The organism is Draconibacterium mangrovi, assembly GCF_010586825.1.
Lineage (GTDB): Bacteria > Bacteroidota > Bacteroidia > Bacteroidales > Prolixibacteraceae > Draconibacterium > Draconibacterium mangrovi.
In genome coordinates, this window is sequence record NZ_JAAAGB010000019.1 from 1 (window position 1) to 57,671 (window position 57,671).

Annotated in this window: 52 protein-coding genes and 1 pseudogene (1 of these 53 running past the window's edge); 41 read left to right on the forward strand and 12 right to left on the reverse strand. The window is 42.4% G+C overall.

Annotated features, from left to right (window positions below; genetic code table 11):
* Nucleotides 1-288 precede the first annotated feature (288 nt).
* Nucleotides 289-1,335, forward strand: coding sequence for a M20 family metallo-hydrolase (locus G4420_RS22860; RefSeq protein ID WP_163326275.1), 1,047 nt, complete (start codon nt 289-291; stop codon nt 1,333-1,335).
* A gap of 159 nt (nt 1,336-1,494) precedes the next feature.
* Here the strand turns inward: G4420_RS22860 and G4420_RS22865 are convergent, their stop codons facing one another.
* Nucleotides 1,495-2,721, reverse strand: coding sequence for a transaldolase family protein (locus G4420_RS22865; protein WP_163326276.1), 1,227 nt, complete (start codon nt 2,719-2,721; stop codon nt 1,495-1,497).
* A gap of 140 nt (nt 2,722-2,861) precedes the next feature.
* Here G4420_RS22865 and mnmH point away from each other — a divergent pair, with 140 nt between their 5' ends.
* From mnmH to G4420_RS22935, 13 genes and pseudogenes are all read left to right on the forward strand, one after another.
* Nucleotides 2,862-3,920 (forward strand): tRNA 2-selenouridine(34) synthase MnmH, encoded by a 1,059-nt coding sequence (mnmH, locus tag G4420_RS22870; protein ID WP_163326277.1) that lies wholly within the window; start codon nt 2,862-2,864, stop codon nt 3,918-3,920.
* The gene (selD, locus tag G4420_RS22875) at nt 3,877-4,923 is read left to right on the forward strand and encodes a selenide, water dikinase SelD (protein ID WP_163326278.1); all 1,047 of its coding nucleotides are present in this window, start codon (nt 3,877-3,879) and stop codon (nt 4,921-4,923) included. Before mnmH ends, selD begins: the two co-directional genes overlap by 44 nt.
* A 105-nt stretch (nt 4,924-5,028) precedes the next feature.
* Nucleotides 5,029-5,274 carry a VF530 family protein gene (locus G4420_RS22880; RefSeq protein WP_163326279.1) on the forward strand — a complete coding sequence of 82 codons (246 nt, stop codon included), beginning with the start codon at nt 5,029-5,031 and terminating at the stop codon, nt 5,272-5,274.
* Nucleotides 5,275-5,454: 180 nt separating this feature from the next.
* Nucleotides 5,455-6,099 carry a DUF4395 domain-containing protein gene (locus G4420_RS22885; RefSeq protein WP_163326280.1) on the forward strand — a complete coding sequence of 215 codons (645 nt, stop codon included), beginning with the start codon at nt 5,455-5,457 and terminating at the stop codon, nt 6,097-6,099.
* Nucleotides 6,100-6,333: 234 nt separating this feature from the next.
* Entirely contained in the window at nt 6,334-7,464 is a 1,131-nt protein-coding gene (locus G4420_RS22890; RefSeq protein ID WP_163326281.1) for an NAD(P) transhydrogenase subunit alpha, read from the forward strand.
* A gap of 11 nt (nt 7,465-7,475) precedes the next feature.
* Nucleotides 7,476-7,781: an NAD(P) transhydrogenase subunit alpha gene (locus G4420_RS22895; RefSeq protein WP_163326282.1), complete on the forward strand. Its 306-nt coding sequence runs from the start codon at nt 7,476-7,478 to the stop codon at nt 7,779-7,781.
* Nucleotides 7,782-7,792: 11 nt separating this feature from the next.
* A complete protein-coding gene (locus G4420_RS22900; RefSeq protein ID WP_246241727.1) occupies nt 7,793-9,205 on the forward strand; it encodes an NAD(P)(+) transhydrogenase (Re/Si-specific) subunit beta in 1,413 nt (470 codons plus the stop codon).
* A gap of 209 nt (nt 9,206-9,414) precedes the next feature.
* Nucleotides 9,415-9,987, forward strand: a complete 573-nt coding sequence (locus G4420_RS22905) for an acetate uptake transporter (RefSeq protein ID WP_163326283.1) — start codon at nt 9,415-9,417, stop codon at nt 9,985-9,987.
* A gap of 204 nt (nt 9,988-10,191) precedes the next feature.
* A complete protein-coding gene (locus tag G4420_RS22910) occupies nt 10,192-11,322 on the forward strand; it encodes a sensor histidine kinase (RefSeq protein WP_163326284.1) in 1,131 nt (376 codons plus the stop codon).
* Nucleotides 11,323-11,382: 60 nt separating this feature from the next.
* Nucleotides 11,383-11,829, forward strand: coding sequence for a GreA/GreB family elongation factor (locus G4420_RS22915; RefSeq protein ID WP_163326285.1), 447 nt, complete (start codon nt 11,383-11,385; stop codon nt 11,827-11,829).
* Between the two features lie 63 nt (nt 11,830-11,892).
* Nucleotides 11,893-12,948: pseudogene (locus G4420_RS22920) on the forward strand (glycoside hydrolase family 53 protein).
* 176 nt (nt 12,949-13,124) lie between these two features.
* Nucleotides 13,125-13,691, forward strand: coding sequence for a pentapeptide repeat-containing protein (locus G4420_RS22930; protein WP_163326287.1), 567 nt, complete (start codon nt 13,125-13,127; stop codon nt 13,689-13,691).
* Between the two features lie 22 nt (nt 13,692-13,713).
* Nucleotides 13,714-14,325 (forward strand): trimeric intracellular cation channel family protein, encoded by a 612-nt coding sequence (locus tag G4420_RS22935; protein WP_163326288.1) that lies wholly within the window; start codon nt 13,714-13,716, stop codon nt 14,323-14,325.
* 224 nt (nt 14,326-14,549) lie between these two features.
* Here the strand turns inward: G4420_RS22935 and G4420_RS22940 are convergent, their stop codons facing one another.
* Nucleotides 14,550-15,455, reverse strand: coding sequence for a phospholipase A (locus G4420_RS22940; RefSeq protein WP_163326289.1), 906 nt, complete (start codon nt 15,453-15,455; stop codon nt 14,550-14,552).
* A 694-nt stretch (nt 15,456-16,149) separates the two neighbouring features.
* On the opposite strand from G4420_RS22940, the gene G4420_RS22945 reads away from it, so the two are divergent.
* The 3 genes from G4420_RS22945 to G4420_RS23340 all read left to right on the forward strand — a co-directional run bounded on the left by G4420_RS22945 (nt 16,150) and on the right by G4420_RS23340 (nt 19,204).
* Nucleotides 16,150-17,352 (forward strand): hypothetical protein, encoded by a 1,203-nt coding sequence (locus tag G4420_RS22945; RefSeq protein ID WP_163326290.1) that lies wholly within the window; start codon nt 16,150-16,152, stop codon nt 17,350-17,352.
* An 11-nt stretch (nt 17,353-17,363) separates the two neighbouring features.
* On the forward strand, nt 17,364-17,927 hold the full coding sequence (locus G4420_RS22950; RefSeq protein ID WP_163326291.1) for an FMN-binding protein: 564 nt from the start codon (nt 17,364-17,366) through the stop codon (nt 17,925-17,927).
* Nucleotides 17,928-18,394: 467 nt separating this feature from the next.
* Nucleotides 18,395-19,204, forward strand: a complete 810-nt coding sequence (locus G4420_RS23340) for a hypothetical protein (RefSeq protein WP_204273800.1) — start codon at nt 18,395-18,397, stop codon at nt 19,202-19,204.
* A 171-nt stretch (nt 19,205-19,375) separates the two neighbouring features.
* Here G4420_RS23340 and G4420_RS22960 read toward each other — a convergent pair whose 3' ends face one another.
* The 5 genes from G4420_RS22960 to G4420_RS22980 all read right to left on the reverse strand — a co-directional run bounded on the left by G4420_RS22960 (nt 19,376) and on the right by G4420_RS22980 (nt 24,904).
* Nucleotides 19,376-20,083, reverse strand: a complete 708-nt coding sequence (locus G4420_RS22960; protein ID WP_163326292.1) for a phosphoadenylyl-sulfate reductase — start codon at nt 20,081-20,083, stop codon at nt 19,376-19,378.
* Between the two features lie 129 nt (nt 20,084-20,212).
* Nucleotides 20,213-21,412, reverse strand: coding sequence for a class I SAM-dependent rRNA methyltransferase (locus G4420_RS22965; RefSeq protein ID WP_163326293.1), 1,200 nt, complete (start codon nt 21,410-21,412; stop codon nt 20,213-20,215).
* Between the two features lie 2 nt (nt 21,413-21,414).
* On the reverse strand, nt 21,415-21,987 hold the full coding sequence (locus G4420_RS22970) for a 3'-5' exonuclease (protein WP_163326294.1): 573 nt from the start codon (nt 21,985-21,987) through the stop codon (nt 21,415-21,417).
* A complete protein-coding gene (locus G4420_RS22975; protein WP_163326295.1) occupies nt 21,988-22,593 on the reverse strand; it encodes a DUF5063 domain-containing protein in 606 nt (201 codons plus the stop codon). It abuts the gene before it with no gap.
* 412 nt (nt 22,594-23,005) lie between these two features.
* A complete protein-coding gene (locus G4420_RS22980; protein WP_163326296.1) occupies nt 23,006-24,904 on the reverse strand; it encodes a RecQ family ATP-dependent DNA helicase in 1,899 nt (632 codons plus the stop codon).
* 136 nt (nt 24,905-25,040) lie between these two features.
* On the opposite strand from G4420_RS22980, the gene guaB reads away from it, so the two are divergent.
* The 11 genes from guaB to leuB all read left to right on the forward strand — a co-directional run bounded on the left by guaB (nt 25,041) and on the right by leuB (nt 40,142).
* Entirely contained in the window at nt 25,041-26,516 is a 1,476-nt protein-coding gene (guaB, locus tag G4420_RS22985; RefSeq protein ID WP_045030498.1) for an IMP dehydrogenase, read from the forward strand.
* Between the two features lie 85 nt (nt 26,517-26,601).
* Complete coding sequence (locus G4420_RS22990; protein ID WP_163326297.1) at nt 26,602-28,503, forward strand: peptidylprolyl isomerase; 1,902 nt, start codon at nt 26,602-26,604, stop codon at nt 28,501-28,503.
* The gene (locus G4420_RS22995; protein ID WP_163326298.1) at nt 28,496-29,359 is read left to right on the forward strand and encodes a hypothetical protein; all 864 of its coding nucleotides are present in this window, start codon (nt 28,496-28,498) and stop codon (nt 29,357-29,359) included. The genes G4420_RS22990 and G4420_RS22995 overlap by 8 nt, the downstream gene beginning before the upstream one ends.
* A gap of 7 nt (nt 29,360-29,366) precedes the next feature.
* Nucleotides 29,367-30,716 carry a peptidylprolyl isomerase gene (locus tag G4420_RS23000; protein WP_163326299.1) on the forward strand — a complete coding sequence of 450 codons (1,350 nt, stop codon included), beginning with the start codon at nt 29,367-29,369 and terminating at the stop codon, nt 30,714-30,716.
* Nucleotides 30,717-30,733: 17 nt separating this feature from the next.
* A complete protein-coding gene (locus G4420_RS23005; RefSeq protein ID WP_163326300.1) occupies nt 30,734-31,696 on the forward strand; it encodes an AAA family ATPase in 963 nt (320 codons plus the stop codon).
* Complete coding sequence (locus tag G4420_RS23010; RefSeq protein WP_163326301.1) at nt 31,696-33,285, forward strand: OstA-like protein; 1,590 nt, start codon at nt 31,696-31,698, stop codon at nt 33,283-33,285. Before G4420_RS23005 ends, G4420_RS23010 begins: the two co-directional genes overlap by 1 nt.
* A 467-nt stretch (nt 33,286-33,752) precedes the next feature.
* Entirely contained in the window at nt 33,753-35,258 is a 1,506-nt protein-coding gene (locus tag G4420_RS23015) for a 2-isopropylmalate synthase (protein WP_163326302.1), read from the forward strand.
* A 61-nt stretch (nt 35,259-35,319) separates the two neighbouring features.
* Nucleotides 35,320-36,720: a 3-isopropylmalate dehydratase large subunit gene (gene leuC / locus G4420_RS23020; RefSeq protein WP_163326303.1), complete on the forward strand. Its 1,401-nt coding sequence runs from the start codon at nt 35,320-35,322 to the stop codon at nt 36,718-36,720.
* A gap of 84 nt (nt 36,721-36,804) precedes the next feature.
* Entirely contained in the window at nt 36,805-37,392 is a 588-nt protein-coding gene (gene leuD / locus G4420_RS23025; RefSeq protein ID WP_163326304.1) for a 3-isopropylmalate dehydratase small subunit, read from the forward strand.
* A gap of 56 nt (nt 37,393-37,448) precedes the next feature.
* Nucleotides 37,449-39,029 (forward strand): alpha-isopropylmalate synthase regulatory domain-containing protein, encoded by a 1,581-nt coding sequence (locus G4420_RS23030; RefSeq protein WP_204273801.1) that lies wholly within the window; start codon nt 37,449-37,451, stop codon nt 39,027-39,029.
* Between the two features lie 48 nt (nt 39,030-39,077).
* Nucleotides 39,078-40,142: a 3-isopropylmalate dehydrogenase gene (leuB, locus tag G4420_RS23035; RefSeq protein ID WP_163326305.1), complete on the forward strand. Its 1,065-nt coding sequence runs from the start codon at nt 39,078-39,080 to the stop codon at nt 40,140-40,142.
* A gap of 219 nt (nt 40,143-40,361) precedes the next feature.
* Here leuB and tnpA read toward each other — a convergent pair whose 3' ends face one another.
* Both tnpA and G4420_RS23045 read right to left on the reverse strand, forming a co-directional pair.
* A complete protein-coding gene (tnpA, locus tag G4420_RS23040) occupies nt 40,362-40,781 on the reverse strand; it encodes an IS200/IS605 family transposase (protein WP_163326306.1) in 420 nt (139 codons plus the stop codon).
* A gap of 122 nt (nt 40,782-40,903) precedes the next feature.
* Nucleotides 40,904-41,836: a CPBP family intramembrane glutamic endopeptidase gene (locus G4420_RS23045; RefSeq protein ID WP_163326307.1), complete on the reverse strand. Its 933-nt coding sequence runs from the start codon at nt 41,834-41,836 to the stop codon at nt 40,904-40,906.
* A gap of 210 nt (nt 41,837-42,046) precedes the next feature.
* On the opposite strand from G4420_RS23045, the gene G4420_RS23050 reads away from it, so the two are divergent.
* The 5 genes from G4420_RS23050 to ilvA all read left to right on the forward strand — a co-directional run bounded on the left by G4420_RS23050 (nt 42,047) and on the right by ilvA (nt 46,210).
* Nucleotides 42,047-42,673: a hypothetical protein gene (locus G4420_RS23050; RefSeq protein WP_163326308.1), complete on the forward strand. Its 627-nt coding sequence runs from the start codon at nt 42,047-42,049 to the stop codon at nt 42,671-42,673.
* The gene (locus G4420_RS23055; protein ID WP_045030474.1) at nt 42,670-42,981 is read left to right on the forward strand and encodes a winged helix-turn-helix domain-containing protein; all 312 of its coding nucleotides are present in this window, start codon (nt 42,670-42,672) and stop codon (nt 42,979-42,981) included. The genes G4420_RS23050 and G4420_RS23055 overlap by 4 nt, the downstream gene beginning before the upstream one ends.
* Nucleotides 42,982-43,033: 52 nt before the next feature.
* Nucleotides 43,034-44,374: a cell envelope integrity protein CreD gene (gene creD, locus G4420_RS23060; protein ID WP_163326309.1), complete on the forward strand. Its 1,341-nt coding sequence runs from the start codon at nt 43,034-43,036 to the stop codon at nt 44,372-44,374.
* A 152-nt stretch (nt 44,375-44,526) separates the two neighbouring features.
* The gene (locus G4420_RS23065; protein ID WP_163326310.1) at nt 44,527-44,880 is read left to right on the forward strand and encodes a diacylglycerol kinase family protein; all 354 of its coding nucleotides are present in this window, start codon (nt 44,527-44,529) and stop codon (nt 44,878-44,880) included.
* Between the two features lie 70 nt (nt 44,881-44,950).
* Entirely contained in the window at nt 44,951-46,210 is a 1,260-nt protein-coding gene (gene ilvA, locus G4420_RS23070; RefSeq protein ID WP_163326311.1) for a threonine ammonia-lyase, read from the forward strand.
* Between the two features lie 79 nt (nt 46,211-46,289).
* Here the strand turns inward: ilvA and aqpZ are convergent, their stop codons facing one another.
* On the reverse strand, nt 46,290-46,979 hold the full coding sequence (aqpZ, locus tag G4420_RS23075) for an aquaporin Z (RefSeq protein ID WP_163326312.1): 690 nt from the start codon (nt 46,977-46,979) through the stop codon (nt 46,290-46,292).
* A gap of 382 nt (nt 46,980-47,361) precedes the next feature.
* Between aqpZ and G4420_RS23080 the strand changes: the two genes are divergently transcribed.
* From G4420_RS23080 to G4420_RS23100, 5 genes are all read left to right on the forward strand, one after another.
* Nucleotides 47,362-48,588: a dicarboxylate/amino acid:cation symporter gene (locus G4420_RS23080; RefSeq protein WP_204273802.1), complete on the forward strand. Its 1,227-nt coding sequence runs from the start codon at nt 47,362-47,364 to the stop codon at nt 48,586-48,588.
* A 220-nt stretch (nt 48,589-48,808) separates the two neighbouring features.
* Nucleotides 48,809-49,825, forward strand: coding sequence for a sensor histidine kinase (locus G4420_RS23085; RefSeq protein ID WP_163326313.1), 1,017 nt, complete (start codon nt 48,809-48,811; stop codon nt 49,823-49,825).
* 16 nt (nt 49,826-49,841) lie between these two features.
* Entirely contained in the window at nt 49,842-50,579 is a 738-nt protein-coding gene (locus tag G4420_RS23090) for a LytR/AlgR family response regulator transcription factor (RefSeq protein ID WP_163326314.1), read from the forward strand.
* Nucleotides 50,580-50,693: 114 nt separating this feature from the next.
* A complete protein-coding gene (locus G4420_RS23095) occupies nt 50,694-51,815 on the forward strand; it encodes a serine hydrolase domain-containing protein (protein ID WP_163326315.1) in 1,122 nt (373 codons plus the stop codon).
* A gap of 75 nt (nt 51,816-51,890) precedes the next feature.
* Entirely contained in the window at nt 51,891-52,511 is a 621-nt protein-coding gene (locus G4420_RS23100) for a DUF4230 domain-containing protein (protein WP_163326316.1), read from the forward strand.
* Here the strand turns inward: G4420_RS23100 and G4420_RS23105 are convergent.
* Nucleotides 52,508-53,374 (reverse strand): 3-keto-disaccharide hydrolase, encoded by an 867-nt coding sequence (locus tag G4420_RS23105; protein ID WP_163326317.1) that lies wholly within the window; start codon nt 53,372-53,374, stop codon nt 52,508-52,510. The two genes, G4420_RS23100 and G4420_RS23105, sit on opposite strands and share 4 nt — an antisense overlap.
* Nucleotides 53,375-53,386: 12 nt before the next feature.
* Nucleotides 53,387-54,604, reverse strand: coding sequence for a serine hydrolase domain-containing protein (locus tag G4420_RS23110; RefSeq protein ID WP_163326318.1), 1,218 nt, complete (start codon nt 54,602-54,604; stop codon nt 53,387-53,389).
* A gap of 266 nt (nt 54,605-54,870) precedes the next feature.
* Here G4420_RS23110 and G4420_RS23115 point away from each other — a divergent pair, with 266 nt between their 5' ends.
* The 3 genes in view from G4420_RS23115 to G4420_RS23125 are tightly spaced (at most 57 nt apart) and all read left to right on the forward strand, a layout consistent with a single transcriptional unit that may run on beyond the window.
* Nucleotides 54,871-56,295 carry a monomeric [FeFe] hydrogenase gene (locus tag G4420_RS23115; protein ID WP_163326319.1) on the forward strand — a complete coding sequence of 475 codons (1,425 nt, stop codon included), beginning with the start codon at nt 54,871-54,873 and terminating at the stop codon, nt 56,293-56,295.
* A gap of 20 nt (nt 56,296-56,315) precedes the next feature.
* Nucleotides 56,316-57,296, forward strand: coding sequence for an oxidoreductase family protein (locus G4420_RS23120; RefSeq protein ID WP_163326320.1), 981 nt, complete (start codon nt 56,316-56,318; stop codon nt 57,294-57,296).
* A 57-nt stretch (nt 57,297-57,353) separates the two neighbouring features.
* Nucleotides 57,354-57,671, forward strand: the 5' portion of a protein-coding gene (locus G4420_RS23125; protein ID WP_163326321.1) for a 3'(2'),5'-bisphosphate nucleotidase CysQ family protein. 570 nt of this gene lie beyond the right edge of the window; only the first 318 of its 888 coding nucleotides appear in the window; the start codon lies at nt 57,354-57,356; its stop codon lies off the right edge, out of view.

The window sequence follows — 57,671 nt, forward strand, 5'->3', positions numbered from 1 at the left end:
CAAATCAAAGGCTTAACGATTAGAAAAAGATGGAAGAACTATTATAAAAAAGAAATAAATTTACAGTAATAACCTGTAAACTTTTTTTAGGACGAGTCACAAAGCAAAAATATAGGGGCGCATCTTGCGCCCCTTAGGGCATGTTCCCAAAAACCGGGGGTAATAATCTCCACGACTGTTTCCAAACGCAAACCATAACTTTCTTAATTTGAAAAGATGTTTCAGCTACACACAAAGTCAGAATTTCTGTTTTTTTTCCCACTTTTGCAGCGTTACAATAGGTAAACTATGGAGAAATACATCGAGCTGTTAAAAACGCTGATCGCTACGCAGTCGTTTAGTAAAGAGGAGGAAAATGCGGCCGCCGTTATGCGTGCATTTTTGGAAAAAGAAGGTATTCCGTATAAAACAAAAGAGAACAACACCTGGGCCTACAATAAATATTATTCGGAAGAAAAGCCTACGATTTTACTCGACTCGCATATCGATACGGTTCGTCCGGCGAAAGGCTACACCAAAGATCCGTTTTCACCTATCGAAGAAGGCGATGTATTATTTGGTTTGGGAAGCAACGATGCCGGTGGCCCGCTGGTTTCGCTTCTGGCAACGTTTGTTCATTTTTACGAGCGTGAAGATCTGCCCTACAACCTGGTTTATGCGGCAACTGCCGAAGAAGAAATTTCAGGCCGCCGAGGTATGGAGATCGTTTTGCCTGAGATTAGCCCTATAACTTTTGCCATAATTGGCGAACCCACTAAAATGGAGCTGGCCATTGCCGAAAAAGGTTTGCTGGTGTTGGATTGTTACGCCCATGGCAAATCGGGCCATGCAGCCCGCGAAGAAGGCGAAAACGCATTGTACAAAGCTATTGATGACATTGAGAAGCTGCGTAACTTCGAGTTCGAAAAAGTTTCTGAAGTGCTTGGAAAAGTAAAAATATCGGTAACACAAATTGAGGCCGGCACGCAACACAACGTTGTTCCCGATAATTGTCATTTTGTGGTAGATGTGCGCACCAACGAACACTATACCAACAAAGAAGCTGCTGAAATTATCAGCCAATTGATTGACTCGGAAGTTAAACCGCGTTCGGTTCGTTTAAATTCATCAGGCATATCGGCGCATCATCCGTTTGCCAAACTGGTTAAAGAAAAAGGCATAAATACCTACGGTTCGCCAACCACTTCCGACCAGTCTATTATTCCGTTCCTGTCGGTAAAAATGGGGCCCGGCGATTCGGCACGTTCGCACACCGCCGACGAATACATTTACAAAAGCGAAATTATTGCAGGGATTGAACGCTACATCGAATTACTGGAAGAACTAAAGCTGTAATCAGTCTTTGTAAGAAAACGCCAAATGCTACGTTACTCTCGGTTTGAAAACGGTCGATTACGAAAGTAAACTCCCTGATTTCCAAACTCTAGAAAGCCTTGCCTTTGACGCGTTCTTATCAAAGAAAAAGAAATAGCTGAGTTTTCCGGCAAACACTAATTAGCCACCAATTATTCTTCTGATGCGGTCGTCCAAAGCAGCCTGATCGGCAGTAAAACTTGCCAGTCCGGCCAGGTTTAGCAAGGTATCGATAGCCAGTTCGCCATTGGCAATACGCTGTGCCCAACGCTGATGATTGGGTATTTTTCCATCGTCAGCAATCAGTTTATAATCTTTTTCGCTGAGGTACGGAAACATATCGCCGCATTCCGCTTCATGCACCCGGTCGATCAATTCATTTTCATTTTTTGGAAGATTCGCATCCAGACTTTTTGCAAGTTCCAGTTCTTTTTCGCTCACCTCCCATAATTTTTCAGGGAAATAGTTGGCAGCATTGTCGGTTAAATCTACCGGATAAACTTCGTTCAGTTTCGATTGAAAGTTGCCATCCATGTTTATTTTTCCCTCGGCAGCCACTTTTGTGGGCATGGTAAAAACATCGGTTCCGGCCAGTGCATCCAGCTGCGAATAATGGCGCAAACTTGCTGCAATCAATTTGGTAGGTGTTTCATTGTGTTTGGTCAGTTCGGTAACAATATGCTGTGCGGAAATAACTGTCCGCTCACCTGCCCCGCTGCCGCTTCCCAGCTCGTTATCTTTTATGTAAGCGCCAATCCGGCCTAAAAACACATTGCAGTAATTGGGTTTTGTTATAGCAGCCACCATCGCATTTTGCCGGGCCGAAAACTCAAGTGTAAAATTGATTTTCACACCCAGCTCACGCAGTTTCCGGGCCCCCAGCAATCCGGTTGCTGTGTAGGGTACCTTAACAATAAACTGATCGGGACAAATGGAAAAGTAGCGCAATCCGTAATCAATAATGGCATTAAAATTATAGGCCGTATTGGTGTGTAGTTCAACACTTACAAAGCCTCCAAACTTTTTGGCCAGCCGAATACCGTGCCGGGCATTTAAAATAAATGCGATCTCAACAATTTGCTCTTCTATTGGCAGGTCTTTTACAATTTCTACCGTCTGCTCAACAAAATCATCATAAATTCCTTTCTGAATTTCGTTGTTTACCAGCGTGTTGTTGGTGGTTAAAGCCGTCATTTCGGCCGACCAGTTTTTTTCGGCCTCCTCCATATCGCCGGTGTCGAGCCAAAGTTCTGTGCCTGTATTTTTTAATCCCTGCCAGAATGGATCCGGGCTGGCACTCACTTTCGTTTCATTTACATCTTGTAAAACAAATTGTTTGATCTTTTCCTTTAACTTTTCATTCATCATTATTCAGCTTTGTAATTATACCATCATTACGTTAATTTAACTTTTGGGTTATACCCGCCAAATCAATACTTGCTAACTACTTTTAAACATTATGCGCGTTCTGTTTATGATATATTGCCCGAATAAATAACTTTGTCACCATGTTACACGAGATCAGTATTTCAGAATATATTAAACTGGCCGAGTCGGTTCCGCTTGTCGATGTTCGTTCGCCGGGCGAATACGAAAAAGGGCACATACCGGGAGCATTTAGCATTCCGTTGTTCTCGAATGACGAGCGTGCCGCTGTGGGCACTGTGTATGTTCAGCAATCAAAAGAGAAAGCCATTGAGCTGGGTTACAAATACGTTACACCAAAGTTAGAATGGTTTATTTCGGAATCAAGTAAGCTGGCTCCCGATGGTGTAATTGCCGTGCATTGCTGGCGTGGAGGAATGCGTTCAAGGTCGTTTGCCCAACACCTTTCCGATAACGGTTTTTCAAAGGTTTACGTGATTACCGGAGGTTACAAAGCGTTCCGAAATCATGCATTGGAATCGTTTAAAACCGAAGCTAATATTTGTATTTTGGGTGGTTACACCGGAAGCGGGAAAACACATATTTTATATTCGCTGAAAGATCAGGGCGAGCAAATTATCGATTTGGAAGGACTGGCCAACCACAAAGGATCGGCTTTCGGCCGTATTGGAGACGGTAAACAACCCTCCATCGAGCAATTTGAAAATGACCTGTTTTGGGTATGGAAAGACCTGGATTACACCAAAACCATTTGGATTGAAGACGAAAGTCATCGTATTGGTTTGGTAAATATCCCCATGAACTTTTTTGAGAAGATGAGACGCCAACCGGTTATTTTCCTTGATATTTCACGGGCAGAAAGAGCGCGTTTTCTGGTTAAGGATTATTCAGAAGCCGACAAAGCGATGCTGAGAGACTCCATTCTGCGAATAGAAAAGCGACTGGGAGGATTAAATACCAGATATGCGCTGGAACACCTTGAAAAAAACGAACTATTTGAAGTGGCGATGATCTGCCTGATATACTACGACAAATACTACCTGAGAGGATTGAAAAACAGGGAACACCAGGATATTTACACTTTAGAATCAGCTACCATTTCGCCGGAAATAATAACCAAACAAATAAAAGCCTTTTATGAGTCTGTCAGATACGAAAAATATAAAGCTCACACAGTATAGCCACGGAGCCGGTTGCGGCTGCAAAATATCGCCTAAAGTTTTAAGTACCATTCTTGAAACAAAACTCGACATGGGAATTCAACCCAATCTTTTGGTTGGTAACGATAGTCGCGACGATGCTGCCGTTCTGGATTTAGGAAACGGCACTGCCATTATCAGTACTACCGACTTTTTTATGCCCATTGTTGACGACCCGTTTACTTTTGGTCGTATAGCTGCAACCAATGCCATCAGCGATGTTTTTGCCATGGGCGGGAAACCAATACTGGCGATTGCCATTTTGGGCTGGCCAATAAATAAACTGGCCCCTGAAGTTGCACGCGAAGTGGTTGAAGGCGGTCGTCAGGTTTGTAAAGATGTAGGAATAAGTTTGGCCGGCGGTCACAGCATAGACAGCCCGGAGCCGATTTTCGGCCTTGCCGTTACCGGACAGGTTGATCTGAAGAACATAAAACAAAACGACACCGCCACCAAAGGTTGTCAGTTGCTTCTTACAAAACCGTTGGGAGTTGGTATTTTAACGACTGCACAGAAAAAAGGCATTCTGGCAAGCGAACACGAACAAACTGCACCTGAATTGATGTGCCAGCTAAATACGCCCGGTTTTGAACTGGCAAAAATAGAAGGTGTAAAAGCCATGACCGATGTAACGGGTTTTGGATTGCTCGGTCACCTCACTGAAATGTGCGAAGGCAGCAAGCTTTCGGCACAAATTGAATATGATAAAATTCCAACATTGCCCATGCTTCAACCCTACCTGGAACAAAATTGTATTCCGGGTGGTACATTGCGCAACTGGGATAGCTACGGGCATAATGTTTCTATGAAAGAGGCCAGCTACAAAAATATTTTATGCGATCCGCAGACCAGTGGCGGTTTGTTACTGGCTGTTGAACCGGAAGCGCTTTCGGAAGTAGAAGTTTGCCTGGCTAAATTCAATATCACAGCTACACCATTCGGACAATTAACCGAAAAACAAAAACAATTTATTACAGTAGTGTAAATTTCTGGAAGTCGCAGTTTTCAGTCCCAGTATCCAGTCGTAGTTATCAGTCACAGTTAACAGTCGCAGTATCCAGAATCCAGTATCAAGAATCCAGTATCAATTATGGAAAAAAACGCAGATAAAGAGCCTCAAAAGCAACCAAACAATCCCTTGCATGGTAAAACACTTGAGGCCATTTTGGTGTACCTGGTAAGTTACTACGGCTGGGACGAACTGGGCGATATTATCCACATCAATTCATTCCGGAATAATCCCAGCTTAAAATCGAGCCTTAAATTTTTACGCAAAACACCATGGGCCCGCGAAAAGGTGGAGCAACTTTATGTTGAAACGGTAAAAAAAGCTTAAGCTAACTTCAAAAATTATCTGCCCCCAACAAGCATTTATCTTGCTCTTATACAAGTTTTAGGTCAACACGATGTTAATGGCTCATGTGTTTAAACCTTATACCACACGTTTTGTTATATTGGCGTTATTTCAACGACGAATAAAAATTAAAAACAACTATTAACCAATCAATTCAACAAAATGAGTAAGATCGTTCAATTTGGAGAAAACGTTCAGGGATACACCATCCCGGTTTTAAACGAAAGAGAAATTCGTGCCGCAGCAGGAATGCTTTTTATGCTGATGTTTATTTCTATTCAGCAGGCTACGCAAGGCAATTTTACACCCTTAAAATATGCCATTGTTGTTTTCCTGACCGACATGTTGATCCGCGTGCTGATTAACCCAAAATATTCACCAACACTCATTCTCGGGCGTTGGATCGTGCGTAACCAAACACCCGAATATGTTGGGGCACGCCAAAAGAAATTCGCCTGGAAAATAGGAATTGCACTGGCTTTTACCATGTTGGTATTGGCCGTAATTGTAAACTCATACAGCCCGATAACCGGCATTATCTGCATGATCTGCCTGGTATTTTTATTTTTCGAAGCCGTATTTGGTATTTGCCTCGGTTGCAAATTTTATCCTTTATTTTTTAAAGACAAAGTGCAATATTGTCCGGGAGAAGTTTGCGATATAAAGTCACGCCACGAGATTCAGAAAACAAACTGGTCGCATTTACTTATCGTATTAGGGTTTGCGGCTTTTATCGCACTCACCTATTTTGCATTTAACGAGCAATTTGTAAAACCACCCTTCGATTTGTTTGGGTTAAGTTCATAAGCGAAATAAACTGTACCGTTCTTGTATTTTTGGGTTTTCACGGAAACGCGAAAATACAAGCCGGTTCAGCCTTTTGTATCCCCACCATCCGGCAAGTGGTTTTATTATCCGAAATATTATGTGAACTGTGTCACCCGGAAAACTGTTGTAAATCATAATAATAAACATTTCCGTGTGCGAACACGGTAAATAAAATTTTATAGATTTACAAAATAACTATCTAAATAAAAATTTATGATTCTTGGATTATTAAAGGAACACGGTAAAGAAACACGTGTCGCTTTACTTCCGGAAACTGTGAAAGCTTTTACCGATCTGAAAGTTGAGGTATTGGTTGAACAGGGAGCCGGCGAAAAAGCATTTGCATCCGATGCCGACTACGAAGCCGTTGGAGCAAAAACAGTTTCGCGCGACGAAGTGTTTGCCAAAGCCGAAGTTCTACTTCAAATTCAGCCACCCGCAGAAGGTGACACCGGGAGAATTAAAGATTCTCAGGTTTGGATTAGCGCGTTCAACCCGCTTTGGGATACAACGCTGGTAAAAACTTTCCTCGATAAGGGTATCACAACATTTAGTCTCGATTTGATTCCGCGTACAACACGTGCGCAGGCCATGGACATTTTGTCGTCGATGGCAACGGTTTCGGGCTATATGGCTGTGCTGGAGGCTGCGGCAAAACTGCCTACCTTCTTCCCAATGTTTATGACAGCCGCCGGTACCATTCGTCCGGCCAATGTGCTCATTCTGGGCGCCGGTGTTGCAGGTTTACAGGCCATTGCAACCTCGCGTAAACTGGGTGCACAGGTGCAGGTTTTCGATGTACGCTCGGCGGTAAAAGAAGAGGTAATGAGCCTTGGTGGTAAATTTGTTGAAGTTGAAGGAGCAACCGAAGACAAAGCTGCCGGTGGATATGCCGTTGAACAAACCGAAGAATATAAAAAGAAACAACAGGACAGAATCAATGAGGTGGCCGCCAAATCGAATGTGGTGATCTGTACCGCACAGATTCCGGGGCGCAAAGCACCGCTTTTGATTCCGAAAGAAGCTGTTGACGCTATGAAACCGGGATCGGTAATTATCGATCTGGCTGCATCAACAGGCGGGAACTGCGAACTTACCAAAAACGACGAAACTGTTGAATACAAAGGCGTTTCTATAATCGGGCAATCAAATTACCCGGCGCAAAAACCGGTTGATGCCAGTCGCATGTTCGGAAAGAACGTGTTGAACTTCATGAAGTTAATTATTGGAGAAGAGGGTGAACTCAACCTGAATTTTGAAGATGACATTGTAAAAGGAACCTGCATTACCCATGCAAAAGAACTTTACAACGAACGAGTAAAATCAGTTATCGAAACCAATTAAATGAATAAACAATGGAAAGTATATTAACTTTTTTAACCGAAAATAAAGAAGCGATATTCATTATAGTGTTATCGATATTTCTTGGATTCGAGGTAATTTCCAACGTGCCATCGGTGTTGCACACTCCCCTTATGTCGGGAGCCAACGCAATCAGCGGTGTAATTATAATCGGAGGAATTATCCTTGTTGGTCACGCTTCATCTACTTTCGAGTGGATACTGGGCGCTATTGCCCTGTTTATGGCTACGCTTAACGTGGCCGGAGGATTTGTTGTTACAGACCGCATGCTCGAAATGTTTAAAAAGAAGAAAAAATAACGATGAACGCTATGATTTTACTAAATACATTAATGCCGGGACAAGTTGTCCTGGAATACAGTTATCTTCTTTCAGCCATTATGTTTGTAATCGGACTGAAACTGGAAAGTAATCCTGCCACCGCCCGAAAAGGAAACTTCTGGGCTGCCTCGGGTATGATCCTTCCAATGATCACCACCCTGCTATTAAACAAAGATGCTGCCGGCGAAGGAATTTCTCTCGCCAATGCAGCAGCGGTAATCCTTATTATTGCAGCGGGAGCTGTAGTTGGAACCGTAATGGCCCGAAAAGTAAAAATGACGGCCATGCCTCAAATGGTATCATTCTTTAATGCTACCGGAGGTGCGGCATCAGCGGCTGTGGCTTTAATCGAGTTTACAAAAAATCCGAATCAGGCACTTTTAGTAACCTTGCTCGGATTGGTTGTAGGTAGTATTGCCTTTAGTGGTAGTATGATTGCATATGGAAAACTGGATGGTAAAGTGGGTGATATTTTTGCCAGATTTATGACCTACCTAAACCTGTTCTTTATGCTGTTGATTGTTGTCATCATTCTGCTGGTACTATTCGGCGGTTTCGGTCAGGCAACCGTTTCATACCTTGTATACGGACTGCTGGTATTAAGCATCGTTTATGGAGTTAGTTTTGTGATGCCAATCGGTGGCGCGGATATGCCAGTTGTTATTTCATTACTGAACTCACTGACAGGTATTGCAGCTGCTATGGCCGGTTTTATCTATCAGAACGAAGCGATGATTCTTGGAGGTATACTCGTAGGAGCCGCCGGAACCATTCTTACCCTACAAATGTGTAAAGCAATGAACCGATCTCTGATTAACGTGATAATTGGAGCATTTGGTGGCGGTGGTGCAAGCCATGCTGATGTTCAGGGAAGTATTAAGGAAATTACATTGAGCGATGCAGCTGTTTTGTTGAGCTACTCGCAAAAAGTAGTAATTATTCCTGGTTATGGATTGGCAGTTGCGCAGGCGCAGCACATTGCTCACGAACTGGATTCGTTGCTTGAGAGCAAAGGCGTTGAAGTAAAATACGCCATTCACCCGGTAGCTGGTCGTATGCCGGGACACATGAACGTCTTGCTGGCAGAAGCCGACGTGCCTTACGAACAACTGGTGGAAATGGATGACATTAATCCGGATATGCCAAATGTTGATGTGGCAATTGTGGTTGGAGCCAACGACGTGGTAAACCCTGCTGCTTATGACGATCCGGGAAGCCCGATCTATGGCATGCCGATCATCGATGCACACCTGGCCAAAAACATCATTATCATGAAACGTGGTATGGGTAAAGGTTATGCGGGTATCGAGAACTTCCTGTTCTTTAACGACAAAGCACGTATGTTGTTTGGCGATGCCAAGAAATCGATTTCCAGCCTGGTTAGTGAAATTAAGAGTATGTAAAAGCAAAACGTAATAAGCTTTGTGCAAAGTGAAAAATGCCACTTCGAAACCGAAGTGGCATTTTTTTGCGCTCTGCCCCTTGCTCCTTGCCCGCCGGTCCTAAATCAATAAAACATTAAACCCTTTATCAGAAAATAAATAACGGCTGATTCTTGTGTTCTAAATCCTATTTTCGCGGCTCAAAATTTCAATTATTTAAATATTTAAGAATGAGTACTCAAAAAATTGGAAATCCGGCAGTTGTTGGTCTGGCCGGTTTCGGATTAACTACCCTTTTACTGCAAATTCATAACATCGGTTTATTGGGCATTGGCCCTGTACTGGCTATGGGTTTGGTTTTTGGCGGGCTGGCACAAATGATTGCCGGATTTATGGAACAAAAAGTTGGCAATAATTTCGGATTCAGTGCCTTTGTTGCTTACGGTTCGTTTTGGATTGGTCTGGGAATTATTTGGTTACTAAACCATTTTAACGTTTACAACGCCTCGCATACCGATGTGGGTTGGTTTTTGGTAGCCTGGGCGCTGTACACTTGTATTATGCTTGCAGCATCGTTTTATGTACACAAAGCAATGACCATTACATTTATTTTACTCGAACTGGGTTTTATTCTATTGATTATTGGTCATTTTGGATACCCAAAAATGAATGTAGTTGCCGGTTACGAGCTTATTTTCTGTGCGTTGTCGGCCTGGTATATGATGGCAGCCATTATTATCAACGACCTCGCAGGTAAAACTGTACTGCCACTTGGAACAGCATGGGCTAAAAAAGCGAGCTAAAGTCTAAGTATTAAGATATTTAAAGGGTCAGACTGAATAGTTTTGACCCTTTTTTGTGCTTCACAAATACCTCTTTACTACTAATCAGCATGAAAAAATTGTTTAAAATCTCTATTAATTAACGAATTAGCACCTTTAAGCTTTTATTTATTCAACTCTTTTGATACATTTGTTGTGCAAACCATTTATCAAAAGGACGTACATATGTTTGAAGAACAAACCTTAACAAGTTATGCTCCGGCAATGCGTCATACAAACGGGCAACTTGAAAGCCAATTAAAAACAATCCTTGAGAATAAACAACTGGTTAATTTTGTGGAGTCGATCTCGCAAATGGTGATTATCTTAAACAAACACCGCCAGGTAGTTTATGCCAACAATAGTTACAAGGATTTTTGCAGACAGCTTAATCATGATCCATTAATTGGAAAACGCCCGGGAGAAACTTTTAATTGTGCCAATGCATTCAATTCGATTACAGGATGCGGAACTACCAATGCCTGTAAATCGTGCGGAGCTGTAAATGCAATTTTGGAATCGCAAAAAGGGAAACGTTCTACTAAACAATGTCAGATACTCACCATCGAAAATGACGCACTGGATCTTGAGGTTACAGCCAATCCTTTAGATCTCGAAGGAGAAAAGTTGACGATATTTTCAGTAATCGATATAAGCGCCGATAAAAGAAGGGAATCGCTGGAGCGTGTTTTTATTCACGATATACTTAACAGTGCAGGAGCCATTTCCGGTTTATCTTCGATTCTTAAAGAAATTGACGATCCTGAACAATTACAAGACATCGCCCAAACAATTGAAAGCGCTTCGCAGAACCTTATTGAAGAAATACAGGCACAGCGTGAATTAGGTGCAGCAGAAAGAGGTGAACTTCAATTGCAGCTTAGAGAGGTTAACAGTAATACCCTTCTTACAGACCTGCAGAGAACTTATGCAAAACATGAATTGAATAACGGGAAACCTGTTCAAATCAGCATGGATTCAACCGACTGCACACTTACAACCGATCTTGTATTGGTACGGCGTATTCTTGGAAATATGATCAAGAATGCCATTGAAATGAATGTGCCGCACGATACAATAACGCTTGCCTGCAAGGAAAGCGAAAATCAGATAGAACTATCGGTACACAACAACAGCATTGTACCCGGAAAAGTAAAAGATCAGCTGTTTAAACGTTTTTTCTCCACCAAAGGAAAAGGCCGCGGACTTGGGACATACAGCATGAAACTTTTGGGCGAAAAATACCTGAATGGCAAAGTTGGTTTTACCAGCTGCGAAGAAAGTGGAACAACATTTTATATTCAACTTCCTAAATAGTTACTCACAAAGACTTTTTATAACACTTGAGCTTTATATCTTTGGTTGTTTTATTACGAAATGACCAAAGAAAAGCTCTTTTTAAAAATCATCGCGCTGATCGATGAACGGATCGAATCGGCACAAATGGCTATTGCCTTGGCTAAAGAATCGCGCGACAGCGAAACAAAAAGCAGTGTGGGCGACAAGTACGAAACCGGTCGCACTTTAATGCAGCAGGAAGTTGAGAAAAACCGTGTTCAACTGCACAAAACCGAAAGGCTTAAAGCTGAACTGGAAAATATCGACCTGAAAAAAAAGTTCGACAAAGTGGAATTTGGCAGCCTGGTAGCTGATGGAAAAAACCTGTATTTTATTGCTACAGCCCTGGGTAAAATTGAAGTGGATGGCAAAAGCTGTTTTTGTATTTCGCTGGCCTCGCCAATTGGAAAAGCGCTACACAACAAAAGCGTAGGCGACAAAGTAACATTTATGGGAAGAGCCATTGAAATAGTTGCTATTGATTAAAGCAATTCTTCTATTTGAAAATCGATTAACTTTAAGCATCTGAAACCAACAAAATATACGACCATGCATTTATCAAAACTATCCCGAATAAGATCAATCTCTCTGACAGTACTCTTTTTATTTGTATTGTTCAACTTATCGACAAATGCACAGGAATACGCCGTTGGTGCCGACCTCTCGTTTTTAAAACAAGCCGAAGACAATGGTTTTAAGTTTAAAGAAAACGGAGAAGTAAAAAAAGGTATCGAGATATTCAAAAACCACGGGTATAATTGGATACGTTTGCGGCTGTTTCATACGCCATCACAACTTCCCAATAATCTGGAATACACCATTGCCACAGCACAAATGGCGAAAGAGCATGGTTTCAAATTTCTGCTCGATTACCATTATTCAGATACCTGGGCCGATCCCGGAAAACAATTCGTCCCCAAAGCATGGGAAGGACTTTCGCACGAAACACTGATTGACTCGGTATACGAATACACCCGCCAATCCATGATCGCGTTTCGCGAAGCCGGTGTTTTCCCCAACATTGTGCAGGTGGGCAACGAAATCAGCAATGGCATGCTTTGGCCCGATGGTAAACTGCCCGATAATTGGAACAACCTTGCAGAACTGATTCAAGCCGGAATTAATGGTGTGTTTGCCAGTTGCGGTAACAATCCCTGCCCGCAGATCATGATTCACATCGACAAAGGCGGCGATAAGGAATTCACTAAATACTGGTTCGATAAACTCCTTTCGTACGGAGTGGATTTTGATGTAATGGGACAATCGTATTACCCCTGGTGGCACGGCTCAATTCTCGATTTGCGCGAAACATTAAACTTTATGGCTCGTGCCTATCAAAAAGAAATAATTGTAGTGGAAGCCGCCTAAAATTTTGCACCGGCCGAATACATCGGGAAACCGGCACCTTTTGCCGAGTCTCCGGAGGGACAGCGTCAGTTTCTGGAGGAAGTAAACCGCGTAGTACTTAATGTGCCAAATGGTGTGGGCGCTGGTGTATTCTGGTGGGAGCCGGCCGTGGAAAACAAAGGTTTTGGCTACCGCACTTTTTTTGATGCAGAAGGAAATGTACAACCGGTAATTGAAGTATTCGATCGATTTACATGACATTAAGGGCTGAATGATTGCAGGACAGAATGCTTTAATGCTTTAATCCAAAAGCTGTGTTGCTGGAAATTGCTAAACTGATAAATTGTAAAATTGTACAGCAGCTCGTGGCTCGTAGCTAGAATCCACTTTTGCCTTTTACCTTTCTATTTCTACTTTTGCCTTAAAAAATACAAATGACATACATTACCGATAAAGTTTTTAAAAACCAGGATTTCTCAGAAAAAGGTTTGGAACAGGCCGACTACGAAAGCTGTAATTTTATCGACTGCATTTTTTCATCTGCCGACCTTAGCAGTTATAGCTTTGAAGACTGCAGTTTTGAGAACTGCGATTTCAGCAACACAAAAATTACCAATACCGCCTTAAAAAATGTGAGCTTTAAAAATTGCAAACTCATCGGGTTACAATTCGACGAATGCAACCCATTTTTACTCGAATTCAGTTTCAACGGATGTATGCTTAACTATGCATCGTTTTACCAGTTAAAAATAAAAGGCACCCGCTTTAACCGCTGCACCATGCACGAGGTTGATTTTAGCGAATCCGATCTCTCCAAAGCCATATTTTCGGAATGCGACCTGGCCGGAGCAGTTTTTAGCCGTACCAATCTGCAAAAGGCCGACCTTCGCAATTCTATCAACCTGTTTCTCAATCCGGAGCAAAACCAACTGGCAGGAGCTCATTTTTCGCTCGACATGCTTCCCGGACTGCTAAGTAAGTATAACATTAAGGTGGATTAATAATTTTTTGTTGTTTTGCAGTATGGATCTTTTACTTTGGTTTGACTACATCGGGACATTTGTTTTTGCGATAAGCGGCACGCTGACAGCTGCCGACAAGCGCCTCGATTTTTTTGGGGCTACCGTTATTGGTTTTGTTACTGCCATTGGCGGCGGAACCATGCGCGACATTGTGCTGGGCGATACGCCGGTGGCGTGGATGCAAAACAACAACTATTTCTGGATGATTATTGCCGCGGTTGTGGTAACTATCATTTTCCGCCGGCATGTAATGAAACTCAAACGCACCCTTTTTCTTTTCGACACTATTGGAATTGCCACATTTACCCTGCTGGGATTAAAAAAGGCTTTGCTTTTTAATATTGATCCGTCGATGGCCGTGCTGATGGGCCTGTCGTCGGCAGTTGTGGGAGGCGTTATTCGTGATATCCTGTGTAACGAAGTACCACTGATCTTTCACCGCGAGATTTATGCCACCGCCTGTATTGCCGGAGCTCTGGTGTACCTTTTGCTAAGCCGACTGGGCGTTTCAGAAGTAATCTGCGAAACAGCAACCGTATCTTCAATTATCGCCATTCGTATCCTGGCCATTCGTTTTAACATTGCCCTGCCGCGGCTGACGCATAAGGATTAAAGGATTGAAGGACTGAGGGACTAAGAAGTGAATGAGGAGGAATTTTGTGGTTAAACGCTCTGATTGCCTGAATGCTCTATTGCTTTAATACGTAAATGCTTTAATTCAGAGGATGTATTGCTGGAATTGCCAAACTGATAAATTGCAAAATTGCAATCCAACTCGCGGCTCGTAGCTCGTAGCTCGAAGCTAGAAACTACTTTTTCCTTTTGCCTTGAACTCCCCTACCATTCCACCAGTGACAGACCAAACCCAACAACCGTTTGCCGGTGGTTATAATCGATCATACTTTCGCCATAACCCGAAAACACCTGCGCCCTGAATCTAAGGTTATCAATTATTTTTATGGAATAAGCAAACCTTATACTTCCACGGTTATTTTCGCCAAAGCGTAAACTGTGACGGGCGGTACAATTAACAGCATGAATTCCTTTTCCCCAGGTAAGTAGCAGCTCGCTGCGCCCCAGGTAATTTTCAATTCCGGGATTATCATCTTCTTCATCCGGTTCGGGCAAACGCAACCAGGGTTTAAACACCACCGATGTATTTTTCCCCTCCAACGCTACCTGCGCCACAATGCGGTTCCAGCTACGCGACAGCGGATTTGCACGCCCGTTGCTCTGATGATTAAAACCTAGCCCCACAGAAACACCATCAAGTCCAAAAAGGCGGTAATGAACAGGAAGAATAAACATAGCTTCCGGTTCGTAATTTGTTTCCCGGAAAGGGCGCGACAAATCGGTGTTAAACACCTGCCAGAACGATGCCTGAGTATACGCTGCCCAAATATCTCCGCCAACTTTATCGCCGAACACATCATTAAAAATTTTTGTTTTCAGGCTCAGTTGAAACATTTGTTCCGTTTTATTCAGCGGAATGGACTCATCGATATTCCGTTCAGGATTTCCGCTATGGGGCAAACGGTTTACATTGTTCGACACTTTGGCCACCAATACATAAACCGGTTTATAGGTGCGTATTACAAACAAATCTTTATCGTCGTTTTCATTATCCCCAAGGTCCCAGTGATCGGCGAGGGTGTATTCCGCCTGCCCAAAAAGTTCCTGCGCAAAAGAGGTGTGGCCCGCAAGCACCAGACCTAATAGCAGCATCGTGATTTTTATTCTCATCATTTGGTGTTTACTGTACGAAGATAGGCAATAACAGCATGCTTTACCTCATGCGATTGCTGTTTGGCTAACATCTTTTAACAGTTGGAGGGGAATGAAGGGATGGAGGAATGAAGGACTGAATTAGACTGAATCAAATGATTTGAGATTGAACAAAGATTGAGGGAAGCTAATAGCTTCTGGCTACTAGCTTTCTTTAATCTATCTATCTTTTGCTCCCGACGCTTCGGTCGGGATTTCGTCTGGCAGAGCCGTCCTCAACTCTTAACTTTTTTCTTGATTTATTCTTCATCCTTTGATACCCCCTATTGCACCACGCTTTAGCCATTAATTTTTCTTAAAGGCTAAAGCCTGTTCGTTGTGTATTCCCTAAATCACCGCCCTAAAGGACGGTGCAAAAAAATCCACTTGCACATTGTTGAAAAGATGGCTTCTTAGTCAGCTAATGTATAATGGATAGAAACTCGCAACTTACGGCTCATAGCTGGCGGCTAGTGGTTCGCAGCTTTATCCTTTCATTCGGTTTGCTTCAGTCGTTCCACCCCGCAATCACAATTTCCGGTGATATACCCTCCAATTCATCACCACTAATAGTAGTTACTCCTTCAAAAAATCACCACTTTTTGGGATTTCACACCTCAAGTCTTCCAACTAGTTTTGCAGCATAAACATTTAATAACTTTATCCAAAGATCATGAAGAAACTATTGCTATCATTTCTAATTGTAAGCGCAGGCCTTTTTGCTTTCGCACAAGACGATGAAAACAATCTCAACCAATACACCAACTCAGCCGATAATCTTTTAATTCAAGACAGCAAACTGCTGATTGGCGGTTACGGCGAAGTACATTACAACCAGCCATTATCGAGCGACACTTATAACAACGGCAAACTGGATGTACACCGTGTGGTTATGTTGCTGGGTTATAACTTCAACGAAAAAACACAGTTTATTACCGAAATTGAATACGAGCACGTTAAAGAGGTTTATGTAGAGCAGGCTTTTTTACAGTACAAACTAAACAACGCCATTAATTTCAGAGGCGGATTGATGCTGGTTCCTATGGGAATTATCAACGAGTACCACGAGCCTACAACTTTTAACGGTGTTGAACGTCCGCTGGTTGACAATACGATTACGCCAACCACATGGCGCGAAGTTGGTGTTGGTATTACCGGAACAATTTTGCCGGCATCGTTAAAATACCAGGCCTACGTAATGAACGGTTTTAACGGTTACGATGGTTCGGCTAAACTTAGTGGTGCAAAAGGAATGCGCAGCGGCCGCCAAAAAGGAGCTGAATCTTATATGAGCGCACCAAATTTTGCGGGTAAGATCGAATATTTCGGAATCAGGGGATTAAACCTGGGCTTGTCGGCCTATCTGGGAAATACACAAAGTAAACTGTACGATGGTATCGACAAAGATGATGACGCCGCTGTAGCTATGGCCGATTCATCGGTAGTTGGTATTTCAATGCTTGGAGTAGATGCCCGTTATTCGGTAAAAGGACTTCAGTTGCGTGGCCAGTTGTACTATGCCAGCCTGTCAAATACCGATGAGTACAATGCTTTTACAGCGAAAGACGGTAGCCTGAATGATGTTGGAAGCGCTATGATCGGGTATTACGCCGAGGCAGCATACAACGTTTTCCGCACGGTTGACACCGAGTTGCAACTGACGCCGTTTGTACGTTACGAGTTTTTAAATACACACAGTTCGGTAGAAAACAATATTGCTAAAAACGCATCTTACGAGAAAACAGCTATTACTACAGGACTTACGCTGGCCTTAACAAAAGGAGCGGTTGTAAAAACCGATATCCAGTTTGTGAAAAATGCAGCTACCGATACTTATGCAAAAACATTTAGCGCCGGAATTGGTGTAATGTTTTAAACGACAGAAAGATGAAATTCAGATCAGGAATAGTATTGATTGCCCTCTTATTTAGTGCTTGTTTGGCTTTTGCCCAAAGCGAGGTGGATTTTCAGCCAAAAGCGTTGGAAAAGACCCTTCAGAAATCGGGTATCGAAACACTGTCGGCGGTTCAGGAGATGAAAATTACCGACCCGGCTTGCACCGAAATAAACGGTAAATACTTCCTGGTTAGCGAAAATAACGAAAACCACTACCGTTACATTTACATCGGGCGGGTAAACAGCTGCCGCGCCGGAGGATGTTCGGCAGTACACGAATCGCTGGCAACACTCGATTCGGAATATTTTGATTATTACATTTTATTCGACGAGAATAAAACCGTGCGGGACGTAAAAGTTTATAACTACCAGGCCACGCACGGCCACGAAATTACGGCCAAAGGCTGGTTAAAACAGTTCATCGGTTTTAATGGCTCCGGCTCGTTAAAAGTGGACAAAAACATCGATGCTATTTCAGGTGCCACCATCTCGGTATATGCCATCACCGCAGATGTGGAAAACAAAACGGCACTGCTGAAAAAGCTTCAGTTATAATTCGCAAAAGTTATACATTACATACGTTTTAAGTCCCGGTTGACATTGGTTGTCGATCGGGACTTTTTTTTTGAGTAGGCATAACATTCAGGCTAAGTACTTAGATTGCTTCTCCGTCAGCTGACAGATCGCAATGACATTCTTTGGATGTTTAAACCTGCAGCGGACAATGACCTGTTTTATCCCGGCACGATTCTCTTCTGTCCGCTGCCCTGAACCTGTATATACCGTGTCATTGCGAGCGAAGTGAAGCAATCTACGCCTGCTACACCACCCCGTCAGCGAAAGCAGGTATTATCATCCAACTTAATAGCTCACATTGCTGACACTCCTCCTGAAAGGTGGAGAAATCCGTGAAGTGATGTTCTGTCACATTAAAAATAAAATGAATATGCAGCACAAGTTTAGATTCAGGCCAGTGTCTAATTCTGAAAACATTGATTTTTATTCAACAAAAATTGTAATTCATGAATCTACTCAACAGACGATCAGGAAAAATGATCGGCTACATTTTCCTTTCTTTATTTTTCTTTTCGTGTGCTAAAATTCCAGTGTATCAAAGCCAGGATCTTTCCGGCAAACCAACTCCTGAATTTTCAGCTATTCCAACTACCCATTTTGATAAAAAAAATAATATCCGGTATGGAGTGGCGGTGAATGACACGAACTTCTTTTTTACGGCTACTTTGTGCGACCGTAACACTTACCCCCGGATTATGCGCAGCGGACTAAACCTGTATTTCGATCCGCAAGGCAAAAAAAGTAAAAAGTATGCACTTAAGATTGAACGTTCTCCAGATCAGTTGAACCGGCAAAATTTACAAGGCCGGCCAATGCAAGAGCCGGGGATGAACGGGAATATGGCCGCAGCCATAAACACCGCGTTAAAAAAAGTAACCTGGGATGCCAACGGCGAAGAATTTACCTTTTACCGCAGCCCACACTTGTATGCTATTGAAGTCAATTTTACGACCAACAAATACAACGAGCTTGTTTTAGAATTGCAAATGCCGATAAAAGAAATTCCGGTTGCCGGAGATCATACTTTCTCCGCGGGATTGGAAATGGGAAGTTCTGTTCCCCCCGTGAAAGGAAGCGGATCCATGTCAAATTATTCCGGTTCCGGACGAGGCAGAGGCTCAGGAGGAGGAATGGGAAGAATGTCCGGCGGCGGCGGCGGCGGCGGTCGTGGCGGGCAGATGAAAGGCATGCAGCAACACCCAACCGGCGCAAGCTCATCCTCGGCGGTTTCTTCGTGGTTTAAGGTTGCTTTATAAATTGGATCTATTCTCGTTGCCCTTACGGACAACGCTTTTATTTTGTGGACCTTTGGCCCTATCGGTTTAGGGGCAACGCCCCGATACTTATCAGCATCGTCCATAAGGGCGATGAAAAACAAAAAAAGGCACGGAAAACTCCGTGCCTTATAGCTATAGTGTAATTTGAATCTACTTTTTTACAGAGTGCAGCCCGCACTCTTTACCAGATCCCTGCTCCCACCACCAGCGTCCGGCGCGGAAATCCTCGCCCGGCTGAATGGCACGTGTACACGGCTGGCAACCGATACTCACAAAACCTTTGTCGTGCAGCACATTGTAGGGAACGTTGTATTTTTTCACCCAGTCGATGGTTTCTTCCAGGCTCCACTCCATTAGCGGATTGAATTTTACAATGTCGTTTCCTGCGTCGTACTCAAAAAATTTCATGTCGCTTCGGTTTTCCGATTGCGAAGCGCGTAATCCGGTAATCCAAATCTCGTTTCCGGCCAGGGCACGTTTTAACGGAATTACCTTGCGGATGTAACAACACTCTTTGCGGTTTTCCAGCGACTCGTAAAAGCTAAAAGGCCCTTTTTCGTCGAGCAGTTTTTCCACTTCTTCAGTTGGCGGGAAATACGCTTTAATCGGCTTGTTGTATTTTTCGAGCGTACTGCGGTACACTTTGTAAGTTTCGGGAAACAAACGGCCGGTATCCAAAGTAACCACTTTTATGGGCAGCTCGTTCTTAAAAATGATATCGGTAATTACCTGATCTTCGTAACCAAAACTGGTGGTAAAAACCACTTTGTCAGGATGCTGCTCAACCAGGAATTGTAATTTTTCTACAATCGTTTTTTCTTCCAGTTGGGAGTTATACTTGTCGGTAAGTTGTTGCATATTCTTTCACTATTTGATGTCACTTTCCCTGTTCCAAATTAAAGATTTCTCGTTCATTCTTCACTCGAAATGACAGCTTTTTTAAACTTTTTTAATCTACATCAATCTCGGATCAATCTAATTCAACCCCTATTCCACATATAAAACCAATCCCTTCAGGTATTCACTTTCAGGGTGGTAAATATCAACCGGATGATCAACCGGCTGGCTCATTTGGTGAAGAATGCGAACTTTACGTCCGGAAATTGCTGCTGCCGAAAAAACAGCTTCCCTGAATTTCTCTTTCGACACCACCTGCGAACACGAAAAGGTAAACAGAATTCCGCCTTTACGAATTTGCTCGAAAGCACGGGTGTTAATTCGTTTATAACCTTTTAATGCCTGCGTCAATGCGTTGCGGTGTTTGGCAAATGCCGGCGGATCAAGAATGATCAGATCGTATGTATCTTTAATGTCTTTCAGGTATTCAAAACCATCGATCACTGTTGATTTATGGCGTTGGTCTCCCGGAAAATTCAACTCTACATTCTCATCGGTCAATTCAATGGCAGTTGCCGATGCATCAACCGAATGCACCGATTTGGCACCTCCCTGCATGGCGTAAAACGAAAAACCTCCGGTGTAACAAAACATGTTCAGCACATCGCGGCCTTTCGAGAAATCCTGTACCAGCTTGCGGTTTTCGCGCTGGTCGACAAAAAATCCGGTTTTCTGTCCATTCTCCCAGTCCACTTTAAAACGCAGTCCATGTTCCAGCACCTCGTGTGCTCCCGAAACATCGGGGCCGCCAAACAAATAACCGTCTTCCGATTTTACCTGGGCTTTAAAGGGCAATGTTTTTTCGCTTTTATTATAAATGGCTTTCAGGTGGTCGCCCATCACTTCCTGCAAGGCTTTCACCAGCTCTTCGCGAATAAGGTGCATACCAATAGAATGCGTTTGCATTACCGCTGTTCCGTTATAGAAATCAACGATCAGGCCCGGCATTCCGTCTCCCTCGGCATGTATCAATCTAAAAACATTCGTTTCCGGGTTATTCTCAAAACCTATTTTTTTACGCAGGTTCCAGGCACTTTCGATTTTGCTTTTCCAGAAATCGTAATCCGGCTCAACATCTTCAAACGACACAATACGAATAGCAATCGATCCGATCTGGTAGTGGCCCATTGCCAAAAACCGGTCCTGGTTCGAATACACTTTTACCATGTCGCCCTCGGCCGGTTTACCGTACATTTCTTTAATGGCTCCGGAGAATACCCACGGGTGAAAACGCAGCAATGACTGGTCTTTACCCGACTTTAATACAACTTTGACAAACTCTTTTGCCATCTCTAATTTTTTGAAAAGTTCTCGAAAATTTCCAGTGCAGCCCACGCGTCGGTGGCTGCATAATATTGTTGCGCTTCTGTTAATTCGCTGGCTTCCCAGTTGGTTAACTGCTGTCCTTTCGAAATACGGAAACCACAGGCAATGGCAGTCAGTTTTTTCAGACTGAAATTCTGAATGCCCATTTCTTTTGCCTCATCCTGCAACTCAACAAAACCACCCGGTTTAAAGGGCACAAATTCCTGTAAGCCTTTAATATCGTCTCGAATAGCAACACCCGGTTTTATCACATTCTCGTTGGCCAGTAATTCCACAATTTCACGTGGCAAACCAATGCGGTTAATCCGGAATAAAAAAGCCTTGTTTTTGGTCGACAATTGCAGCAGGGCCACTTTGTTTACCACGCCTTTTTTAAACGAAGGTTTTGTTTCGGTATCAAAGCCAATTATGCTTGCTCCGTTGAGCTCTTCTATGGCATGTTTTACCTGTTCTAATGAATCAACTAAAAAGATCTGGCCTTCAAAACGTTTTAAAGGCAGCCCCGTCAATTCTTCGTTTGATATTTTTTCTTTAAACATTTATTCCTCTTCTTGATCGGTTCCCCAGAATTTATCAAGCCACTTGGGATTTCCTTTCCCGGGAACAGCTTCGTCATTACTACTTTCAGTCGAAAAATCAGCACCGCTGTAAACCAGCATGTGCACGGCACGCATAACATTTACCAGCTGCTGCCCCCAAAACTCTTCAAAATGATAAATACACTCCGAAATTGCATCGTTCATTACTTCTTCGTTACCAATGCTGTAATTGGTGATACAATCCTTCAGATCCTGGTAAATATCCATCAGATTTTCGGAAACACTTGCCCGTACTGTTTCTTCTCCAAACTGAATATTGGGGTCGAAAACTTCGTGAAAACCATCGTTCTCGCCCAACAACTGCAACCATTTCTGGTGCAATACATTGTAGTCGAGTTCGTTTACAAATTTCTCCAGTTCCTCTTCCATCACCATTTCAATCTTCCCAACAACCGAAGCCTTTAAATAGAGTAATGGCAACAACTTTTGCAGCTTTGCAAGATTTTCTTCTGCAGTGAGATGCGACACATTCTCGATGGTAGAACAGTACTCGTTAGCCACTGTTACAAATTCAACTACATTTTTTGAATATACGATCTGATCCATAGTCACACCTAATTTCCCAATAATTAAACTGCTGCAAAAGTAGTAAAGATTTTTAAGACCGGAGAAAAGAGTTGAAATGGTAAATTAGTGAATGAGGAATTGAGTGAATGAGGAAGAACTTTGTGGTTTAATTTTTCATTGTATCAAGTGAGAAATTGCGAACTGGGACTGTAAACTAAATACTGCGACTTTTTACTTTTGCCTTTTTACTTTTGCCTTGCGAAGGATTGAAGGATTGAAGGACTGAAGGAAAAAATGCATAAATGCTTTAATACGATAATGCTTAAATCCAAAAGCGGAGTTACTGAAAATTGTTAAACTGATAAATTGTAAAATTGCACTCGAAGCTAGTGGCTCGTAGCTCGTAGCTCGTGGCTAGAAGCTACCTTTTACTTTTGCCTTGAAACGTCAACTACTTCCATTCAAGCAGTCCGTCAACGCGGTAGATTATTTTTTTGTTATCGAGTAACCACTTAACTATTTCGCGCATTTTTTGTTGGTCGCCCTTAAGTTTAAACAAGAGGTTCTCGTAGGTACTTGGTTCTTCGAGCAACTTTTGCACACGTTTGCTAACGGTTTCAAATTCGTAATCGCTAAGCGCCAGTGCCTGTTTGGCTTTACAAATATCGCAGGTGCCACAGGGGGCAGCATCGCTTTCGCCAAAATAGTTCAACAAAATCAGGCTGCGGCAAGTTGCCGAATCGGTAGCATAATGAATTACCGACTCAATTTTTTCGGTGTAGTCCTTTTTCCGCAGATCGTAATTCTCTTTCGAGATCTTCAGGCGGTCGATATGCACTCGCTCTTTCGTAAAGTAGATAAACGGCGTTTGACTTTTCGGCACATAATCAATCACTTTCGACTGGCGCAAATGTTTCAGGTAATTATACACCTGGTCGCGGTTAAGCCCCGAACGTTTCGACAACAACTCTTCATCAACCGATACATAACCGGTGAATAAACCGGTGTACGAGCGCAACAGCAGTTTTATAAAATCGTCGAGTTTGGCGTTGGCCACCTGAAACTTGTAAAGCTCATCGCGCGAAATCGGGAAATAGACTCGCGAAGGACTGTCAACCTGCTCGGTAAATTCAAGGTATTCCTGGCGTTGCAAAATCTTCAGGCTATTGTAAACCATCGCCTGCTGAAATTTGTAGGCCTGGGCAAACCCCTGCAAGCTAAATTCGCGCACCTGCCCTTTTCCGTGGCCCACAGCGATTTGAAAATAGTTACACAGCGAATCGTAAATGCGTTTTATATTATCAATTTCGGGAAACGAAGTTGAAATATGCTTTTTCAACTTTGTGGTATCGGCATTATTATATAGTAACACCGCTGCCGATTTTTTCCCATCGCGGCCTGCCCTACCCGCCTCCTGGTAATAGGCCTCCAGCGAATCGGGCGCATCAATATGAATCACAAAACGAACGTTGGCTTTGTCGATTCCCATTCCAAAGGCATTGGTAGCAACAATCACACGCGTTCTTCCGGTCAGCCAGTCGTCTTGCCGCGAACTACGAACAATATTTCCCAAACCGGCGTGGTAATAATCGGCCGAAATTCTGTTTTGCCTTAATTCTTCAGCAATTTCACGGGTGGCTTTACGGCTGCGCACATACACCACTCCCGAACCTTTACTTTTTTTCAGTGTATCCAGCAGATATCCGGTTTTATTCTCCACATGACGCACCAGGTAACTCAGGTTTTCGCGGTGAAAAGACATTTTTAACAAATTCTTCTCTTTGAAACCGAGCTTCTCCTGAATATCGTCGGCTACCTTAGGAGTTGCGGTTGCTGTTAAAGCCAGTATTTTAATTTTGGGCAGCAGCTCCCGCACTTTAATAATGCTTAAGTAACTGGGCCGAAAATCGTAGCCCCACTGCGAGATACAGTGCGCCTCGTCAACCGTTAACAGGTTTACTTTCATTTGCTCCAGGCGCTCTATAAAACGCTCTGAATTCAGGCGTTCGGGCGATACATATAAAAACTTGTAATTGCCCCAAACAGCGTTATCAAGCGTAAGTTTTATTTCGCGCGCCGACATACCGCTGTGCACGGCCAGGGCTTTTATCCCTTTCCGGTTCAGGTTCTCCACCTGGTCTTTCATTAAAGCAATCAAGGGTGTAACCACCACACAAATGCCTTCGTACGCCAGCGAATAAACCTGAAAAGTTATTGATTTACCGCCTCCGGTTGGCATTAGTCCAAGCGTGTCATTACTCGCTGCAACAGACTCAATTATTTCGAGCTGCAGCGGCCGGAATTCGGGGTAGCCCCAATAGCGGGTAAGTATCTGCCTGAAGTCTTCCATTAATACAAATTAAGAAATCATTTTAACCTTTAACAATTTTTATTCTTCAAAAGTAAGCACAGCTTAAATAAATCAGTTCTGGTCCACTATTTTTTTGTAGTTTTGCGCTTTAATAAAAACATTAAAATAGTTAGGCATGTCGTTTCTAGAAGACAAAATACAGTTTGAAGGATTAACCTTCGATGATGTTCTTTTAATTCCCTCATATTCAGAATTGTTACCACGCGAAGTTGATCTATCTTCGAAATTCACTCGTAACATTATCATTAATACTCCGATTATTTCGGCAGCTATGGATACGGTTACCGAGAGTAAAATGGCCATTGCCATTGCACGCGAAGGCGGTATTGGTGTGATTCACAAAAATATGGGTATTGAGGAGCAGGCGCACCAGGTAACAACTGTAAAACGTGCCGAAAATGGTATGATCTACGACCCGATTACCATTACTCCTGAGAAAAAAGTGAAGGATGCACTGGATTTTATGGCCAAATATAAAATTGGTGGTATTCCGGTTGTTGATGGCCACGGGCACCTGGTAGGAATTGTTACCAACCGCGACCTTCGTTTCGAGTTGAATATGAGCCGCCCTATTTCGGAAGTGATGACCAGCGAAAACCTGGTTTCTACGCTCGAATCAACAGATTTGCATAAAGCTGCCGAAATTCTTCAGCGACATAAAATTGAAAAACTACCGGTTGTTGATAAGGAAAATAAACTGATCGGGCTGGTTACCTATAAAGATATTACCAAAGCAAAAGATAAACCGTTTGCCTGTAAAGACGAAAAAGGCCGTTTGCGCGTAGCAGCCGGCGTTGGTATTGCAGGCGACACCATGGATCGTGTAGATGCACTGGTGAAAGCACAGGTTGATGCACTTGTTTTGGATACTGCACACGGACATACCAAAGGTGTGGTTGAAATGCTAAAACGCATCAAATCAAAATATCCGGATAAAGATGTGGTTGCCGGAAATATTGCCACTGCCGAAGCTGCACAATTGCTGGTTAGCGCCGGTGCCGATGCGGTTAAAGTTGGAATTGGACCGGGATCAATTTGTACCACCCGTGTTATTGCCGGTGTGGGTGTACCACAGCTTTCAGCTATTTACAATGTTGCAAAAGCGATTAAAGATTCAGGTGTTCCTGTAATTGGCGATGGCGGTCTCCGTTACTCAGGCGATATTGTAAAAGGTTTGGCTGCCGGTGCCGACTCGATGATGGCCGGAGGATTATTTGCAGGTGTTGAAGAATCACCGGGTGAAACCATTCTTTACCAGGGAAGGAAATTTAAAGCTTACCGTGGAATGGGATCGGTTGAGGCCATGCAAAAAGGTTCGAAAGACCGCTATTTCCAGGATATGGAGGAAGATATAAAGAAACTGGTTCCTGAAGGAATTGCTGCACGTGTTCCTTTTAAAGGATCGTTATACGAAGTGCTTTATCAGCTACTTGGTGGTATACGCGCCGGAATGGGATATTGCGGAGCACAAAATATTAAAGCGCTTCAACAGGCTAAATTCACCCGAATTTCAAATGCGGGTGTTCAGGAAAGCCATCCACACGATGTAAGTATTACTCGTGAAGCACCGAACTACAGCAGCCGCCAGTAAGCGCGGGCTGCTTTTACCCGAAGGGGTGAAAAACAATCGCAATTTGCTCAAGCAGAGTTGTTCAAATATAAACCGATGGTGTAAAATGAACAGAGTTTTCTTTTCATTGATTTTTTTTGTTGTCATTACCTTACAGGTTGTAGCACAATCTGACGAGGTGTTGTTAACGATTGATCAACACGAGGTTAGTAAAGATGAATTTGAATTCGTTTACAACAAAAACAACAGCAACCTGTATTCCGATGCCGATAGAAAAACACCCAAAGAATACCTGGAACTGTTCATCAATTTTAAGCTGAAAGTTGTTGAAGCTGAAAATCTAAAAATGGACACCAGCCAGGCCTTTATTAATGAACTGGCCGGTTACAGAAAAGAAATTGCAGCGCCTTATCTCACCGATATTGATTTTAACGAACACCAGGTTGAAGAGCTTTACCGCCGCATGAAACTGGAGGTAAATGCAAGCCATATTTTGTTGGGTGTTGACAAAGATGCGTCGCCAGAACAAGAACAGCAGGTACTCGACAAAATTACTAACATTCGTAAGCAGATAATCGCCGGAAAACCTTTTGAGGATACCGCAATGGAATACTCGGAAGATCCGTCGGCAGAAACAAATAAAGGCCATTTAAACTATTTTTCGGCTTTTACCATGGTGGCTCCTTTTGAAGATGCGGCATTTAACACGCCTGTTGGAGAAGTTTCGGAGCCGGTGCGCACCGACTTTGGATACCATCTGATTAAGGTGCACGACACACGCCCCAACAAAGGAGAATTGCAGGTTGCCCACATACTGAAAAACGTGGGCAGGAATGCCACACCCGAAGAAAAAGCAAAAGCAAAAACGGCCATCGATTCCATTTATCAGTTGCTGCTCAACGGAGCTGATTTTGCGGCTTTGGCTAAAAACGAATCGCAGGACCGACGTTCTGCAGTACGTGGCGGAGAAATGCCCTGGTTTGCGGCAGGCAGAATTGTTAAGGAATTTTCCGATCCGGCATTTGCGTTAAAAAACGATGGCGATATTTCGGAACCTGTTGAAACGCCTTTTGGCTATCACATTATAAAACGCCTAAGTGCGCGCCCGGTCCCTCCTTTTGAAGAAGCCCGCACGTTAATCGAAAGTCAGATAAAAAAAGATGCTGCACGCCAGGCATCAGGAAAAAAAGTGTTTGTTGAGAAACTGAAAAAGGAGTATAACTTCTCGGAAAACGAAGCTGCCAAAGCAAAATTAGCTGAACTAACTGTTGCCGGCACTTCTGCTTTGCCCGAAGAAACTTTCTTTACTATCGACAATAAAAACCATGGAGCCGAAGAACTGACTGCGTTTATTACACAAAATAATATTAAAACGGGCTCTTACCTTTCGGTTTACGATAATTGGGTGACGGATGAGATCACAAATCTGGAAGACTCAAAACTGGAAGAGAAATACCCGGAGTTCCGCTATCTGATTAACGAATACCACGATGGCATTTTGCTGTTTAATATTTCGCAGGAAAAAATCTGGAACTATGCAGCGCAAGACACTGCAGGGTTGGAAGAATTCTACCAAAAGAACAAGGATAAACACCTTTGGGGAGACCGTTTTAACGGACATATAATTACCTGCAAAAATGTGTTGGTTCGCGAAGAAGCGGAAAACCTGTTTGGTGCCGGTCTGAATGCTGACGAAGTACTCGCACACATAAATGCTGATGGTGAAGAAGAACTGATTTCCATTGAAACCGGAGCTTGGGAAGAAGCCCAAAATCCGGTAGTGGATTATTACGTTTGGAACGGTAAAGACCCGGAAGATTTTGACAGTGCCACCACTTTTGTTCGTGGCGACAAAATTAAACCGGAGCCTAAAACGCTGAATGAAGCGCGCGGTCTTTTTATATCCGATTACCAGGATTACCTGGAAGAACAATGGATAAAAGAACTGCGCGGCAAGTACAAGGTTAAAGTGAATAAAAAACTGCTAAATTCCATCGAGGGTGTTTAAACGAAAAATCACATATGGTTTTATCGTTGCACTGGCAATTGCACTTTCTTCATGTTCGTCAGGAAGCAATGATGAACCAGTTGCCAGCGTTGGAGAAAAAGTGCTTTATCGCTCAAAAGTGGAAGAAATTCTGCCCAAAGGAATCAGCAGAGAAGACAGTATATCGATGACCGATAACTACATCGACAAATGGATTAAGCAGGAACTACTGATTCAGAAAGCCGATGAGAACCTGAGTGAAGAGCAAAAAGACCTTCGTAATGAATTGGAAGAATACCGCAATTCGCTGATTATCTACAAATATAAAAACGAGTTGATTCGGCAACGTATGGACACTGTTGTTACCGACCAGCAAATTGAGGAGTTTTACAACAATAACCCTGCAAACTTTAACCTGAATAACAGCATTGTAAAAGCCACGTTTGTAATGATACCAAGCGATTTGGCCGATCCTAATATGGTAAAATCCCTGATTGCCGACACTTCACCCGAAGGCATTGACGAACTTCGCGACTATTGCAGTCAATACGCTAAAAAAGCAAACATATCTGCCGACGAATGGATCAGCTTCCAAATGCTGGAAAACAACTTTCCGCAAAAGGTGGATGATCCCGAAACCTTTCTAAAGCGGAACGAGCTGTATGAAATGAATGATTCAAATTATTACTATATTGTCAGCATTCATGATTATAAGCTAAGTAACGATCTGGCTCCGATTGAATTTGTTCGGGACAATATTAAGAATCTGATCCTGAATCAGCGTAAGATCAGGTTTTTAAAAGAAATTGAAGAAAATATTTACACAGAAGGTGTAAGAAAAAAGAAATTCAGAATATATGACACGAAAACGAATTAATGAAAATATGAAAACTAGAATTTTTGTAACAATGATGCTAATGCTTGCGGTACTTACCGGAGCAAATGCTCAGGATAAAGTTATCGACCAAATTGTAGCCGTGGTTGGTGGTAACGTTATTTTGAAATCGGACATCGAAACCATGAACATTAACCAGCAAGCGCAGGGAATTACTTCGGAAGGAGATATGAAATGCGAGATTCTGGAAGATTTTTTGATCAATAAGCTACTGGTTGCCGAAGCTGAACTGGATACCTTGATTACGGTAACACCCAGCCAGGTAAACCAGCAAATGGATGCACAATTGCAAATGTACATGCAACACTTTGGTACCGAAAGCGCCGTTGAAACGTACTTTGGCAAACCAATTGCAAGTATTAAATCCGACATGCAGGAAGCTATTCGCGAGCAATTATATAGTCAGCAAATGCGTTCGAAAATTGTTGCAAATGTAACCGTAACTCCATCGGAAGTGCGTTACAACTACCGCAACCTTAGCAAAGAGGAAATTCCAACAATACCTACGCAATACGAGTATGCGCAAATTACTGTGCAACCAAAAATAGAATTGGAAGAAGAAAACCGGGTAAAAGCTAAACTGCGCGAGATTAAAAAACGTATTGAAAACGGTTCGAGCTTTGCAGCAATGGCTGTAATTTACTCTGAAGACCCTGGTTCTGCAAAAGATGGAGGAGCACTACCATTTATGGGTCGTGCACAACTTGACGCCAGTTATGCAACTGCAGCTTTTAATTTGAAAGGCGATAAAATATCGAACGTTGTACAAAGTGCTTTTGGTTATCATATCATTCAGTTGATTGATAAACAAGGAGGAAAAGTTGCTACCCGTCATATTTTGATGAAACCAAAAATTTCGGTTGACGCAAAAGAAGAAGCTTACGAACGCCTCGACAGCCTGGCCAATCTAATTCGCAAAGATGAAATTGCGTTTGATCAGGCAGCTCAGATGTTCTCGTACGATAAAGAAACCCGTAACAACGGTGGTATCGCCATTAACGCCAACACGATGTCGTCGAAATTTTCGATTGAAGAGGTTGATGCCAATGTGAGTAAGGTCATCACCAAAATGAACATCAACGAGATTTCAGAGCCGTTTGAAACCATTGATACGAAAAACCAGCAACAGGTTTATAAAATAATCAAGCTGTTAAGAAAAATAGATTCGCATAAGGCCAACCTGCAAGACGATTACCAAACGCTTGCCGAATTGTACCTTGCGAAAAAGAAAGAACAGGTTTTGGAAGAATGGATTGCTGAGCGTCAGTCGCAAACCTACATCCGTATCGACAGAACTTACGCTAACTGTAACTTTAATTTCGACAACTGGATTAAATAACCCACGAATTTTTGTTTATGAATTTTAAAAACGACGTTGAAGCCTTAGATGCACTTCAGGAAAAATTTAAAGACCTGAAAAAGGAAATTACAACCGTAATCTATGGCCAGGATGCAATTATCGATCAGGTACTGATTTCGCTGTTTAGCCGCGGTCATGTTTTGCTGATCGGTGTTCCCGGGCTGGCAAAAACGCTGCTCGTAACTACCATTGCAAAAATCCTTGGGCTAAAGTACAACCGTATACAGTTTACGCCTGACCTGATGCCATCGGATATCATCGGTACCGAAATTCTGGACAACGAACGTAATTTTAAATTCATACAGGGACCATTATTTGCGAACATTATTTTGGCCGACGAGATTAACCGTACACCGCCAAAAACGCAATCGGCACTGTTGGAAGCCATGCAGGAACAATCGGTTACTGCTGCCGGACAACATTTTGAGCTGGACAAACCGTTTTTTGTGCTGGCAACGCAAAACCCAATCGAGCAGGAAGGAACCTATCCCCTGCCCGAAGCGCAGCTCGACCGTTTTATGTTTTCGGTGTGGCTCGATTACCCAAAACTGGAAGACGAAATTACCATCGTAAAAAATACAACTACCATACAAAACACCCAGTTGAAACCGGTTATTTCAGGGAAAGAGATTCTGTACTACCAGGATTTAATTCGTAAAATTCCGGTAAACGATAATGTGTTACGTTATGCGGTTACTCTGGCGGCGAAAACCCGTCCGGAGAATGAACATGCGGCAGAGATCAGTACCCAGTACCTGAAATGGGGAGCCGGACCTCGTGCTTCGCAATACCTGGTGTTAGGGGCAAAAACACATGCTGCTTTGCGTGGTAAATATTCGCCCGACATTGAGGATGTAAAAGCCGTTGCTCCGTCTATTCTGAGGCACCGGATTATCAAAAACTACAAAGCCGAAGCTGAAAATATTTCAATCGACGAAATCATCGACAAATTGCTTTAATGTCTTTTTATCGTTTTAATAGCAGCGCTACTTTGCGCAAATTCACCCCTGCAATTTTCTTCCTTTTCCTTTTGTTTGTTGGAACAAAAGGATTCTCGCAGGAAAAGAAACGTGTGGAAATTTTGCAGGCAGGAGATTTAATTCAAACAGCAAATATTGCCAATGCCCAACGCCTGATCAACGACGTGATTATCCGTCATGAGGACATTCTGATGTATTGTGATAGCGCCTACACCTACGAAGGGACAAACCGGGTTGATGCTTTTGGCAACGTACACGTTAACCAGGGCGACACGCTGCACCTTTATGCACGAAAAGTATTCTACGATGGCGACCGCAGTTTTGCACAGGCCATAAAAAATGTAAAGCTGGAGAATAACGAGGTCACGCTTTACACCGACACGCTGGATTACGACATGAATCTGAACGTTGGCTACTACGACTGTTTTGGGAAGATTGTTGACAGCACCAACACGCTTACCAGCAAAGTAGGTAAATATTACCTCGACAATAACGAAGCACATTTTACCGATAGCGTTGTTGGCTTCTCCGATAAGTACACCATCATCAGTGAAGACCTGCGCTATAATACGCAAACCGAGGTCATCTTTTTTAAAGGGCCAACTACCATTCGCGATTCGGTGAACACCCTTTATGCCGAAGATGGTTGGTACAACACCCAAACCGGCGAGGCCGACCTGAAAGAAATGCCAAGCGTGTATAACGAAACGCAACTTTTAACTGCAAAACAAATAAGCTATAACAAAGAAAATGGCGATGGTTATGCCGAGGGTAACGTTCATATCGAAGACTTTGAAAATCAAACCATAATTCAGGGAAACAAAGTAATTTACAACGAAACAAAAGAAACGGCCATTGCCACCGACTCGGCAGTATTTATTTCGTATAGCGAAGCCGACAGCCTGTTCCTGCACGCCGACACCTTAAAAAGTATCCCTGACACCATTGATGGCGAAAATATTGTAATGGCCTACTACGGCGTACGCTTTTTCAGAACCGACATACAGGGGCTTTGCGATTCGCTGATGTATTTCACAAAAGATTCGTTGGTGCAGATGCACAGCAACCCGGTTATATGGAGCGAACAGCACCAGCTTAGTGCCGACTATATTGAAATGATTCAGCACACTACTGCCCCTAACGAAATGCATATGATGAAAAATAGTTTTATCATTTCGAAACAGGACTCGGGGCGCTTCGATCAGATTAAAGGCAAAGACATGACTGGCTACATTGTTAACGGCAAACTACGCAATATTGATGTGGATGGCAACGGGCAAACCCTGTATTATGCCCGCGACAAAGAAGCCATTCTCGGGCTGAACAGAGCAGAAAGCAGCAATATCAGCATACGTTTCAAAGAAGGAAAGATTGATGCCATTGCATTCCAAAAACAACCCGAAGGGCAGTTAAAACCAATTCTGAAACTGGAAGATAGCGAGAAAACATTACCGGGTTTCGAGTGGAAAATAAAACTGCGCCCGCTTTCGAAAAAAGATATTTTCTGGCGACCTGAGAAGAAAGAGGTGATTGAGGAAGAGACAACAGAAGAAGTCACTGGTCAATAGTCACTGGTTGCTGGTTGCTAGTTACTGGTTGCTGCGACTGAAAACTGAGACTGCCCACTGAGCTTTAAACTTTTGCCTTCAAATCTTTTTCCTTGATTCATCCTTAATCCTTAATCGATCATCCTTCCTTCTTTCTACTTTTGCCTTAAACAAAGTTACTTCAATGTTAACGCAAAACAGACATTTCGGTATTATTCTTCTTTTTTTAATAAAAAAGCCCCATTTCATTTTCATTTTAAAATAATATTTTCATATTTGCAGGAAATCATAAGCAAATGACAAAAAATATCAACATTTCTATTCTTAACCTCCTCATTGGTATTCTTCTTCTAACAAGAAAGAAATGAGAATGGTGTGTTGATTAACGATATTGGAATAAAGAAGCCATTCTCACTTTGAGGATGGCTTTTTTCATGATAGATACGTACATAGCTTAAAAGAAAAATAACATAAATAGACAACAAATCATGAGCGACAGACTTTACATTTTCGACACAACTTTGAGGGACGGTGAACAGGTTCCCGGTTGCCAGTTGAACACGGTAGAAAAGATTGAAGTTGCCAAAGCTTTGCAGGAATTGGGAGTTGATGTAATCGAAGCAGGATTCCCCATTTCGAGCCCAGGTGATTTTGAATCGGTAGTAGAGATTTCGAAAGCGGTTACATGGCCAACTATTACAGCCTTAACCCGCGCAGTACAAAAAGATATTGATGTTGCAGCCGAATCACTCAAGTACGCCAAAAAAGGTCGTATCCACACCGGAATCGGAACATCTGACTTTCATATTTACCACAAACTCAACTCAAATCCCGATGCCATTATCGAGCGTGGTGTTGAGGCGGTGAAATACGCAAAAAAATACGTTGAAGATGTAGAGTTTTACGCTGAAGATGCCGGCCGTACTGATAACGAGTACCTGGCCCGCGTAATTGAGGCAGTAATTAAAGCCGGTGCTACGGTTGTAAATATTCCCGACACTACCGGTTACACCTTGCCACATGAGTTTGGTGCAAAAATCAAATACCTGGTTGACAATGTGCCAAATATTCATAAAGCGATTATTTCAACGCACTGTCATAACGATTTGGGAATGGCAACTGCGAACACTATTTCAGGAATCCTGAATGGTGCACGCCAGGCAGAGGTTACCATTAACGGTATTGGCGAACGTGCGGGTAACACTTCGTTGGAAGAAGTGGTAATGACTTTGAAAACGCATTACAAGGCATTGGGAATTGAAACCGGTGTAAATACCAAGAAAATTTACGGAACAAGCCGTTTGGTTTCTACTTTAATGAACATGCCTGTTCAGCCAAACAAAGCTGTTGTTGGACGTAATGCTTTTGCTCACTCATCAGGTATCCACCAGGATGGCGTGTTGAAAAACCGCGAGAACTACGAGATCATGGATCCGGTAGAAGTGGGTATCAACGAATCGGCAATTTTATTGACTGCCCGAAGTGGCCGCGCCGCGTTGAAACACCGTCTGGAATTGTTGGGCTTCGAGTTGGACAAAGAAAAGCTTGACGAAGTTTACGAAGAATTCCTGAAACTGGCCGACAAGAAAAAAGACATCCGTGATGACGATATCGCGTTGTTGGTTGGCGATGCAACGCGCAAGGAACACCGTATTAAGTTGGATTACTTACAGGTTGTTACCGGAAAAGGATTGAAACCGATGGCTTCGGTTCAATTAAATATTGCAGGCGAAAAATTCGATGCAACTACTTCAGGTAACGGCCCGGTTGATGCAGCAATTAAAGCAGTGAAAAAAATCATCCATCGTCATGTGGTAATTGAAGAATTCCTTGTTCAGGCAATTACACGTGGAAGCGACGATATTGGGAAAGTGCACATGCAGGTGGAATACAACGATACGATCTTCCACGGATTTGGTGCAAACACCGACATTATTACAGCTTCAGTTGAAGCTTTCCTTGATGCAATTAATAAGTTGCCTGTTGCTGAATAATTATTTGAGAGAGTAAAAGACAATAGATAAAAGAACTTCAGAAAAGAAGTAAAAAGAAATCATGACAGCAAAAACATTATTTGATAAAATTTGGGATGCACACGTGGTGAAGGAGGTTGAAGGTGGCCCAAATGTATTGTATATCGACCGTCACTTTATTCACGAAGTAACGAGTCCGGTGGCCTTTTTAGGATTAAAAACCCGCGGATTGAAAGTTTATCGTCCGGATCAGACCACTGCTACTCCCGACCATAACGTACCTACGATCAACCAGCACCTGTCCATTAAAGACGAACTTTCACGCAACCAGGTTGACATGTTGAAAAAGAACTGCGATGAGAACGGTATCGTTTATCACGGACTGGGAACTGAAGGTCACGGCGTGGTGCACATTATCGGCCCTGAAATGGGTTTAACCCAGCCGGGAATGACCATCGTTTGTGGCGACAGCCACACTTCTACACACGGAGCTTTTGGTGCCATTGCTTTTGGTATTGGAACCAGCGAGGTGGAAATGGTTTTGGCCAGCCAGTGTATTATGCAACCAAAACCAAAGAAAATGCGCATCACCGTTAACGGTACTTTAGATAAAGGTGTAACTGCAAAAGATATTGCACTGTACATCATCTCTAAAATTTCAACCAGTGGTGGTACAGGTCACTTTATCGAGTATGCAGGTTCAGCAATCACCAGTCTTTCGATGGAAGGCCGTATGACACTTTGTAACCTGAGTATTGAAAGTGGTGCCCGCGGTGGTATGATCGCCCCGGATGAAACAACTTTCAACTACGTAAAAGGTCGTCAGTTTGCACCAAAAGGTGAAGACTGGGACAAAGCCATGGAAAAATGGGCGGAGTTAAAATCAGACGAAGATGCAGTTTTTGATACTGATTATACCTTTGATGCTGCTGACATTGAGCCGATGATCACCTACGGAACAAACCCGGGAATGGGAATTGGTGTTTCGCAGACGATTCCAACATCGGAAGGGTTGTCGGGAACAGATAAAACAACGTATCAGAAATCGTTGCAATACATGGGATACAACGAAGGCGATGCCATGAAAGGCAAACCGGTTGATTTTGTTTTCCTGGGAAGCTGTACCAACGGCCGTATTGAGGATTTCCGCGAATTTGCCGCTTTTGTAAAAGGAAAGAAAAAAGCCGACAACGTCACTGCATGGTTGGTACCGGGGTCAAAAGCAGTGCAAAACCAGATTGAAGCAGAAGGACTTGTTCCAATATTAGAGGAAGCAGGTTTTCAACTGCGTCAACCGGGCTGTTCAGCATGTCTGGCAATGAACGACGATAAAATTCCAACAGGTAAATATTCGGTTTCAACTTCGAACAGAAACTTTGAAGGCCGCCAGGGACCGGGTGCCCGCACTTTGCTTGCCAGCCCGCTTACAGCTGCTGCTGCTGCCGTGACTGGAGTTATTGCTGACCCAAGAGAAATGATGTAGAACCGCACAGCGCAAAGCGCACAGAGCGAAGCGAATAAAATCGCTAAGCACTCTGTTCTTAGCACTCTGCAAAAATTGTAAAAAATGGCATACGACAAATTTTCAATAATAAATACTTCGGCAGTACCTCTGCCCTACGAAAATGTAGATACCGACCAGATCATTCCTGCACGTTTCCTGAAAGCGGTGGAACGTAAAGGATTTGGCGACAACCTTTTCCGCGACTGGCGGTATGAAAACGATGGAAGTCCGAAGGCTGATTTCCCGTTAAACAACCCAAAATATTCAGGCAAGATCCTGGTTGGCGGTAAAAACTTTGGTAGCGGATCTAGCCGCGAGCACGCCGCATGGGCCATCTACGATTATGGTTTCCGTGTAGTGGTTTCAAGCTTTTTCGCCGACATCTTTAAAGGAAATGCATTGAACAACGGCCTGTTACCGGTTGTTGTTTCACCAGAGTTCCTTGAGAAAATCTTTGATCAGATAGAAAAAGATGCAGATTCAACTTTTGAAGTCGATCTTCCAAATCAAGTATTCACCATAACAGCTACTGGTGAGTCGACTGATTTCGAGATCAATCCGTACAAAAAGCATTGTTTACAAAACGGATTGGACGATATCGACTACCTCGTTGAAATGAAGGAGCAAATAGCAGAATTTGAACAGGCTTAAATCTATGGAGGGTTTCACCGATTGTGAAGCCCTCTATACATAACAGACAGACAAAAATGACAGGCAAAGCAGTAGAAATTTCAGGTAAGCGCCTGACCATTATGGATACCACCCTTCGCGATGGTGAACAAACCTCCGGGGTTTCGTTCAGCGAAGGGGAAAAACTAAGTGTAGCCAAGGTGCTGCTTGAGGATGTGAAAGTAGACCGCATTGAAATTGCCTCGGCGAGGGTGTCGGAAGGAGAATTTAAAGGCACACAAAAGGTAATGAATTGGGCGGCACAGAAAGGTCACCTCGATAAAGTTGAGGTACTCGGATTTGTTGATGGAAAAATTTCGCTGGAGTGGATTGCCAAAGCCGGAGGAAAAGTGATTAACCTGCTGTGCAAGGGATCTTATAAACACGTTACCGAGCAACTGCGGAAAACGCCGGAACAGCACGTTAACGACATCAAACAGGTACTAAACTATGCCGACGAGATGGGAATCAGGGTAAACATTTACCTTGAAGACTGGTCGAACGGTATGCGCAGCTCCAAAGACTACGTTCATTTTATGATATCGAGCCTGAAAGATGAAAAGATGGAGCGTTTTATGCTTCCCGATACATTGGGCATCCTCGATCCGGACGAAACATACGATTTCTGCCACGAAATGATCGAAAGCTTTCCTGACGTTGAATTTGATTTTCATGCACACAACGACTACGACCTGGCCATTGCCAACGTATTTCATGCGTTGAAAGCCGGAATTCGTTGTATCCACACCACGGTTAACGGTTTAGGTGAACGTGCCGGTAACGCTCCCCTTTCGAGTGTTATTGCAACTATAAAAGATCACCTGAAAATGAAAACCCGGGTGAATGAAGCTCAGTTAAATAAGGTTTCGAAACTGGTTGAATCATTTTCAGGAATTCGTATTCCAACCAACAAACCATTGATTGGTGAATTTGTGTTTACCCAATGTAGCGGAATTCATGCCGACGGCGACAGTAAAAACAACCTGTATTTCAACGACTTGCTACCGGAACGTTTTGGCCGTACACGCCAGTACGCTTTGGGAAAAACTTCGGGCAAAGCCAACATCAGAAAGAACCTGGAAGACCTTGGCATTGAGCTGGACAAAGAATCGCTGAAAAAAGTTACCGATAAGGTTATTGAACTGGCCGACCAAAAAGAAACCATCACCAGCGACGAGTTGCCATATATTGTAGCCGATGTTCTGGAGAATGATCTTTTTGATCAACGTGTAAAAGTGGTGAATTACTCGATAAGTTACACTATGGGTTTGCGCCCTATGGCCAACGTTTCGCTTGAAATTGATGGAAAGATTTACGAGGAATACAGCGATGGCGACGGACAGTACGACGCATTTGTAAAGGCTTTGCGGAAAATTTACGAACGTCTCGATAAAGCATTTCCTATGCTGGTTGATTATGTGGTAACCATTCCTCCGGGCGGTAACACAAATGCCCTGGTTGAAACAGTTATTACCTGGCGCAACGATCACGAATTTAAGACCAAAGGTCTGCATCCTGATCAGAACGCCGCTGCAATTCTGGCAACAACCCGGATGTTGAACATTATTGAAAACGAGTTCAACTCCACAAAACTGGAAGAATTAAAAAACGAAAAATAAAAACGACCTCGGATCTGCAGTTTTGTGTGTCCGAAAACTTTTAAGAAAATGAAACTTAACATTGCATTATTGCCCGGCGACGGGATTGGTCCTGAAATAGTTGATCAGGCCATGAAAGCAGTGAAAGCTGTTGCAAATAAATTTAATCACGAATTAGAATACACCGAGGCACTAACAGGTGCCATTGCAATCGACACAGTTGGAGATCCGTATCCGGAAGAAACGCACGAATTGTGTATGAAATCGGATGCTGTGCTTTTTGGTGCTATTGGCGACCCAAAATTCGACAACAACCCAAAAGCGCCGGTTCGTCCTGAGCAGGGATTGCTGGCCATGCGTAAGAAGTTGGGACTATATGCCAACATCCGCCCGGTAGAAACTTTTGAATCGTTGTTACACAAATCGCCACTTCGCCGCGAACTGGTTGAAGGTGCTGATTTTGTTTGCATCCGCGAATTAACCGGTGGAATGTATTTTGGCGAAAAAGGCCGCAAAGACGATGGAAACACCGCTTACGACACTTGTATTTACACCCGTGAAGAAGTTGAGCGTATCTTGAAACTGGGTTACGAATTTGCTGCCAAACGTAACAAAAAGCTTACTGTGGTTGACAAAGCCAACGTGTTGGAAAGCTCACGTTTGTGGCGTGAAGTTGCCCAGGAAATGGCTCCAAATTATCCTGATATCAAAACAGAATACATGTTTGTGGATAACGCTGCAATGCAAATCATTCAGTGGCCAAAGAATTTTGATGTAATGGTAACTGAAAACATGTTCGGCGATATTCTTACCGACGAGGCCAGTGTAATCACCGGATCGCTTGGATTGTTGCCTTCTGCATCGGTTGGTATCCACACTTCGGTATTCGAGCCCATCCACGGTTCATATCCGCAGGCTGCAGGTAAAAACATTGCCAACCCTATTGCTACCATCCTTTCGGCAGCCATGATGTTCGAATATGCTTTCGACCTGAAAGAAGAAGGTAAATTGATCCGCGAGGCTGTTGCAGCGTCAATGGCTGAAGGTTTTGTTACCGAAGACATTGCTGAAGGACCGGCACAAAGTACATCGGCAGTTGGCGACTGGATCGCTCACTGGATTGAAAAGAACTAAACAGATATGCGGTTTTTAACCGCCTTCTATAAAAATAACCGATCTCGCTGGAGATCGGTTATTTTTTTATTCCATATTTTATGTATCCGTCAGCTGAAGCTGACGGCAAAAGATATCCAAATCTCAGAAATAAAAATGAAATACATTTATCCTTTGCCGTTGGTTTTAACCAACGGAATAATAATATAGTTCAGACTCCCGGCTTTAGCCACTAATCTTCTAAAAATTATATCTTTTGAAAAACTGATCAACCTCGTCTTCCCATGTCAATCTTCTGTGATGTTCATCCTGATTTTTTATATATTCTCTCACTCTCACCACATGTGATTGACTTACTGAAACAGCGAAATAATCATCCTGCCAATAAAATTTTACCGGCATCACATTCATTTTATTAATCCAATACGAACTCTCACCTTTCAGTTGCTGCATTACATCTGCTATAGTCTGTTTTCTACCAAGATTTATTAGTGCATGCACATGATCTTTATGAAGATTAATGTAATCGAGAACAATACCTTTTTCACTTGCCTTTTCCCTTATATGATTAAGAAGAACAGGTCGAAAGGTATTCGAAATGATACATTCACGATTTTTTGTAGACCAAACACAATGGAACCAAATTGTTGTGTATGACATGTGATTGAGATTAAATATTTAGTCTAATGTACAAAATTGTTTTGGGCTGAAGCCCTTAGATCTGCACCTTATCATCCGTCAGCTAAAGCTGACGGCAAAAAATAGCAATTGAGAAGATTTAACTATACCGACTCCGGTTCTATCTTTTTCCATATAACCGAAAAATCCCAATTTAAAATCTGTTTCAAAATTACCAGCAAAACTACCGAAGAAAGCACTAAAACCAGCGATTCTTTCACCGGATCTGTTTCCTGTTGGAAAAACAACGAAGGAACCTGTATCGCTGATTCTTTACTGGTAACCAATAGTGCGCCCAGCGTATTATTAACGGCATGTATGCCAATGGCCAATTCAATTCCGTCATCGAGTAAGGCTGTTATTGCGAATGCAACACCAAAAACAAAATACGAGGGCATCATCATCCAGAAGCCGTGTTCTTTCACTTCGGGATTGGCGGCATGTAATAACGCAAACAGAACCGAAGGTATCAGAATAACAGCCCAACGGCGTTTGGTCCATCCGGCAACACCCTGCGCCAGGTAACCACGAAAGATAAACTCTTCGGTGCCCGACTGGATGGGGATTAGAAGAACAGCAACAAAAACCAGGGGAATAAATGCAGTCGGATCAAAACGAAACTCAAGTTCTTCGGGACTTATAGCTAACTGCGCGAAGAATAATATCAACATAATTGCACCCCACACAACAACGCCCAACCAAAACCTGTTCCACCTGAAAGCTTGTCCTCCGTTCACCACATCTTTTGAAGTTCGTTGATGAAACGACTTTATCAAAACAATGGCCAAAACAAGTGTTACTATAAATGGAATAACCATTAGTGCTAAGCCAAGGCTGGGATTAATTCCATAAGCCGATAAATCCATCGGGTTCTCCGGTGTGGCTACCTGCCCCCCATTCATCGCAATGGATATTACCATTACAACAATAAGCGGAATAGCCCCAACTATTTGCCCAACGCCCAGGGCCACAAGAATTACTACTACAAATTTCCACCATTGATTTTCGCCATCGAAAGCGCGCAATAAATGTTTCATTTCTTTTCAATTTTTTTTTGAAGGTTTTAAGTGTTAGCGAAGTTAAAACATTTTGTTAAACGGTCAAGCATAAGTTGTCTTTCTGAAATATCCATTTCTGATTCGCGGTACTCCCCTGCCATGAACCAAAAAAAAATTGCATTAAAAATGCTCCCCCTATTTTATTTTTGAAAAACATTTACTTACTTTGTATTTCAAAGTACTTTTAAAATGAACGAATCAGAAAAGCTGTTAAGCGAATTAAAAGACATTCGCAACATTATGGAGCGCTCAAGCCGCTTCCTGTCACTAAGCGGACTATCAGGAATAATGGTGGGTATCTATGCGCTGATTGGTGCTTTTTTTGCCTACCGCATCGTTTATATTCAATTTCCATCAGATGCCAGACAGGAATATATAAATGACACACTAACGTCTGTCTTTATAATCGGTATTACAGTACTCGTTCTTTCGCTATTCACCATTTACGTTTTAACGGTAAAACAGGCTAAAAAGGAGCAAAAACCCATTTGGGGACCGGGCTCAAAACTGCTACTGATCAATCTGCTTATTCCTTTGGCCACAGGTGGGATTTTAACAACCATACTGGCATTACGCGGATACTATGGCGTGGTAAGTCCGTGTTTCCTTATTTTTTATGGATTGGCATTGGTAAACGCAGCAAAATATACCCGCCCCGAGATTTTAAGTCTTGGTTTGGTTGAGATCGTATTAGGATTACTTGCGGCAATATTTCCGGGTTACGGGCTTTATTTCTGGGCTATTGGTTTTGGTATACTTCATATTATTTACGGATTTATGTTCTTAAATCGTGAAAACAAAAATTCAGAAGCGTGAAGAATCCGATTCAAAATCTGAATAAAGCCTTTGAGAACAAAGTGAGGCTGGGCGTTATGGCTGCTTTGATGGTGAATTCTCGCTTGAGTTTTAACGAACTGAAAGACTTGCTCGAATTAACCGATGGCAACCTGGCCAGTCACATTAAAGCATTGGAAAAGGAAAAATTCATTTCGGTGAATAAAACCTTTGTGGGCAAAAAGCCCAACACTACCTACGCCGTTACATCAAGCGGTAGTAAAGCTTTTGAGCTGCATTTAAAAGCATTGGAAGATTTAATAAAAAATCAAAATATTACAAACAAATAATTTTTTTTATCATTCTACTTTGTACCTCAAAGTACTTTCAAAACAATTAAACATGGAAAAACAAGAAAACATTTTAGACCGCCTTGGAATCAGATTCCACAGAACATTGTCGTTCAAACTTTTAGTAATCGGGATGCTAATCATTATTCTGCTGATACCCAAAGTAATGATAATGGAGCTAATTGGCGAGCGCCAGAGCAATTCCTTCCAGGTTGTGGACGAAGTGATGAGCAAATGGTCGAACGAACAGCTCATTAGTGGCCCCGTACTCTTTGTTCCTTTTAAAAAGAAAATTTACAACGAGGAAGAAGACACGTACAACGAAGTAACCCGTTACGCCACTTTCCTGCCAAAAGAATTATCGGTGAACGGAACATTGCTACCCAAACAATTGCAGCGCAGCATTTACAATGTTGATGTTTACGAAGCAGAACTTGCGATAACCGGAAATTTTAAAGACATCAATCTGGAGAAACTGAACATTGAATCTTCGGATATAATGTGGGACGATGCCCAGTTGCAATTATCAATTAGCGACCTGAGAGGTATAAACAAAGGACTGGAACTGAACTGGAACGACAAAGCCTATACATTTTCGCCCGGAAAAGCCTCATCGCCAATCGGACACAGCGGTGTTTCCATTCCGTTGAAAGAGATTTATACCAGCGACCTGAACGGAGCATTTAATATTAAACTGCAGTTAAAAGGCAGCCAAAACCTGATGTTTACTCCGCTGGGCGAACAAACCTCAGTTCATTTGGAGTCGACCTGGAACGATCCAGGTTTTACAGGTAACTACCTGCCTGCCGACCGCAATGTGGATGACAATGGTTTTCAGGCCGACTGGAGCGTATTACATTTTAACCGAAACTATCCGCAACAATGGATAAGCACCAACCAAGCCTTAAATCAAAACGACATTGAAAATTCAAAATTTGGTGTAGAAATGGTGAGCCTTGCCGATCATTATCAAAAAAACATACGAAGCGCGAAATACGCTATTCTCATCATTATCATCACTTTTGTGGTTTTCTTTATGTTCGAAGTACTGTCAAAAGAGCGCATTCACCCGTTTCAATACATCATGGTGGGATCGGCAATCAGCATTTTCTATTTGCTGCTCTTGTCCATTTCCGAGCACCTAGGTTTTAACCTCGCGTACCTTGTTGCTGCGTTGGCAGTAATTATACTGGTGTTCTTTTACACGCGCAGTTTTTTGCCAAAACTAAAAAACCAACTGGGAACAAGTTTAGGTTTGGCAGGCTGTTACAGTTTTATTTTTATCCTGCTACAACTCGAATCGTTTGCATTACTAACCGGCAGTATCGGATTATTTGTACTACTGGCTGCATTAATGTATTCAACCCGAAAAGTAAACTGGTATAAAGAATAAGAATGACACATTTCCTCCCGGAATACTCCGGGAGGAAATGTCAAAAAAATTTCCAGCCATGAAACGAGCATGTATAACATTACCCCCTGAAGGACTATTAAAACACGAGCGAGTTCCATACTATACCGTTAGAAACAAACAATTTTAATAGTATGAAAAACGTTTTTATCGCAGAAAGGCTACACAGCTTTAAACGTGCACTTAACGGATTACGGCACTTGTGGAAAAAGGAAATAAACTTTCGAATTCACATTTTTGCAACTATTACTGTCGTGACCGCCTTAAGCTGGTTTGTCGAAATTACCCGAACCAAATGGATGCTGATTATTATTTGTGTTGGAATTGTTCTGGCGGCCGAAGCATTTAATTCGGCTATTGAGCGCATTTGTGATCTTATTTCTCCGGAAAAAAATATACAAACCAAAATCATAAAAGATATTGCTGCAGCCGCAGTTTTAATCGTTTCTGTTATGGCTGCAATCATTGGTGTAATTATCTTCTGTTAAAAGTCATAAAATCTATCCGGTGAGCTTGCTTTTAGCGGTGTCCCATATATCTTTGCAAAAAAATTGCATAATGAGCGACACAAAATATTTTCCTCAGTTAAAAGATATAACCAACGCAAAGCACAACCTGTGTGAAATAGTATTACACACCCCCCTTCAGAAAAACCTGAACTTATCGGAAGAATACAGCGCCAACGTATTTTTGAAACGCGAAGATCTGCAGATCGTTCGTTCCTACAAAATTCGTGGAGCCTATAATAAAATAGCACAACTTTCGGATGACGAGCGCAAAAAAGGAGTGGTTTGCGCCAGTGCCGGAAACCATGCACAGGGTGTTGCCTACTCGTGCCGGCTTTTAGGTATTGAAGGCAAAATTTACATGCCCACTACAACGCCCAAGCAAAAAATAAAACAGGTAAAAATGTTTGGAAAAACGCACGTTGAGGTAGTTATTACCGGCGATACTTACGACGATGCCCACCGTGCAGCTTTGGAGGATTGCCAGAAAACTGGTATGGTATTTATCCATCCGTTCGACGATCCGCAAATTATTGAAGGACAAGCAACTGTTGGGCTGGAGATTTTGCAGGATTCCACCGAAACGATCGACTATTTGTTTATTCCCATCGGAGGTGGCGGTTTGGCGGCCGGTGTTGGAGCCTATATTAAACAAATCAGCCCCAACACTAAAATTATTGGAGTGGAACCTGCGGGTGCACCATCGATGCAAAAGTCGCTGGAAGCCAACAGCGTAATTAAGCTGGAGAACATCGATAAGTTTGTTGACGGAGCTGCAGTTCAGCGCGTTGGCGATATTACTTTCGAAATTTGTAAAAAAGTGGTTGACGAATACCAGTCGGTTCCGGAAGGAAAGATTTGTACTAAAATTCTGGAGCTTTACAACCGTGATGCCATTGTAATTGAGCCGGCCGGAGCACTGTCGATTGCCGCTCTTGATTTTTACCGCGAGGAAATTAAAGGGAAAAATGTAGTTTGTATTGTTAGCGGAAGCAACAACGACATTACCCGCACCGAGGAGATAAAAGAGCGCTCGTTACTTTACGAAGGGCTAAAACATTACTTCATCGTGCGCTTCCCGCAGCGTGCAGGTGCCCTGCGTACATTTGTTGATGTGGTATTGGGCCCCACCGACGACGTGACCCATTTTGAATACTCGAAAAAAACAAATCGGGAAAAAGGCCCGGCAGTTATCGGAATTGAGGTGCAGAAAAAAGAAGATTTTCATGGCCTTGTAAAACGTATGGACGAAAATGGTTTCATCTACGAGTACCTGAATGAAAAGGCCGATCTCTTTCAGTTTTTGATCTGATCGTTACAAATCAATAGAATAAAAAAAGAGCCATTCGTCAGCTGACGGATGGCTCTTTTCGTATTTTTCAGCCTGATTCTTATTCTTCTTCAGGAGCAAGGTATTTATACACGATACCGGCCAAAATTGCACCAACTATAGGTGCTACCCAAAACAGCCATAACTGACCGATCAACTCTCCGTTACCGGTAAAAATTGCCTGACTGGTGCTACGTGCCGGATTTACCGAAGTATTGGTAACCGGAATGCTTATGAGGTGAATTAAAGTTAAACACAAACCAATGGCAACACCTGCCAGATATTTTGGTGCCTTTGAATGGGTAGCACCCAAAATAACGATCAGGAAGAAAAAGGTAAGCACCACTTCACAAACCAGGGCAGCTACCATTCCATAACCTCCGGGCGAATAGGCACCATAGCCGTTGGAAGCAAAAGTTCCGATTTCGGCACCAGACTTACCGGTTGCAATAATGTAAAGCACAGCAGCACCGGCAATACCACCCAACACCTGGGCAACAATGTATGGAATAAGATCCTTGACATCAAAACGGCCACCAATCCATAACCCCACCGAAACAGCAGGATTTAAATGACAACCGGAAATATGCCCAATTGCATAAACCATGGTTAAAACGGTTAAACCAAAGGCCAGGGCCACACCGGCAAACCCAATTCCCAACTCCGGGAAAGCGGCTGCAAGCACAGCACTTCCACAACCTCCGAGAACCAACCACATGGTTCCGAAAAATTCAGCAACTAATTTTTTCATACGTTAATTTTTAATTTGGAAATTCATTTAGATTTAAATGCCTATCAATTAAATACAGGATTTAATGTTATTGCCTAGAAAAGTTAGGGTTATTGAAAGAAAAAAACAAATATTTAAAAGCATGCTCAAGGATGTGCTTCGCTATTAAAAATCTGATCTTATTCAGTTTTTGATTTGATCAATTGCTACAAAACAGCTTAAATCCTGGCATTTTTATATTTCGAGCATGGCTAGTCATCGTATTTGTTTGCTACATCGGCGAAAAAGAATAAATTAGCGACTCCTTAATTAAACCGGCATCAAAATAAAAACCATCACGAAAAACAAAATCGGTTCTGCGTAGAAAGATTTGGTTTTTCAATCCATAAAAGGCAAAAAAGGTATGAAGATTCTGAAAATTAAATTACACTGGCAAATTCTTATCGCACTGGTACTGGCTGTTATTTTTGGTTATTACGTTCCTACCGGAATAAAATACACAGCCTGGATGGGCGATATCTTTTTAACCGCACTGAAGATGGTGATTGTACCTTTGATTTTAAGTTCGATAATTTCAGGGGTTACCAGTATGGGAGGCGGAAAAAACCTTGGCCGCCTTGGAGGAAAAACAATGCTCTACTACCTCTCTACCAGCACCTTGGCAATTCTAACAGGATTATTTCTTGTGAACATCATTCGCCCCGGTGTTGGAATTGAAATGGGTTTAACTCAATCGGTTGAAGGTTTAACAGACAATGTTGGGTCAATCAATGAAATACTCATGCGAATTGTTCCTCCTAATATTTTTAGTGCCATGGCGAATGGAGAAATCCTTCCAATAATCTTTTTCGCTATAATTTTTGGCGTATTTATTACACAAGTTGATGACAAGTACAAGAATTCGCTGACCACCTTTTTTGAAGCAGTTTTTGAAGTAATGATGAAAATGACCATGTTCATTATTAAGTTCACACCTCTGGGAATTTTTGGAATTGTTTCTCGCGAGGTAAGTAGAAATGCTCATCAATTGGCTGATATAGCCGGAGGTATGGCAATCTACATGTTAACCGTTGTTTTAGCATTAGGAATTCATGCTTTTATAACTCTTCCGTTAATTGTTCGTTTTGTTGCGAAAGCAAAACCATACCAGCACCTTAACAACATGGCAACTGCTTTACTAACTGCATTTTCAACCGCTTCATCAAGTGCCACATTGCCTTTAACCATGGAAGCAGTTGAGCACAAAAGTGGTGTTTCTAATAAAATTACCAGTTTTACGCTGCCTCTTGGAGCAACTGTAAATATGGATGGTACAGCTCTTTACGAATGTGTTGCAGCCATGTTTATCGCCCAGGTTTATGGTATTGAATTTACTTTTATTCAACAAATTTTAATCGTTGTTACCGCTTTGTTGGCATCAATAGGAGCCGCCGGTATTCCAATGGCCGGTCTGGTTATGCTTACTGTAATTCTCACTGCCGCCGGATTACCACTTGAAGGTATTGGCTTGATACTTGCCGTTGATCTACCGCTCGACATGATGAGAACTTCAATTAATGTTTGGAGCGACAGTTGCGGAGCTGTTACTGTAGCCCGTTCGGAAAATGAAGAAACAAGTGTAGCCGTTTAAACACCATCTTCACTTATTTTCTTTGAATGCAAACCACTTTTTCATTCAAGACATCTGCGAACGGCACGAATTCATCTGCCAAATGTGCTTTTTAATCTGCATAATTCAGACTCCTTTAAACTTGTAAATCTAGACGAATTTATTGGCTTATTGGCAGAATATCAATGGATTATTCAAATAAATGGTTTACCATTGTAGGGTAAATGCATTTAACACTACAATGAAGATTTTTAAGTACCGGGTTCTAAACCACATACTATTTTGGATATTTATATTTACGTTTTATACGGTTCCATATCTATTGTCATATGGATTTGTAATCGAAGCGTTTATAAATATCATCTATATCCCCATCGACATTGTTGGCGTTTACATTGTTATCGAATACCTTATTCCACGTTTTGTATTTAAAAAGCGGCGTTTTGAAATTTTCATTCTTGGCACTGTAGTAATAATCGCACTCAATATTGCCATCTCGCAGTTTATAAAGCTGAACATCCAACCATTACTGGGGTTTTGGGTGGTACGCCGACCGTTTAGCTCCGAGTTATTTTCGGCTTTGCTAAATAATTTTATGATCATCGGTACGGCCACAGCTTTTAAGTTGTTCAGCTATTCATACAATATTCAATTAACACAATCCGAACTGGAGCGTAAAACCGTTCAGTCGGAACTGGGAATCTTACGATCGCAGGTAAATCCGCATTTCCTTTTTAACGTGCTGAATAATATTGATGCGCTTATTTATGAAGATAAAGAAAAAGCGTCGAATGCCATTGTGCTGCTATCGAAAATTATGCGTTACATGTTGCAGGAATCAACTCACGAGATGGTGAAACTGGACAAGGAACTAAGTTATATTCAAGACTACCTGGAGTTGGCGAAACTGAGCTTTGCCGATCCTGAATTTTTAGAATTTGAACAAAAAGGAGCACCTAATTCGCAATTGGTACCGCCACTTTTATTTATCCCAATAATTGAAAACGCAGTAAAACATTGCAATAAACAATCGGAGTCGCCCGGTGTAAAAATTAACTTTTCCATTGATACCGACTGGATTGAACTATGCACATCGAATTTTGTAAAACGCAACAATTTTAAACTGCCCGACAGTGGCACCGGAACAGGCTTAAAAAATGTTGAAAAGCGCCTAAAACTCCTTTATGGCAGTGATTTTACTTTTGATATTAAAAAGGATATGGATAAATTTGATGTACATATAAAAGTGCCGGTTTAAAAGAAAAATTTGTTTTATGAAAATGAATTGCATAGCTGTAGACGACGAACTTTTGGCCTTAAAAAAGATAGAACGTTTTGCCGAAAAAATTGATTACCTCAATCTTTTGGGCACATTCGATAATGCTTTGTCAACCTTTTCATTTCTGCGCGAAAACAAAGTCGACCTTATTTTCCTCGATATTCAAATGGATGAATTTACCGGCATCCAGTTACTCGAAACATTAAAAGATCCGCCATACGTAATTTTAACCACTGCCTTCGACGAATATGCACTAAAAGCCTATGAGTTAGATGTGGTAGATTACCTTTTAAAACCCATTCCTTTCGAGCGTTTCGTAAAAGCCACCGAAAAGGTTTATGCCCGATTTTTAAAGGACCAGAACAACCAAACTCCGACACCAACGCAGCATCTGGTTGAAAATAATGATCACCCGGAATATACCTTTATAAAATCGGGGAATAAAACGGTTAAAGTTTATTTCGACAAGATTTTATACATTGAAGGACAGCGCGATTACCTGCAAATCCATACCGAAGACAGCCGGATTATGACCCTTCTGAATTTCAAAAAAATGCAGGAATTGCTGGATGAACAGAAATTTATTCGTGTGCATAAATCATACATCATTTCAATCAATAAAATCGACTACATTGAAAACAATACCATTAAAATAAAAGACAAACTTATTCCGGTTAGCAGCACCTATAAAATTGCTTTCCAAAACCTGCTTCAGAAAAAGAATTTTTTATAGCCAACAGCTCCGGGCACCTGTCTTTTTAACAAAATTTCACGCTCACACTTTTTCAATTTTTATATTTTTGCAGCTGTTTTTTAGAGTTAAAACCAGTTTAAAAACCCAGTAAAAATGAAGCGATTAATCCAAGTTTTTATCTTGTTTTTTGTTGTGATAGCACTAACAAACTGTAAAAAAGCAAACAACAACATTCTGTACCACAAAGCTTACATCGACGAGATTAAAGAAGTTAGAAAAGAACTCTCAACTTATTTGCGAACGAACTTTATTCCGGGGGCACAAATCGCTATTGCCAAAAACGGGAAACTTATTTATTCAGAGGGAATTGGTCTTGCCTCGACTGACCTTGAAGTGAAAGTTACCCGTGATACAAAATTCCGAATTGGTGACTTATCCGAAATTTACACCACACTTATTTATTTAAAAATGGTGGAAGACGGCACACTTAATCCCGATTCTACCATACAGCATTATCTCCCTGATTTTCCGGAAAAACGACTTCCGGTTACCATCAAAAATCTGAAAGATCACACCTCGGGATTCAGGGAAATGAGCAACAGCGAGGATAACTGGCAGGCAACAAATATCTCGCTTCAGAAAGGTTTGGAAACTTTTCAGGATGATGAGTTGATGGCACCTCCGGGAGATTTTCACCTGGAAAGCCGCTTAAATTTTAACCTGCTTGGCGCCATTATGGAAAAAGCATCGGGAAAGCGGTTTGATGAGCTGCTGCAAGAATATGTAACCGACACTCTGCATTTCGAAAGTACTTGCCCTGATAATCCGTTTTCAACAATAGAAGGACGCACTAATTTTTACGATCACAACATTATTGCGCAGGTGGTAAACGCCATGACTACCGATTTACGTTGGCGGGCTCCATCAGAAGGGCTTTTATCAAGTGCCGAAGATTTGGTAAAACTCACCGATATCTACTTTAATTCCGATTACCTGAACGACAGCACACGGGCTCATCTTTTTGATCCTGTTGAGCTGAATAACAATCAGGTAGCGCAATTTGCCAACGGTTGGCTAATTTTACGCGACCGCGAAGGAAATGTATTTTACGGTCGTGAAGGTTCTGTACACGGAGGTAGTTCGTCTGTGCTTATTTACCCGAAAGAAGAGCTGATTGTAGCAATTACAACCAACCTTACCCAGGAACGAAGCAATTCTACCATTTTTAAACTGGCCGACATTTTCCTGCCAAAACCGGAGGAAAGCGAGGAATAGAATTTTCTTTTCGGAACTTCAATACACGGGTTTTTATAAAAAGTTTTACTTTAGATATTCAAAACAAGACTTTTTATGGAAACCCTTATTTTTTTGGGAATACTTATTGGACTGGCTGCCGGAATTTTCGGAACGATTTATTATTACAAAAACCGCAACGAAAAACAACTGCACGACCAGTCGGTTATTTTGCTTGACAAAATAAAACAGGTTTGCAAATTAATTACCGTTGAAGGAGAATTCTCGGAACTGTACACCCACCGCGACGAAAAACAGCTGTTCTTCAAACTTTTTCAAACCGAAAAACGAGCTTTACTAATTGTGAAAGCTAAAGTGATGATCGGTTTCGATCTCACCAAAATAAACATCGATATAAATCCGCATAAAAAACTGGTGGAGTTATCGCGCTTTCCCGAGCCCGAAATTCTTAGCATCGACAGCGACCTGGAATATTACGACATACAAAAGGGTATCATCAACAAAATAAATGAATCAGATTTGACCAACATGAATAAACGCTCGAAAGAATTTATTCGTGAAAAAGTGGAGGAAAGCCACCTTGTACAAATTGCGAAAGACCAGGCCACCGATACCATAGCTCTTGTGCAGCAATTAATTGAATCCGTAGGCTGGCAATTTGAAGCCGAACACCGTAAAATAAGCGCTGCAAAAGTGAAACACCTGTTGAATGATTAATTGAAATACTGCGCAAAATATTCAGGCATTTCGTCCAGTTCCCTAATCTCAATCTCTTTATAAAAAACCTCTGCCGCCTCGCTTTGCAATTGTATTTTTCCTTTATCCAATGGCAATGTTTTACCATCTTTAATGTAACGCGAGTTACGTAAAACCATTACCACCTCGCCGTTTACCATATGAATGCTGTTTCCATCGTAACAAATCAGTTCCAGCAAGTTCCACTCGCCAGGCGCTTTTTCATAATTTCCGCTACGCAGGCAAAATCCCTGAATGGCCTCGTCCTGCCCCATCGGCAAAAAAGGCTGACTGGCATCGGCAACCGGATTCATGATATATTCGGGAAGGTAAGCGCGTATGTCGATGGCCGAAGTCATTTGACTCCAGTAATCGCCCAGGTGGCCTTCCATAACCTGGAATTCCTGCGAAAGCATCCACGTGCGCCAGTACTCTGCGCCAAGTGGACCAATGGAGTGATACAAAATTCCGGAGTCTTTCAGCAGGTTTTTACGCGGATCAAACTTTTTATCGCCCCATTTCATTTTAAGCCGCAAATGGTAATTGTGATATTCTTCTTTTGTGATCAGACAGCCATAAATTTCGCCGCTTATTTTTAACACATCTTCTCCGTCTTGTTCGGTTACAGTAAAAACATTATACCCTTCTTTATTTAAGCCTATAGGTTCTATTAAGTTGCCATCGGCATCCTTTGGCTGTTGCCCGTTGTAGCCCAACTGGTGTTTATAACTTAAATACCTGTCCCACTTCGATAGATCTTTATCCATCAACGATTCCCATTCGTTTGATGTATTGCACGACAGGAGTAGAACAGTGAATAGAAGAACCAGGATTGAATTTTTCATCTTTTATATTGGCTATTTAGTATAAGTATTGTCGATTATTGATTTGAATTCGTTGGCATATTCGAAATTACTCGGCATTATCTGCGTAGCTGTGATAATGATGAGCTGGTCGGTTGGGTTGACCCAAAAATTTGTGGAAGCTGCGCCTGCCCAACTGTATTCTCCCGTTTCAAAATCAACAGCTCCTGCCAGTCCGTATCCCATCCGGCCATTTTCGTAGGTTGCCGATTCCGGCAGCTGGTTACTCATAATCAATTCTACCGTTTGCGGTTCCAATATTCTTGCGCCATCCAGTTCGCCTTTGTTCAACAACATTTTACAAAAACGGGCATAATCATCAATGGTTGAAACCAGTCCTCCTCCACCCGAAAAAAGTGTTACGGGCTGTTTAAATACATCTGCAAATAGATCTTGAGCGGGTGCCAGCATTTTATCCTCACCCTGATTATAAAGCCTACAGAAACGATCGTGCTTTTCTTCCGGCACATAAAAACCGGTATCATCCATTTTTAATGGTCCAAAAACGTTCTCCTTAAGGTATTCATCATAAGGTTTTCCTGAAATCACTTCTACGAGGTAACCGGCCACATCAATCGAAAGCCCGTACATCCATTGAGTCCCGGGTTGAAAATTAAGTGGCATATCGACCAACGCAAGCATTTTGTCTTCCAGCTTTCCATCCCATCCACTTACATCATTTACCCGATAAAGCGAGTCAACATATGATGGATTCCAACCATAAGATATTCCGGAAGTGTGGGTTAATAAATGCCGAATCGTCATTTCGTTTTCCTGAAGTTCCAAACTAAAACCATTTTCATTGGGTATGTACACTTTACAATCGGCATATTTTGGAATGTAATCCGAAACTTTATCATCCAGGTCAAATTTTCCTTCATCGTATAAAGTCATTAAAGCCACTGCTGTAACGGGTTTGCTCATCGAAAAAATCCGATAAATCGTATTCGTTTCAATAGGTTTCTCATTTTCCCTGTCGGCATAACCTTTATTCATTCTAAAAACCTCTTCGCCATCTTTAATAATCAGTGCTGAAAAACCGGCTAACTCACCTTTATCAATATACTGCTGAATAAGGTTTTCTGCTGCCGTTAACGAATCGGTGGCAACTGCACCGCTGTTTGTTTTCTGTTCTTTTGGCGTTGAATTACATCCTGCAACAATCAAAACAAGCAAGAATAAAAACGGGAAATAAGCTTTGAAAGATTTCATACGATTTATTTTATGTTAGTTTATTTTTAGTCTGATAATGTGAATTAAACTGAATATTTTCAAATTTATAAAAAAGCCAATCCAGATCGCTTTCACCTTCTAAATTTATGATAATAACATCATATATCAAACTTTTTAAGTCAGTTGCCCGCATTGCAAGTCGCTCGGTTTTAACCCTGACTTAACAAGAATCAACTAATCACTAAAAAGGTGTTGCCGAACATAAAAAAGGCAGTACTTTTGCGGCGTCAAAAAAATAAGGCAACATGGGGTACACAAGTAACACACTGATTATTAGAAGAGATTTACTGAAACAAATCGTCAGGCTTTTTGCCGATGGCAAGCTGGTGGAGGAGATCGACCGAATTCCCATCCAAATGGCACCAAAACGCCGCGAAGCACAACACCGTTGCTGTATTCATAAAGAACGGGCGGTCATAAAATACAAGTTGTTTCCTTTGCTGGGTTACACTGTTGACGATGAAAAAGATGAATTGACTCCCCTTAGTACCTATGCCGAAAATGCCCAAAACCGCACGCAGGTAAAAAAAGAAATAATGACCGTGGTTGACGAAGCCTGCACGAGTTGTGTTAAAGCACAGTATGTGGTAAGTAACCTTTGCCGGGGCTGTGTGGCGCGTCCGTGTATGATGAACTGCCCGAAAGACGCCGTTAGCATGGTAAATGGTCAGGCACAAATTAACACCGACAAATGTATTAACTGCGGTATTTGCCAAAAGCAGTGTCAGTACCACGCCATTATCCACGTACCTATCCCCTGCGAGGCAGCGTGTCCGGTAGGAGCCATTTCGAAAGACGAATACGGTGTTGAACGTATCGACGACGATAAATGTATCTACTGCGGAAAGTGTATGGTAGCTTGTCCGTTTGGCAGTATTTTCGAAGTGAGTCAGCTTATCGATATTCTGATGTGTATCCGAAAAGAAGAGCACACCACCGCTATTTTTGCTCCGGCCATTCACGGACAGTTTAACCTGTCGACCGGGCAAATTGAAAACCTGTTAAAAGAAATTGGTTTTAACGAAGTGGTAGAAGTTGCCGATGGAGCGAGAAAGACTGTTGAACACGAATCGGCAGAATTTCTTGAACGCCTTGACGAAGGAGCACCGTTTATGACCACCAGCTGTTGCCCAAGTTATGTGGAAACCGTTGAGAAGCACGTAAAAGGATTAAAACCTTTTGTATCGGACACACCATCGCCGATGATGTATGCGGCCGATATTGCCCGCGAGAAAAATCCGGGCACAAAAGTGGTTTTTATCGGACCATGTATCGGGAAACGAAAAGAAGCCCGCCGCAACGATAAAGTTGATCATGTAATGTCGTTTGAGGAGCTGAATGCACTGATTGTTGGTCTGGATATCGATTTGGGAGGAATTCCCGATAACGAAGCCCGACATAATAAAAAGACCGTTGACCGTGGTTTTGCACTTTCGGGAGGTGTAACTGCCGCTGTTAAAGCCGAGCGTCCCGAGGCAAACATTAAAGAACTGGTGATTAACGGTGTTGACAAAAAAGCCGTTGGAATGATGAAAGCTTACGCCCGTGGAAAAGCGCCTGCAAACTTTATCGAATTTATGGTTTGCGAAGGTGGCTGTATTAACGGGCCTGCATCGCTGGGCGAAATGGCCGGTAACCGTAAATTGTTTAATGCCAACTTAAAAGACTAGATACCGCAAAAAGGGAAAACATGGATCAACATTTTCAGGATATCATTTTACAATCAACCGGAGCAGAAAACCTTTACGAAATTGAAGTAATTCAGAGTTTGTGGAGCGGATACGGCGAAATCGTACGTTTTGGGCTGGAAGGTTGCGAGCTTGAAAGTGTGGTGGTAAAACATGTTAACCTGCCCGAAGGAGGTTCGCATCCGCGTGGTTGGAATACCGACCTCTCGCATCAGCGGAAACTAAAATCGTACAAAGTGGAAACAAAGTGGTACAGATCGTTTAACGAAAAGTGCGACGATGATTGTAAAACACCACAATGTTATGCGCTGGAAACAAAGAGCAGCGAAGTGTTAATGGTTTTTGAAGACCTCGACAGCACCGGATTTGCAAAACGTTTAAGCTCTTCAGTTAACTGGGACAATATAAATGCGTGTATCCATTGGCTGGCCAATTTTCATGCAACTTTTATGGGAGTAAAACCCGAAGGTTTATGGGAAACCGGAACTTACTGGCACCTTGAAACCCGCCCCGAAGAGCTGGAAGCAATGGATGATCTGCCCTTAAAAAATGCCGCGAGCGCTATTGATAAAAAGCTTAGCGAAAGTCCTTTTCAAACGCTTGTGCACGGCGACGCCAAACTGGCCAACTTCTGTTTTTCGAATGATGGGAAGAAGGTGGCTGCTGTAGATTTTCAATACGTTGGCGGTGGATGCGGCATGAAAGACCTGGCTTATTTTATTGGCAGCTGCATGAGCGAAAACGACTGCGAAAAATATGAAGGTAAGTTACTTGACATGTATTTTACCCATTTGCTTGAAGCTCTTCAAAAGAAAAATACCACTATTGACGGCGATGCGCTTGAAGCCGACTGGCGTAATTTATATCCCATTGCCTGGGCCGATTTTCATCGCTTTTTAAAAGGCTGGCATCCGGGGCACTGGAAAATCAATTCGTACAGCGAACGTGTTTCGCGCGAAGTCATTGAGAAACTAGCGGAGTAAACCCAACTTTGTGTACCTTTAGCCCTTCATTTTTTAATTTATTGATCAATCCTGCATATGCGTTTAACAACTACCGATTTACTTGCACTTTCTCAACTGGCCGTTGAAGCGGCTGAAAAAGCAGGCGCTTTAATTCGCGAATATTCCACAAAAGAAGTGGCCGTAAACAATAAGGAAGCGGCCGACAGCCTGGCCTCGCAGGTGGTTACCGAGGTGGATGTAAAAGCACAAAACACCATTCTGGAAGTACTTTCACCCTCCATTTCTAAATACGACCTGGCTTTGCTTACCGAAGAGAGCGTTGATGATAAAAGCCGTTTCGAAAAAGACTATTTCTGGTGTATCGACCCCATGGACGGAACACTGGCATTTACC

Excerpts from the sequence above, each read along its gene's own strand:
- G4420_RS22860 (WP_163326275.1), top strand. The coding sequence starts at position 289 with ATGGAGAAATACATCGAGCTGTTAAAAACGCTGATCGCTACGCAGTCG.
- G4420_RS22865 (WP_163326276.1), bottom strand. The coding sequence starts at position 2,721 with ATGATGAATGAAAAGTTAAAGGAAAAGATCAAACAATTTGTTTTACAA.
- mnmH (WP_163326277.1), top strand. The coding sequence starts at position 2,862 with ATGTTACACGAGATCAGTATTTCAGAATATATTAAACTGGCCGAGTCG.
- selD (WP_163326278.1), top strand. The coding sequence starts at position 3,877 with ATGAGTCTGTCAGATACGAAAAATATAAAGCTCACACAGTATAGCCAC.
- G4420_RS22880 (WP_163326279.1), top strand. The coding sequence starts at position 5,029 with ATGGAAAAAAACGCAGATAAAGAGCCTCAAAAGCAACCAAACAATCCC.
- G4420_RS22885 (WP_163326280.1), top strand. The coding sequence starts at position 5,455 with ATGAGTAAGATCGTTCAATTTGGAGAAAACGTTCAGGGATACACCATC.
- G4420_RS22890 (WP_163326281.1), top strand. The coding sequence starts at position 6,334 with ATGATTCTTGGATTATTAAAGGAACACGGTAAAGAAACACGTGTCGCT.
- G4420_RS22895 (WP_163326282.1), top strand. The coding sequence starts at position 7,476 with ATGGAAAGTATATTAACTTTTTTAACCGAAAATAAAGAAGCGATATTC.
- G4420_RS22900 (WP_246241727.1), top strand. The coding sequence starts at position 7,793 with ATGATTTTACTAAATACATTAATGCCGGGACAAGTTGTCCTGGAATAC.
- G4420_RS22905 (WP_163326283.1), top strand. The coding sequence starts at position 9,415 with ATGAGTACTCAAAAAATTGGAAATCCGGCAGTTGTTGGTCTGGCCGGT.
- G4420_RS22910 (WP_163326284.1), top strand. The coding sequence starts at position 10,192 with ATGTTTGAAGAACAAACCTTAACAAGTTATGCTCCGGCAATGCGTCAT.
- G4420_RS22915 (WP_163326285.1), top strand. The coding sequence starts at position 11,383 with ATGACCAAAGAAAAGCTCTTTTTAAAAATCATCGCGCTGATCGATGAA.
- G4420_RS22930 (WP_163326287.1), top strand. The coding sequence starts at position 13,125 with ATGACATACATTACCGATAAAGTTTTTAAAAACCAGGATTTCTCAGAA.
- G4420_RS22935 (WP_163326288.1), top strand. The coding sequence starts at position 13,714 with ATGGATCTTTTACTTTGGTTTGACTACATCGGGACATTTGTTTTTGCG.
- G4420_RS22940 (WP_163326289.1), bottom strand. The coding sequence starts at position 15,455 with ATGAGAATAAAAATCACGATGCTGCTATTAGGTCTGGTGCTTGCGGGC.
- G4420_RS22945 (WP_163326290.1), top strand. The coding sequence starts at position 16,150 with ATGAAGAAACTATTGCTATCATTTCTAATTGTAAGCGCAGGCCTTTTT.
- G4420_RS22950 (WP_163326291.1), top strand. The coding sequence starts at position 17,364 with ATGAAATTCAGATCAGGAATAGTATTGATTGCCCTCTTATTTAGTGCT.
- G4420_RS23340 (WP_204273800.1), top strand. The coding sequence starts at position 18,395 with ATGAATCTACTCAACAGACGATCAGGAAAAATGATCGGCTACATTTTC.
- G4420_RS22960 (WP_163326292.1), bottom strand. The coding sequence starts at position 20,083 with ATGCAACAACTTACCGACAAGTATAACTCCCAACTGGAAGAAAAAACG.
- G4420_RS22965 (WP_163326293.1), bottom strand. The coding sequence starts at position 21,412 with ATGGCAAAAGAGTTTGTCAAAGTTGTATTAAAGTCGGGTAAAGACCAG.
- G4420_RS22970 (WP_163326294.1), bottom strand. The coding sequence starts at position 21,987 with ATGTTTAAAGAAAAAATATCAAACGAAGAATTGACGGGGCTGCCTTTA.
- G4420_RS22975 (WP_163326295.1), bottom strand. The coding sequence starts at position 22,593 with ATGGATCAGATCGTATATTCAAAAAATGTAGTTGAATTTGTAACAGTG.
- G4420_RS22980 (WP_163326296.1), bottom strand. The coding sequence starts at position 24,904 with ATGGAAGACTTCAGGCAGATACTTACCCGCTATTGGGGCTACCCCGAA.
- guaB (WP_045030498.1), top strand. The coding sequence starts at position 25,041 with ATGTCGTTTCTAGAAGACAAAATACAGTTTGAAGGATTAACCTTCGAT.
- G4420_RS22990 (WP_163326297.1), top strand. The coding sequence starts at position 26,602 with ATGAACAGAGTTTTCTTTTCATTGATTTTTTTTGTTGTCATTACCTTA.
- G4420_RS23000 (WP_163326299.1), top strand. The coding sequence starts at position 29,367 with ATGAAAACTAGAATTTTTGTAACAATGATGCTAATGCTTGCGGTACTT.
- G4420_RS23005 (WP_163326300.1), top strand. The coding sequence starts at position 30,734 with ATGAATTTTAAAAACGACGTTGAAGCCTTAGATGCACTTCAGGAAAAA.
- G4420_RS23010 (WP_163326301.1), top strand. The coding sequence starts at position 31,696 with ATGTCTTTTTATCGTTTTAATAGCAGCGCTACTTTGCGCAAATTCACC.
- G4420_RS23015 (WP_163326302.1), top strand. The coding sequence starts at position 33,753 with ATGAGCGACAGACTTTACATTTTCGACACAACTTTGAGGGACGGTGAA.
- leuC (WP_163326303.1), top strand. The coding sequence starts at position 35,320 with ATGACAGCAAAAACATTATTTGATAAAATTTGGGATGCACACGTGGTG.
- leuD (WP_163326304.1), top strand. The coding sequence starts at position 36,805 with ATGGCATACGACAAATTTTCAATAATAAATACTTCGGCAGTACCTCTG.
- G4420_RS23030 (WP_204273801.1), top strand. The coding sequence starts at position 37,449 with ATGACAGGCAAAGCAGTAGAAATTTCAGGTAAGCGCCTGACCATTATG.
- leuB (WP_163326305.1), top strand. The coding sequence starts at position 39,078 with ATGAAACTTAACATTGCATTATTGCCCGGCGACGGGATTGGTCCTGAA.
- tnpA (WP_163326306.1), bottom strand. The coding sequence starts at position 40,781 with ATGTCATACACAACAATTTGGTTCCATTGTGTTTGGTCTACAAAAAAT.
- G4420_RS23045 (WP_163326307.1), bottom strand. The coding sequence starts at position 41,836 with ATGAAACATTTATTGCGCGCTTTCGATGGCGAAAATCAATGGTGGAAA.
- G4420_RS23050 (WP_163326308.1), top strand. The coding sequence starts at position 42,047 with ATGAACGAATCAGAAAAGCTGTTAAGCGAATTAAAAGACATTCGCAAC.
- creD (WP_163326309.1), top strand. The coding sequence starts at position 43,034 with ATGGAAAAACAAGAAAACATTTTAGACCGCCTTGGAATCAGATTCCAC.
- G4420_RS23065 (WP_163326310.1), top strand. The coding sequence starts at position 44,527 with ATGAAAAACGTTTTTATCGCAGAAAGGCTACACAGCTTTAAACGTGCA.
- ilvA (WP_163326311.1), top strand. The coding sequence starts at position 44,951 with ATGAGCGACACAAAATATTTTCCTCAGTTAAAAGATATAACCAACGCA.
- aqpZ (WP_163326312.1), bottom strand. The coding sequence starts at position 46,979 with ATGAAAAAATTAGTTGCTGAATTTTTCGGAACCATGTGGTTGGTTCTC.
- G4420_RS23080 (WP_204273802.1), top strand. The coding sequence starts at position 47,362 with ATGAAGATTCTGAAAATTAAATTACACTGGCAAATTCTTATCGCACTG.
- G4420_RS23085 (WP_163326313.1), top strand. The coding sequence starts at position 48,809 with ATGAAGATTTTTAAGTACCGGGTTCTAAACCACATACTATTTTGGATA.
- G4420_RS23090 (WP_163326314.1), top strand. The coding sequence starts at position 49,842 with ATGAAAATGAATTGCATAGCTGTAGACGACGAACTTTTGGCCTTAAAA.
- G4420_RS23095 (WP_163326315.1), top strand. The coding sequence starts at position 50,694 with ATGAAGCGATTAATCCAAGTTTTTATCTTGTTTTTTGTTGTGATAGCA.
- G4420_RS23100 (WP_163326316.1), top strand. The coding sequence starts at position 51,891 with ATGGAAACCCTTATTTTTTTGGGAATACTTATTGGACTGGCTGCCGGA.
- G4420_RS23105 (WP_163326317.1), bottom strand. The coding sequence starts at position 53,374 with ATGAAAAATTCAATCCTGGTTCTTCTATTCACTGTTCTACTCCTGTCG.
- G4420_RS23110 (WP_163326318.1), bottom strand. The coding sequence starts at position 54,604 with ATGAAATCTTTCAAAGCTTATTTCCCGTTTTTATTCTTGCTTGTTTTG.
- G4420_RS23115 (WP_163326319.1), top strand. The coding sequence starts at position 54,871 with ATGGGGTACACAAGTAACACACTGATTATTAGAAGAGATTTACTGAAA.
- G4420_RS23120 (WP_163326320.1), top strand. The coding sequence starts at position 56,316 with ATGGATCAACATTTTCAGGATATCATTTTACAATCAACCGGAGCAGAA.